The 56,268-nt window shown below is 72.2% G+C and carries 56 protein-coding genes and 1 pseudogene (2 of these 57 only partly in view); 26 read left to right on the top strand and 31 right to left on the bottom strand.

Going from position 1 to position 56,268, the window contains the following annotated elements:
- Positions 1-160 carry the final stretch of an apolipoprotein A1/A4/E domain-containing protein gene (locus DFQ13_RS09645; protein ID WP_110079719.1) on the top strand. It extends 1,118 nt beyond the left edge of the window, so only the last 160 of its 1,278 coding nucleotides appear in the window; its start codon lies off the left edge, out of view; its stop codon occupies positions 158-160.
- Positions 161-266: 106 nt separating this feature from the next.
- Here DFQ13_RS09645 and DFQ13_RS09640 read toward each other — a convergent pair whose 3' ends face one another.
- The 3 genes from DFQ13_RS09640 to DFQ13_RS09630 form a co-directional block, all read right to left on the bottom strand.
- Positions 267-1,160 carry an alpha/beta hydrolase family protein gene (locus DFQ13_RS09640; RefSeq protein WP_035284691.1) on the bottom strand — a complete coding sequence of 298 codons (894 nt, stop codon included), beginning with the start codon at positions 1,158-1,160 and terminating at the stop codon, positions 267-269.
- Between the two features lie 73 nt (positions 1,161-1,233).
- On the bottom strand, positions 1,234-3,438 hold the full coding sequence (locus tag DFQ13_RS35770; protein ID WP_035284689.1) for an ATP-binding protein: 2,205 nt from the start codon (positions 3,436-3,438) through the stop codon (positions 1,234-1,236).
- Between the two features lie 9 nt (positions 3,439-3,447).
- A complete protein-coding gene (locus DFQ13_RS09630; RefSeq protein ID WP_035284688.1) occupies positions 3,448-4,728 on the bottom strand; it encodes a thymidine phosphorylase in 1,281 nt (426 codons plus the stop codon).
- A gap of 80 nt (positions 4,729-4,808) precedes the next feature.
- Between DFQ13_RS09630 and DFQ13_RS09625 the strand changes: the two genes are divergently transcribed.
- Entirely contained in the window at positions 4,809-5,309 is a 501-nt protein-coding gene (locus DFQ13_RS09625; protein WP_110079530.1) for a hypothetical protein, read from the top strand.
- Here DFQ13_RS09625 and DFQ13_RS09620 read toward each other — a convergent pair.
- The 5 genes from DFQ13_RS09620 to DFQ13_RS09600 form a co-directional block, all read right to left on the bottom strand.
- A complete protein-coding gene (locus DFQ13_RS09620; protein WP_035284685.1) occupies positions 5,306-5,695 on the bottom strand; it encodes a cytidine deaminase in 390 nt (129 codons plus the stop codon). The genes DFQ13_RS09625 and DFQ13_RS09620 overlap by 4 nt on opposite strands.
- Complete coding sequence (locus DFQ13_RS09615; protein WP_110079529.1) at positions 5,692-6,948, bottom strand: ABC transporter permease; 1,257 nt, start codon at positions 6,946-6,948, stop codon at positions 5,692-5,694. Before DFQ13_RS09615 ends, DFQ13_RS09620 begins: the two co-directional genes overlap by 4 nt.
- A complete protein-coding gene (locus tag DFQ13_RS09610; protein ID WP_110079528.1) occupies positions 6,945-8,063 on the bottom strand; it encodes an ABC transporter permease in 1,119 nt (372 codons plus the stop codon). The genes DFQ13_RS09615 and DFQ13_RS09610 overlap by 4 nt, the downstream gene beginning before the upstream one ends.
- Positions 8,063-9,607, bottom strand: a complete 1,545-nt coding sequence (locus DFQ13_RS09605; protein WP_035284680.1) for an ABC transporter ATP-binding protein — start codon at positions 9,605-9,607, stop codon at positions 8,063-8,065. Before DFQ13_RS09605 ends, DFQ13_RS09610 begins: the two co-directional genes overlap by 1 nt.
- A 103-nt stretch (positions 9,608-9,710) precedes the next feature.
- Entirely contained in the window at positions 9,711-10,760 is a 1,050-nt protein-coding gene (locus tag DFQ13_RS09600; protein WP_110079527.1) for a BMP family lipoprotein, read from the bottom strand.
- A gap of 524 nt (positions 10,761-11,284) precedes the next feature.
- On the opposite strand from DFQ13_RS09600, the gene sdhC reads away from it, so the two are divergent.
- The 4 genes from sdhC to DFQ13_RS09580 are packed head-to-tail and all read left to right on the top strand — an operon-like array spanning position 11,285 to position 14,714.
- On the top strand, positions 11,285-11,716 hold the full coding sequence (gene sdhC / locus DFQ13_RS09595) for a succinate dehydrogenase, cytochrome b556 subunit (protein ID WP_063935971.1): 432 nt from the start codon (positions 11,285-11,287) through the stop codon (positions 11,714-11,716).
- A gap of 2 nt (positions 11,717-11,718) precedes the next feature.
- Positions 11,719-12,129, top strand: coding sequence for a succinate dehydrogenase hydrophobic membrane anchor subunit (locus tag DFQ13_RS09590; protein ID WP_035284676.1), 411 nt, complete (start codon positions 11,719-11,721; stop codon positions 12,127-12,129).
- A gap of 51 nt (positions 12,130-12,180) precedes the next feature.
- The gene (sdhA, locus tag DFQ13_RS09585) at positions 12,181-13,932 is read left to right on the top strand and encodes a succinate dehydrogenase flavoprotein subunit (RefSeq protein WP_110079526.1); all 1,752 of its coding nucleotides are present in this window, start codon (positions 12,181-12,183) and stop codon (positions 13,930-13,932) included.
- Positions 13,932-14,714, top strand: a complete 783-nt coding sequence (locus DFQ13_RS09580; RefSeq protein ID WP_035284674.1) for a succinate dehydrogenase iron-sulfur subunit — start codon at positions 13,932-13,934, stop codon at positions 14,712-14,714. The genes sdhA and DFQ13_RS09580 overlap by 1 nt, the downstream gene beginning before the upstream one ends.
- A gap of 16 nt (positions 14,715-14,730) precedes the next feature.
- Here DFQ13_RS09580 and DFQ13_RS09575 read toward each other — a convergent pair whose 3' ends face one another.
- Positions 14,731-15,033, bottom strand: a complete 303-nt coding sequence (locus DFQ13_RS09575; protein WP_146241183.1) for a hypothetical protein — start codon at positions 15,031-15,033, stop codon at positions 14,731-14,733.
- A 152-nt stretch (positions 15,034-15,185) separates the two neighbouring features.
- On the opposite strand from DFQ13_RS09575, the gene DFQ13_RS09570 reads away from it, so the two are divergent.
- Together DFQ13_RS09570 and DFQ13_RS09565 are read left to right on the top strand one after the other, a co-directional pair.
- Positions 15,186-16,037 carry a helix-turn-helix domain-containing protein gene (locus DFQ13_RS09570; RefSeq protein WP_110079524.1) on the top strand — a complete coding sequence of 284 codons (852 nt, stop codon included), beginning with the start codon at positions 15,186-15,188 and terminating at the stop codon, positions 16,035-16,037.
- Positions 16,038-16,041: 4 nt separating this feature from the next.
- On the top strand, positions 16,042-16,218 hold the full coding sequence (locus DFQ13_RS09565; protein ID WP_110079523.1) for a DUF397 domain-containing protein: 177 nt from the start codon (positions 16,042-16,044) through the stop codon (positions 16,216-16,218).
- A gap of 64 nt (positions 16,219-16,282) precedes the next feature.
- On the opposite strand, the gene DFQ13_RS09560 is transcribed toward DFQ13_RS09565, so the two are convergent.
- A complete protein-coding gene (locus DFQ13_RS09560; RefSeq protein WP_110079522.1) occupies positions 16,283-17,014 on the bottom strand; it encodes a Clp protease N-terminal domain-containing protein in 732 nt (243 codons plus the stop codon).
- A 138-nt stretch (positions 17,015-17,152) separates the two neighbouring features.
- On the opposite strand from DFQ13_RS09560, the gene DFQ13_RS09555 reads away from it, so the two are divergent.
- Positions 17,153-17,791 carry a hypothetical protein gene (locus tag DFQ13_RS09555; protein ID WP_110079521.1) on the top strand — a complete coding sequence of 213 codons (639 nt, stop codon included), beginning with the start codon at positions 17,153-17,155 and terminating at the stop codon, positions 17,789-17,791.
- A gap of 3 nt (positions 17,792-17,794) precedes the next feature.
- Here the strand turns inward: DFQ13_RS09555 and DFQ13_RS09550 are convergent, their stop codons facing one another.
- A complete protein-coding gene (locus DFQ13_RS09550; protein ID WP_233438333.1) occupies positions 17,795-19,147 on the bottom strand; it encodes a D-alanyl-D-alanine carboxypeptidase family protein in 1,353 nt (450 codons plus the stop codon).
- A gap of 104 nt (positions 19,148-19,251) precedes the next feature.
- Between DFQ13_RS09550 and DFQ13_RS09545 the strand changes: the two genes are divergently transcribed.
- The 5 genes from DFQ13_RS09545 to DFQ13_RS09525 all read left to right on the top strand — a co-directional run bounded on the left by DFQ13_RS09545 (position 19,252) and on the right by DFQ13_RS09525 (position 22,014).
- A complete protein-coding gene (locus DFQ13_RS09545; RefSeq protein WP_035284660.1) occupies positions 19,252-19,491 on the top strand; it encodes an SCO4848 family membrane protein in 240 nt (79 codons plus the stop codon).
- Between the two features lie 123 nt (positions 19,492-19,614).
- Positions 19,615-19,950: a DUF2568 domain-containing protein gene (locus DFQ13_RS09540; RefSeq protein ID WP_181399903.1), complete on the top strand. Its 336-nt coding sequence runs from the start codon at positions 19,615-19,617 to the stop codon at positions 19,948-19,950.
- A gap of 9 nt (positions 19,951-19,959) precedes the next feature.
- Positions 19,960-21,135, top strand: a complete 1,176-nt coding sequence (locus tag DFQ13_RS09535; protein WP_110079519.1) for a saccharopine dehydrogenase family protein — start codon at positions 19,960-19,962, stop codon at positions 21,133-21,135.
- 395 nt (positions 21,136-21,530) lie between these two features.
- Positions 21,531-21,824, top strand: a complete 294-nt coding sequence (locus DFQ13_RS09530; RefSeq protein ID WP_052021375.1) for a hypothetical protein — start codon at positions 21,531-21,533, stop codon at positions 21,822-21,824.
- Entirely contained in the window at positions 21,817-22,014 is a 198-nt protein-coding gene (locus tag DFQ13_RS09525; RefSeq protein ID WP_035284657.1) for a hypothetical protein, read from the top strand. Before DFQ13_RS09530 ends, DFQ13_RS09525 begins: the two co-directional genes overlap by 8 nt.
- A 51-nt stretch (positions 22,015-22,065) precedes the next feature.
- Here DFQ13_RS09525 and yhjD read toward each other — a convergent pair whose 3' ends face one another.
- The 6 genes from yhjD to DFQ13_RS09495 all read right to left on the bottom strand — a co-directional run bounded on the left by yhjD (position 22,066) and on the right by DFQ13_RS09495 (position 27,255).
- Complete coding sequence (yhjD, locus tag DFQ13_RS09520; RefSeq protein ID WP_035284762.1) at positions 22,066-23,091, bottom strand: inner membrane protein YhjD; 1,026 nt, start codon at positions 23,089-23,091, stop codon at positions 22,066-22,068.
- A gap of 59 nt (positions 23,092-23,150) precedes the next feature.
- Positions 23,151-24,188 carry a tryptophan--tRNA ligase gene (gene trpS / locus DFQ13_RS09515; protein ID WP_110079518.1) on the bottom strand — a complete coding sequence of 346 codons (1,038 nt, stop codon included), beginning with the start codon at positions 24,186-24,188 and terminating at the stop codon, positions 23,151-23,153.
- 42 nt (positions 24,189-24,230) lie between these two features.
- Entirely contained in the window at positions 24,231-24,533 is a 303-nt protein-coding gene (locus DFQ13_RS09510) for a hypothetical protein (RefSeq protein ID WP_146241182.1), read from the bottom strand.
- 193 nt (positions 24,534-24,726) lie between these two features.
- On the bottom strand, positions 24,727-25,527 hold the full coding sequence (locus DFQ13_RS09505) for an exodeoxyribonuclease III (protein ID WP_110079516.1): 801 nt from the start codon (positions 25,525-25,527) through the stop codon (positions 24,727-24,729).
- A gap of 23 nt (positions 25,528-25,550) precedes the next feature.
- A complete protein-coding gene (locus DFQ13_RS09500) occupies positions 25,551-25,865 on the bottom strand; it encodes a hypothetical protein (protein ID WP_110079716.1) in 315 nt (104 codons plus the stop codon).
- 172 nt (positions 25,866-26,037) lie between these two features.
- Positions 26,038-27,255 (bottom strand): NADP-dependent isocitrate dehydrogenase, encoded by a 1,218-nt coding sequence (locus tag DFQ13_RS09495; RefSeq protein WP_110079515.1) that lies wholly within the window; start codon positions 27,253-27,255, stop codon positions 26,038-26,040.
- Between the two features lie 137 nt (positions 27,256-27,392).
- Between DFQ13_RS09495 and DFQ13_RS09490 the strand changes: the two genes are divergently transcribed.
- Entirely contained in the window at positions 27,393-27,770 is a 378-nt protein-coding gene (locus DFQ13_RS09490; RefSeq protein ID WP_052021373.1) for a hypothetical protein, read from the top strand.
- Between the two features lie 60 nt (positions 27,771-27,830).
- On the opposite strand, the gene DFQ13_RS09485 is transcribed toward DFQ13_RS09490, so the two are convergent.
- On the bottom strand, positions 27,831-28,397 hold the full coding sequence (locus DFQ13_RS09485) for a GNAT family N-acetyltransferase (RefSeq protein ID WP_035284653.1): 567 nt from the start codon (positions 28,395-28,397) through the stop codon (positions 27,831-27,833).
- Positions 28,398-28,446: 49 nt separating this feature from the next.
- Here DFQ13_RS09485 and DFQ13_RS09480 point away from each other — a divergent pair, with 49 nt between their 5' ends.
- The 4 genes from DFQ13_RS09480 (at position 28,447) to DFQ13_RS09465 (ending at position 32,336) form a co-directional block, all read left to right on the top strand.
- Positions 28,447-29,256 (top strand): metal-dependent hydrolase, encoded by an 810-nt coding sequence (locus DFQ13_RS09480; RefSeq protein ID WP_181399901.1) that lies wholly within the window; start codon positions 28,447-28,449, stop codon positions 29,254-29,256.
- Between the two features lie 60 nt (positions 29,257-29,316).
- The gene (locus tag DFQ13_RS09475) at positions 29,317-30,159 is read left to right on the top strand and encodes a hypothetical protein (protein WP_110079513.1); all 843 of its coding nucleotides are present in this window, start codon (positions 29,317-29,319) and stop codon (positions 30,157-30,159) included.
- Between the two features lie 102 nt (positions 30,160-30,261).
- Positions 30,262-30,771: a hypothetical protein gene (locus DFQ13_RS09470; RefSeq protein WP_110079512.1), complete on the top strand. Its 510-nt coding sequence runs from the start codon at positions 30,262-30,264 to the stop codon at positions 30,769-30,771.
- Positions 30,768-32,336, top strand: coding sequence for a multicopper oxidase family protein (locus DFQ13_RS09465; protein ID WP_110079715.1), 1,569 nt, complete (start codon positions 30,768-30,770; stop codon positions 32,334-32,336). Before DFQ13_RS09470 ends, DFQ13_RS09465 begins: the two co-directional genes overlap by 4 nt.
- Positions 32,337-32,352: 16 nt before the next feature.
- On the opposite strand, the gene DFQ13_RS09460 is transcribed toward DFQ13_RS09465, so the two are convergent.
- The gene (locus DFQ13_RS09460) at positions 32,353-32,613 is read right to left on the bottom strand and encodes a Prokaryotic metallothionein (RefSeq protein ID WP_035284650.1); all 261 of its coding nucleotides are present in this window, start codon (positions 32,611-32,613) and stop codon (positions 32,353-32,355) included.
- A 266-nt stretch (positions 32,614-32,879) separates the two neighbouring features.
- Between DFQ13_RS09460 and DFQ13_RS33685 the strand changes: the two genes are divergently transcribed.
- Entirely contained in the window at positions 32,880-33,035 is a 156-nt protein-coding gene (locus tag DFQ13_RS33685) for a hypothetical protein (RefSeq protein ID WP_181399900.1), read from the top strand.
- Between the two features lie 13 nt (positions 33,036-33,048).
- Positions 33,049-34,038, top strand: a complete 990-nt coding sequence (locus tag DFQ13_RS09455; protein WP_110079511.1) for a hypothetical protein — start codon at positions 33,049-33,051, stop codon at positions 34,036-34,038.
- Positions 34,039-34,075: 37 nt separating this feature from the next.
- Here DFQ13_RS09455 and DFQ13_RS09450 read toward each other — a convergent pair whose 3' ends face one another.
- Positions 34,076-34,711: a spermine/spermidine synthase domain-containing protein gene (locus DFQ13_RS09450; RefSeq protein WP_110079510.1), complete on the bottom strand. Its 636-nt coding sequence runs from the start codon at positions 34,709-34,711 to the stop codon at positions 34,076-34,078.
- Between the two features lie 26 nt (positions 34,712-34,737).
- Between DFQ13_RS09450 and DFQ13_RS09445 the strand changes: the two genes are divergently transcribed.
- Positions 34,738-36,108, top strand: coding sequence for a serine/threonine-protein kinase (locus tag DFQ13_RS09445; RefSeq protein ID WP_110079509.1), 1,371 nt, complete (start codon positions 34,738-34,740; stop codon positions 36,106-36,108).
- Positions 36,109-36,143: 35 nt separating this feature from the next.
- The gene (locus DFQ13_RS09440) at positions 36,144-36,524 is read left to right on the top strand and encodes a bacteriophage spanin2 family protein (protein ID WP_035284645.1); all 381 of its coding nucleotides are present in this window, start codon (positions 36,144-36,146) and stop codon (positions 36,522-36,524) included.
- A gap of 641 nt (positions 36,525-37,165) precedes the next feature.
- Here DFQ13_RS09440 and DFQ13_RS09435 read toward each other — a convergent pair.
- The gene (locus DFQ13_RS09435; RefSeq protein WP_035282189.1) at positions 37,166-37,570 is read right to left on the bottom strand and encodes an SsgA family sporulation/cell division regulator; all 405 of its coding nucleotides are present in this window, start codon (positions 37,568-37,570) and stop codon (positions 37,166-37,168) included.
- A gap of 235 nt (positions 37,571-37,805) precedes the next feature.
- A complete protein-coding gene (locus tag DFQ13_RS09430) occupies positions 37,806-38,789 on the bottom strand; it encodes a malate dehydrogenase (protein WP_035282188.1) in 984 nt (327 codons plus the stop codon).
- A gap of 263 nt (positions 38,790-39,052) precedes the next feature.
- Here DFQ13_RS09430 and DFQ13_RS09425 point away from each other — a divergent pair, with 263 nt between their 5' ends.
- Positions 39,053-39,898 (top strand): helix-turn-helix domain-containing protein, encoded by an 846-nt coding sequence (locus tag DFQ13_RS09425; protein ID WP_035282186.1) that lies wholly within the window; start codon positions 39,053-39,055, stop codon positions 39,896-39,898.
- Here the strand turns inward: DFQ13_RS09425 and DFQ13_RS09420 are convergent.
- Genes DFQ13_RS09420 through DFQ13_RS09410 form a run of 3 tightly spaced genes read right to left on the bottom strand, consistent with a single transcriptional unit; the run spans position 39,888 to position 42,110 of the window.
- Complete coding sequence (locus DFQ13_RS09420) at positions 39,888-40,190, bottom strand: DUF3017 domain-containing protein (RefSeq protein WP_035282185.1); 303 nt, start codon at positions 40,188-40,190, stop codon at positions 39,888-39,890. The two genes, DFQ13_RS09425 and DFQ13_RS09420, sit on opposite strands and share 11 nt — an antisense overlap.
- A 4-nt stretch (positions 40,191-40,194) precedes the next feature.
- Entirely contained in the window at positions 40,195-41,133 is a 939-nt protein-coding gene (locus DFQ13_RS09415; protein ID WP_110079508.1) for a DMT family transporter, read from the bottom strand.
- On the bottom strand, positions 41,124-42,110 hold the full coding sequence (locus DFQ13_RS09410; RefSeq protein ID WP_035282183.1) for a helix-turn-helix transcriptional regulator: 987 nt from the start codon (positions 42,108-42,110) through the stop codon (positions 41,124-41,126). The genes DFQ13_RS09415 and DFQ13_RS09410 overlap by 10 nt, the downstream gene beginning before the upstream one ends.
- Positions 42,111-42,383: 273 nt before the next feature.
- Between DFQ13_RS09410 and DFQ13_RS09405 the strand changes: the two genes are divergently transcribed.
- Entirely contained in the window at positions 42,384-47,042 is a 4,659-nt protein-coding gene (locus DFQ13_RS09405) for a glycohydrolase toxin TNT-related protein (protein ID WP_110079507.1), read from the top strand.
- Between the two features lie 68 nt (positions 47,043-47,110).
- On the opposite strand, the gene DFQ13_RS09400 is transcribed toward DFQ13_RS09405, so the two are convergent.
- The 5 genes and pseudogenes from DFQ13_RS09400 to DFQ13_RS09380 form a co-directional block, all read right to left on the bottom strand.
- Positions 47,111-47,695, bottom strand: coding sequence for a pentapeptide repeat-containing protein (locus DFQ13_RS09400; RefSeq protein ID WP_035281703.1), 585 nt, complete (start codon positions 47,693-47,695; stop codon positions 47,111-47,113).
- Between the two features lie 24 nt (positions 47,696-47,719).
- Positions 47,720-48,154 (bottom strand): universal stress protein, encoded by a 435-nt coding sequence (locus tag DFQ13_RS09395; protein WP_035281701.1) that lies wholly within the window; start codon positions 48,152-48,154, stop codon positions 47,720-47,722.
- A 47-nt stretch (positions 48,155-48,201) separates the two neighbouring features.
- A pseudogene (locus DFQ13_RS09390) lies at positions 48,202-51,601 on the bottom strand (error-prone DNA polymerase).
- Positions 51,602-51,727: 126 nt separating this feature from the next.
- The gene (locus DFQ13_RS09385; protein ID WP_110079714.1) at positions 51,728-53,266 is read right to left on the bottom strand and encodes a DNA polymerase Y family protein; all 1,539 of its coding nucleotides are present in this window, start codon (positions 53,264-53,266) and stop codon (positions 51,728-51,730) included.
- A 5-nt stretch (positions 53,267-53,271) separates the two neighbouring features.
- On the bottom strand, positions 53,272-53,976 hold the full coding sequence (locus DFQ13_RS09380; protein WP_146241181.1) for a hypothetical protein: 705 nt from the start codon (positions 53,974-53,976) through the stop codon (positions 53,272-53,274).
- Positions 53,977-54,747: 771 nt separating this feature from the next.
- Between DFQ13_RS09380 and DFQ13_RS09375 the strand changes: the two genes are divergently transcribed.
- A complete protein-coding gene (locus tag DFQ13_RS09375) occupies positions 54,748-55,497 on the top strand; it encodes a thioesterase family protein (protein ID WP_035281697.1) in 750 nt (249 codons plus the stop codon).
- Between the two features lie 49 nt (positions 55,498-55,546).
- Here the strand turns inward: DFQ13_RS09375 and purH are convergent, their stop codons facing one another.
- Positions 55,547-56,268, bottom strand: the final stretch of a protein-coding gene (purH, locus tag DFQ13_RS09370; protein ID WP_035281695.1) for a bifunctional phosphoribosylaminoimidazolecarboxamide formyltransferase/IMP cyclohydrolase. 850 nt of this gene lie beyond the right edge of the window; the window shows 722 of its 1,572 coding nt (coding positions 851-1,572); its start codon lies beyond the right edge, outside the window; the stop codon is at positions 55,547-55,549.

The following is a 56,268-nucleotide window of genomic DNA, read 5'->3' as shown; positions in this document are numbered from 1 at the left end:
CGCGGAGCTGATGCTCGGCGGCGGCCAGCCCACCCCGCCCCCGCCCACCACCCTCCCCCGCCAGGGCAACCGCCGCCGCACCAACGGCAAGGGCCCGAAGTCGGCGGACAAGGTGCGCGACGAGAACAACGAGGAATCCGACATCGCCGCGGGCGCCTGACGCCCACCGGTCGAACGCGGAAGGCCCCACCTCGCACCGAGGTGGGGCCTTCCGCGTTCCGGCGGGTCCACGCGAGGACGACAACAGCCCCACCCGGCTCCAGAACCTACCCGGCGTACGGGCAAGAGCAGAGGAACCGGCTCAGGCCGACGGGCTCGGTGATGAACGGCGCGTACCGGGTGTCGTCGTCCAGGAACCGCTTGAGCCAGGACACCGCCAGCGCGCCGATCACCGGGTCCTCCCGGACGAACGTGAGGTGGTCGGCCCCGGTGACGTCGGCGAAGGCGCGTTCACGGGCACCGGTCATGCTGCTGTAGAACGGCAGCGAGTGCGCGCCCGCCGACGCGGTCTTGTCGGCGGTGCCCGCCACGACCAGCGTGGGCACCCTGATGCCCGACCAGTTCTTGATGAGGTTCCACGGCGCGAGCGGAACGGCGGCCTTGAGCGACGGCCGCTTGTAGGCCGCGTAGAGGGCCCCGCCGCCGCCCATCGAGTGCCCCATGACGCCGAGGCGGGTGGCGTCCAGGCGCTGCCTGACCTCGGTGGGTGACTGCTTGGTCAGGTAGTCCAAGGCCGCCAAGAGCTGCTTCCCGCGACTGGTCGGCTGGTCGTAGCGCGAATTGGTGGTGATGGTGATGACCACGAAACCCCGGGAGGCCAGTCGCGGTCCCAGCCAGGCCACCGACGCCTCGGGGCCGGTGTAGCCGGGGGAGATCGCCACCCCGGCGAAGGTGCCCTGCGTGGTGTCGTCCGGGTAGTAGATGGTGCCCTGGCCGAATCCGGTGACACTGGCGGGAACCGAATACGTGGAAAAGGCGAATGTGCCCTGCGGCGCCCGCACTGTTTCCGGTGTCGGGTCGGGTCCGCGCTGGTGGGGGTTGGCGGTGACGACCTGGGAGGTCTGCGCGGCACCGGCGTCCGGAATGGCGACGACGACGCCCGCACCGGCGATGGCCAGGGCCGCCGGAATCGCCACGGCGATCTTCTTGCTGATCCTCATGACTGTGGGACGTTACGACCGAGTTAGCGGATTGACACCCCTGGGGAAAGAAAACCCGTATCGAGGGAAGCGGCTACGTATGCGTACGCGCCCACGTGGTCACCTGGGTGCGGTTGCGCAGTCCGAGCTTGGCCAGGATGCGTTGCACGTGCGTGTCGGCCGTGCGGGTGGAGATCACCAGCTCGGCCGCGATCTCCCGGTTGGTCAGCCCCTCGGCGACCAGTTCGGCCACCTGCGCCTCGCGCCGGGTGAGGGTGCCCGCGAGCCGCGGCGGCGCGCTCTCCCCCAGTGCGAACGGTCGGACCTCGTCGACCGGCAGCGCGTGCCCGTGGGCGTGGGCGGTGGCGAACCGCTGCTCGCCGAGGGCCGCGGTCGCCTCGGCGACGTGCGCGGTGTGCGGGCCCGCCAGCGACGCGGCCCGGCGCGGGGAGACGCCGACCAGCTCCCACAGGGTGGCCGCCGCGCCGAACAGTTCCGCCGCGCGCTCCGGGGCGCCGGAGCGGACCGCGACCCAGGCCAGCGCCTCCACGTGGTGCGCGCTGCCGAACAGGTTGTGGATGCCTGCGTCGGCGCGCAGCCCGGCGCGGCAGGCGCGCTCGGCGGCGGCGACGTCGCCGTGGAGCACTTCGACGACGGCCGTGCCGTAGTGGGCCATGCTCAGGTGGAAGGCGTCGTCGGCCAAGGCGACCGCCCGGTGCAGCACGCGCCTGCCGCCGTCGAGGTCGCCCCCGACCGCGGAGCACACGCCCAGGATGAACATCGGGTGCATGGCGCGGCGGACGTCGTCGCCGACCCGCTCGACCACGGCCGCCGCCCGGCGCCCGGCCTCGGCGAAGTCGCCGCCGAGCATGGCAGCCAGCGACCGGACGAACGCGGCGAAGTCGGTGTCGCCCGCCTCGGCCAGCCGGGCCGCGGTGGTGGCGGTGTCGTGGTGCCACAGGGCCGCCAGCGCGGCCACGCCCGCGGCGTGCGCCCGCTCCGGTCCCGACCCGGGAACGGCGGTGAGGGCGCGGTCGAGCCAGCGGCGCAGCTCGGACACCGAACCGCGCAGGGTCCAGTACTCCTCGACCCTGGCGGCCATCCGCAGCGCCACCGGGGCCTCCCCCGGTTCGGTCAGCGACCACTCCAGGGCGGCCCGCAGGTTGGCGTGCTCGGCGCGCAGCGCGGCCACCCACCGCGCCTGCCGGGGGCCCGCCCAGTCCGCTTCGGCCGCGGCGGTCAGCCGGTCGTAGACGTCGCGGTGCCTGCGCGAGACCGCCGACAGCTCCCCGGCGGCCTCCAGTTCCTCCCGGCCGAACTCGCGGAGGGTTTCCAGCATCCGGTAGCGGACGTCGCCCCCGGTGTCCTCGCGCAGCAGCACCGACTTGTCCAGCAGGCCGTCGAGCAGCCCCAGCACGGTCGCCTCGGTGCCCAGGTCGGCGCAGACCGCGGCGGCGGCGGGCAGGTCGAACGAGCCCGCGAACACCGACACCCGCGCCCACAGCGCCCGCTCGGCGCCGGTGCACAGGTCGTGGCTCCACTCGATGGTGGCGCGCAGGGTGTGCTGGCGGTCGGGCACGCCGCGGGTGGTGGAGGTGAGCAGCCGGTGGTCGAGCCGGTCGAGGATCTGCCGGGGCGCCAGCGAGCGGACCCGGGCGGCGGCCAGCTCGATCGCCAGCGGCAGCCCGTCGAGCCGGGCGCACAGCCGGGCGACGTCGGCGGCGTTGTCGGCGGTGAGCGCGAAGCCCCGGTCGGCGCGGTCGACGAACAGCCGCACGCCGTCGTAGGAGAGCGGGTCGCAGGAGAGCGGGTCGTGGGCCTGCGGGTCGGCGGTGCCGGGTTCGGCGGGCACCGGCAGCGGCGGCACCGGGAACACCCGCTCCCCCGGCACGCCGAGCGACTGCCTGCCGGTGGCGAGCACGACCACGCCGGGGCAGGTGGCCAGCACGGCGTGGGCGAACCGGGCCGCGGCGTCGACGAGGTGTTCGCAGTTGTCCAACAGCAGCAGCACGTCGCTGCCCGCCAGGTGGTGCAGCACGGTGCGGGTCGCGTCCTGCCCTGGCCGGTCGTGCAGCCCGAACGCGCCCGCGACCGCGGCGGGCAGCAGGTCGGGGTCGCGCACGTCGGCGAGCGCGACGAAGACGGGGTCGTCCGACCTGGCCACCGCGAGCGCGAGCCGGGTCTTGCCGACCCCGCCCGGCCCGGTCAGCGTCACCAGGCGGGCCTCGTCGAGCAGCCGCCGGACGGCGGCGGTCTCCGCGGCGCGGCCGAGGAAGCTGGTCAGCTCGACGGGCGGCACCCGACCACGCTAACCCCGCACGACCTCCAGGACCAGCGGGCCGCGGGCGGGTGCGGAGTCCGCCACGGACACCGCGCCCGCCAGGGCGGCGAGCGCGCCCGGGACCGCCTGCGGGGTGTCGGTGTGCAGCTCCAGCAGGGGTTCCCCCTCGACGACCGGGTCGCCGGGCTTGGCCAGGCACAGGATTCCGGCGGCGGCCTGCACCGGGTCCTCCTTGCGCGCCCGCCCGGCCCCGAGCCGCCACGCGGCGACACCCACGGCGTAGGCGTCGAGCCCGGTGAGCACACCGGTGGCGGGCGCGGGCACCACGTGGACGTGCCCGGGCGTCGGCAGCGGCGCGTCCGGGTCGCCGCCCTGGGCCCGGATCATCCGCGCCCACACCTCGTAGGCCCGCCCGGACGCCAACACCGCCGCCGGGTCCACTTCGGACAGACCGGCCAGTGCCAGCATCTCCCGGGCCAGCGCCACCGTCAGCTCGACGACGTCCGCGGGTCCGCCGCCGCGCAGCACCTCCACCGACTCGGCGACCTCGACGGCGTTGCCCACCGCGCGCCCCAGCGGCACGGACATGTCGGTCAGCAGCGCGGAGGTCCGCAACCCCCGCGACACCCCGATCCCCACCAGTGCCCTGGCCAGCGCCCGCGCGTCGTCCACGGTCTTCATGAACGCCCCGGACCCGAACTTCACGTCGAGCACCAGCGCGTCCGCGCCCTCGGCGATCTTCTTGCTCATGATGGAACCGGCGATCAGCGGGATCGACTCGACGGTGCCGGTGACGTCGCGCAGCGCGTAGAGCTTGCGGTCGGCGGGCGCCAGGTCCTCGGTCGCCGCGCACACCACCGCGCCGACGTCGGCGAGCTGCGCCAGGATCTCGGCGGTGCTGAGCCGGGCGCGCCAGCCGGGGACGGCCTCCAGCTTGTCCAGGGTCCCGCCGGTGTGCCCGAGGCCGCGCCCGGAAAGCTGCGGCACCGCCGCCCCGCAGGCCGCGACCAGCGGCGCCAGCGGCAGCGTGATCTTGTCCCCCACCCCGCCGGTGGAGTGCTTGTCGACGGTCGGCCGGTCGGTGCGCAGGTCCAGCACCTCGCCGGAGTCGACCATCGCGGCGGTCCACCTGGCGGTCTCGTCGGTGTCCATGCCGTTGAGGTAGACGGCCATGGCCAGCGCGGACATCTGCTCCTCGGCCACCACCCCTCGGGTGTAGGCGTCCACCACCCAGTCCACCTGGGCGTCGGTGAGCCGCAGCCCGTCCCGCTTGGCCCGGATGACCTCCACCGCACTGAACGGCTCCATCGGCGTCCCCTTCCGTCGGGGTCACGGTAGCGCTCAAAAGCGCGCATCCCCGTCCCCCCGCCGTGCGCGACCCTGCAACGATGCGGCTCATCGGCGACCCCACCACCCTGGCGCTGGAGCTGTCGCCACCGGACGAGGGCGACACCGGCCTGCGCGCCGTCCGCGTGTTCGTCTGCGGGACCCTGGTGACCGACCAGAGCACCCAGGCCTACGTCCCCCAGTTGCTCCGGTCGCTGCACGCGGACACCCTGCGCGCCAGGGCCACCCCCGAGACCCCGGACGCCCGCCTCACCGGCACCCCGGAATCGGTGTTCCGGACCCTCCTGAGCGGTTCACCCGCCCTCACCGGCCTCGACCACTGCCGGGCCTCGGCCACCGCCCGCTTCCTAGACTGGGGCAGCCCCACCGACCACCTCCTGGCCTACCTGGTCCCCGGCCCGCGCCTGCTCTGCGCGCGCAGGGAGGGCGGTCGCATCCTGGCGACCGCCCTCCCCAAGCACCGGCTCATCACGACCCTGACCGACGCCGCGCGGGACCTGGAGACCAACTACACCGTCTTCCGGGACCGCACCCGCACCTAGGCGGGCAACTGCGCCGGTCCGAAGGCGTCCGGCAGGACCTCCGACATGGGCAGCGGCCCGCGCGGGGTGTCCACCAGGCACTCGGCGCCGCCCAGCTCGTGGATGATCTGCCGACACCGACCGCACGGCATCAGCAGCTCACCGGCGCCGCTGCGGCAGGCGACGGCCACGAACCGGCCGCCGCCGGTCAGCGCGAGCTGACCGGCCAAGGCGCACTCGGCGCACAGGCCCACCCCGTACGCCGCGTTCTCCACGTTGCAGCCGGTGATCAGCCGCCCGTCGGACACGATCGCCGCGGCCCCGACCCGCAGGCCCGAGTACGGGCAGTACGCCAGTGCGGCGGCGGAGACGGCGGCGGCGCGGAGCGCTTCCCAGTCGACAGTCACTTGCCTTGGCCCTTCCGGTACGGCTCACCGGCCATCCGCGGCGGCCGGAGCCGCTGCGACGCCAGTCCGAGGACCAACAGGGTAACCACGTACGGCGCGGCGCCGACGAGTTCGGCCGGGACCTCGTCGCTGGCGAAGTACCAGTAGCCGAACAGCACGCCCAGCGCCGCGGCCACCGCCGAGAGCACGTGGTGCCCGGAGCGGTACTGCACGACCGCCACCACGACCAGCGCGATGCCCAGCAGCAGCAGCAACGCGTGCACCGCCGCGGACCCGCGCAGCGCCAGCGCGTCGGTGTAGCCGAACAGCGTCGCGCCGGTGGCCAGGCCGCCCGGCCGCCAGTTGCCGAAGATCATCGCGGCGAGGCCGATGAAGCCGCGGCCACCGGTCTGCCCGTCGCGGAACTGCCCCGAGCTGACCGCCAGGAAGGCGCCGCCGAGCCCGGCGAAGCCGCCGGAGGCGATGACCGCGAGGTACTTGTACCGGTAGACGTTGACACCCAGCGACTCCGCCGCGGTGGGCGCCTCGCCGCAGGAGCGCAGGCGCAGGCCGAACGGGGTGCGCCAGAGGACCCAGCCGGACCAGACGATGAGCAGCGCCGCCAGGACCGTCAGCAGCGACACCTCCGTCACCAGGCCGCGCAGCACGCCCGCGACGTCGGAGACGAAGAACCAGTGCTTGCCCTCGACGGTGCCCAACACGTCCGACAGGCCGGGGACGGTGACCTTGGGCGCGTCGGCGATGCGCGGGGACTGCTTCTGGCCGCCGCCGGGGGCGTCGGCGAAGTACAGCTTGGACAGGAACAGCGCGGCACCCGGGGCCAGCAGGTTGATCGCCACACCGGAGATGATGTGGTCGACGCCGAAGCTGACCGTGGCGACCGCGTGCAGCAGGCCGCCGACGACGCCGAGGAGCAGGCCGAACGCCACCGCGGCCCACGGGCCCCACTGGTACCCGGCGTACCCGGCGCCGAAGGTGCCCAGCACCATCATGCCCTCGAGGCCGATGTTGACCACGCCGCCGCGCTCGGCCCACATGCCCGCCAGCGCGGCCATGGCCAGCGGGACCGCCGCGGTGAGCGCGGCCTGCACGGTGCCGCTGGAGGTCAGGTCGGTGGCGCCCGCGAGCACGCGCACCGCCGAGAGCACCAGCACGGCGGCCACGGCGATCAGGAAGTACACCCACGGCGCGATCTTCCTGGCGCGCCTGACGGGCGACGCGTGCCGCGCGCCCGTGCTCAATCCGGCGGTCATGCGGACGCCTCCTCGGCGGTCTTGGTCCGGCCCAGGGCCGTGCCGACGTCGCGCTGCTCGGCGCGGACCCGGTAGCGGCGCACCAGCTCGTAGGCGACGACGACCGACAGCACGATGACGCCCTGCATGATGCCGACGATCTCGCGCGGCACCCCGGCGACGTCGAGGGAGTTGGACGAGTTGTCCAGGAAGCCCCACAGCAGCGCGGCGAGCGCCATGCCGACGGGGTGGTTGCGGCCGAGCAGGGCGACCGCGATGCCGATGAAGCCGATGCCCGGTGGGAAGTCCAGCGAGTAGGAGTACGACGACCCGAGAAGCTGCGGCATCCCGACCAGGCCCGCGACCGCCCCGGAGAGCAGCATCGACACCAGGACCATCTTCTTCACGCTGACCCCGCTGGCCACCGCCGCCGACTCCGACAGGCCGGTGGCCTTGAGCTCGAAGCCGAAGCGGGTCCTGGCGAGCACGAACCAGTAGCCGAACCCGACCAGCGCCGCCAGGAACACCAGCCCGAACAGTTGCGACGAGGAACCGGGGATCTCCAGGCCCGCGACCTGCCCGCCCCCGTCGATCGGCCGGGTGCCGACGTTGTTGGAGCCCGGCCGGTCCTCGGCGAGCCGGGCCGGGTTGAGCAGGTAGGACACCAGGTAGGTGGCGATGGCGTTGAGCATGATCGTGGAGATGACCTCGCTGACGCCGCGGGTGACCTTGAGCAGCGCGGCCACCCCCGCCCAGCCCGCGCCGACCAGCATGGCCGCCACGACGGTCATCGCGACCCGCAGGAACGACGGCAGCCCCTCCATGAAGGTGGCGCCCGCCAGCGCGGCCGAGAGCATCGCGGCGAGCCGGTACTGCCCGTCGACGCCGATGTTGAACAGCTTCATCTTGAAGCCGATCGCCACCGCCACCGCCGCCAGGTAGTAGGTGGTGGCGCTGTTGAGCGAGTTGACGAAGGTGCGCGGGCGCTGCGCGGCCGACACCATGGCGTCCACGGTGTCCAGCGGCGAGTGCCCGGTGACGCCGAGGATCACCGCGCAGACCAGCACGGCGAACGCGAGCGCGCCGAGGGGGGCGGCGAGCCCCAGCAGCAGCGAGCGGGGTGAGAACCTGCCCATCAGTCTTCCCTCCCGGCGCCGGTCATCGCGGAGCCGAGCTGCTCCGGGGTCACGGTGGACGGGTCGTAGTCGGCGACGAGCCTGCCGCGCAGGATCACCGCGAGGGTGTCGGACATGCCGATCAGCTCGTCGAGGTCGGCGGAGATCAGCAGCACCGCCAGGTGCTCGGCGCGGGCGCGGCGGATGTGCTCCCAGATGGCCGCCTGCGCGCCGACGTCGACCCCCCGGGTGGGGTGCGAGGCGATCAGCAGTACCGGGTCGGCGCTCATCTCCCGGCCGACGATCAGCTTCTGCTGGTTGCCGCCGGACAGCGCGGAGGCGTGCACGCCGATGCCGGGGGTGCGCACGTCGTAGTCGCGCACGATCCGCTCGGTGTCGGCCTTGGCGCCCTTGAGGTCGAGCAGCGCGCCGCGGGAGCTGGGCCTGCGGGTCTGGTGGCCCAGCACCCGGTTCTCCCACAGCGTGGCCTCCAGCAGCACGCCCTGGCGGTGGCGGTCCTCCGGCACGTAGCCGATGCCCGCCTCGCGCCGGTGCCTGGTGGAGGCCCTGGTGATGTTCTCCCCGCCGAGGCGCACGGTGCCCGCGGTGGGGGTGCGGATGCCCATCAGCGCCTCGACCAGCTCGGCCTGCCCGTTGCCCTCGACGCCCGCGATGCCCAGGACCTCGCCCGCGTGGATGGTGAAGGACAGGCCGTCGAGCACGGTGCGGCCGTCGGCGCCGGTGACGGTCAGGCCGGTCACGGTCAGCACCGGGCGGTCGGTGACGGTGGAGTCGCGCAGCTCGGGGACGGGCAGCGCGCTGCCGACCATCAGCTCGGCGAGCTGCCGGGAGGTCACCTCGCGTGGGGAGACGCTGGCGACGGTGGTGCCCCGGCGCATGACGGTGATGTCGTCGGCGACCGAGAGCACCTCGTCGAGCTTGTGCGAGATGAACACGATGGTCAGGCCCTCGGCCTTGAGCTCGCGCAGGTTGCCGAACAGCTCGTCGACCTCCTGCGGCACCAGGACGGCGGTCGGCTCGTCCAGGATCAGCGTGCGCGCGCCGCGGTAGAGGACCTTGAGGATCTCCACCCGCTGCCGCTCGCCGACGCCGAGGTCGTCGACGACCCGGTCGGGGTCCACGTTGAGGCTGTAGGCGGCGGAGATCTCCCTGATCCGCTCGCGCGCGGCCCTGAAGTCCAGCCGGACCCCGGCCCTGGGCTCGCTGCCCAGGACCACGTTCTCCAGCACGGTCAGGTTGTCGGCCAGCATGAAGTGCTGGTGCACCATGCCGATGCCCGCCTTGATCGCGTCGGCGGGCGAGCCGAACGCGGTGGGGACCCCGCCGATGCGGATCTGCCCCTCGTCCGGCTGCTGCATCCCGTACAGGATCTTCATCAGGGTGGACTTGCCCGCGCCGTTCTCACCGACCAGGGCGTGCACGGTGCCCGCCCTGACGGTGATGTTGACGTCGGAGTTCGCTGTCACGCCCGGGAAGCGCTTGGTGATCCCGGACAGCTCGACCGCCGGGGCGGGTTCGCCGCCCGCTGCTGGTTCGGTGGGCACGGGGGAATCCTTTGTCGGTGGACGGTGGGGAGCCGAAAACGCGGGGACGGACCCGGGCGCGATGCCCGGGTCCGTCCGCACGAACCGGTGTCGAGGTCGCCCGCTACTTGGTGGAGGAGACCTTGATCTCGCCGGACGAGATCTTGGCCTTGTAGTCGTCGATCTGGGCCTTGATGTCGTCGACCTTGCCGCCGGAGGTGGAGTAGTCGACGCCACCGGCCTTGAGGTCGTAGACCTTCTCACCGGCGGTGAACTTGCCGTCCTTCACCGAGACGATGAAGTCGTAGACCGCGGTGTCGACCTTCTTGATCATGGAGGTCATGATCACGTCCTTGACCTCGGCCAGCGCCGGGAGGTTGTACTGGTCGGAGTCGACGCCGATGCCCAGCTTGCCCTTGGCCTTGGCTGCCTTGAAGACGCCGTTGCCGGAACCTCCCGCGGCGGCGTAGACGACGTCCACGCCCGCGTCGAACATGCCGTTCGCCGCGGTCTCGCCCTTGGCCGGGTCGTTGAAGCCGGTGAAGTCCGGCGGCTGGGTCAGGTACTTGACCTCGACCGTGGCGTCCGGCTTGGCGGCCTTGGCGCCCGCGGTGAAGCCGACCTCGAACTTCTGGATCAGCGGGGTGTTCACACCGCCGACGAAGCCGAGCTTGCCCGTCGTGCTCTTGAGCGCGGCGGCCACGCCGACCAGGAAGGAGCCCTCCTGCTCGGCGAACACCAGGTTCTCGATGTTGGCGCCCTTGGCGTCCGTGCTGTCGATCAGCGCGAACTTCACCTCGGCGTAGTCGGGCGCGACCTTGGCGAGGGCGGTGGCGTAGGCGTAGCCCACGGCGATGACGGTGGTGTAGCCGCCCTCGGCGAGCTGGCGCAGCCGGTCTTCCTTCTGCGCGTCGGTCTCGCCCGCGGCGGCCTCGAGCTCCTTGATGTCGACGCCGAACTCGGACTTGGCCTTGTCGAGGCCGCGCGCCGCGGAGTCGTTGAAGGACTGGTCGCCCCGGCCGCCGATGTCGTAGGCCAGGCCGATCTTGAGCTCGGACGCGGGTGTGCTCGCCTGGGTGCCGCCACCGGAGCCGGTCCCCGAGTCGGAGCCCCCGCACGCGGTCAGGCCGAGCCCCAGCGCGAGTGCGCCCGCGGCGAGCCGAAGTCCTCGCATTCGACGCAAGGCTTTCTCCTTCCGAATACACGCGCCCGGCGGTGGCCGAGCGCGATGGTTCCGCAGGAACGTACTCCCCGGTACCGGCAGGGCCTATGCGAACGCGAGGGCGTAACCCAATCGTTGATTCATCGGAGCGGGCTGTGGCCGAATGTACCCATCCGCTCACTCGATCGAGTGGAAGTACGGGGTGGACCTGCGGGAACCCCTATCAGTCGTCAGTGGACCGCAAGGGGTTTCCCCCTACTCGCGAGTAGGTACAGCGATTCACCCGAAGTGATTACTCGTGCGAGTAAAGCGGTTCGGTCACGAAGGGGTTTCGGACCCGCCGGGTCACCATGACCGTCGTCACACCGAGGGGCCGCACACGCCCTGGGCCTGCGTGTCTTGTCCGTCACAGACCCCGGCGGCGGGTTGGGTGGGTTCCGCCGGACGGGTCTAGCATCCTGTGGGTCAAGGCCCGTTTACGTGTTGTCTTCCGCTCGGGCCCGTAGTCCACCAGCGACGTTGGAGGCCCTCCACCGATGACCGACTCGGCCATGGCTACCGAGCAGGTAGTGGCGCGCGGGTCCCGCAGCAACGGGACGCTCTACCGGGGAGACCCGGGCATGTGGTCATGGGTTGCCCACCGCATCACCGGGGTCCTGACCTTCTTCTTCCTGTTCGCGCACGTGCTCGACACCGCCCTGGTGCGGGTGTCGCCGAACGCGTACGACCAGGTCATCGAGACCTACAAGAGCCCGATCGTGAACCTGCTGGAGGTCGGCCTGGTGGGCGCGGTGCTCTACCACGCCCTCAACGGCATCCGGGTCATGCTCGTGGACTTCTGGGCCAAGGGCCCGAAGTACCAGAAGCCGATGCTCTGGACGCTCCTGGTCGTCTGGGTCCTGGTGATGGTCCCCGGCGCCTACTTCATGATGGTGCGCACGGTGTCCGAGATGTTCGGGGGAAGCTGACCATGACGCTCGCACTGGACAAGCCCCGCTCCCCGCGCCGCCCCGCGGCCCGGCGCAGCAACTTCGAACTGGCCAGTTGGCTGTTCATGCGCATCTCGGGCATCGCGCTGATCGTGCTGGTGCTCGGGCACCTGTTCATCATGAACATCCTCGACGGCGGCGTGCACCGGATCAACTTCGCCTTTGTCGCCGGCCGCTGGTCGAGCCCGTTCTGGCAGCTCTGGGACCTGTCGATGCTCTGGCTGGCCGAGATCCACGGCGGCAACGGCCTGCGCACGGTCATCAACGACTACGCGCGCAAGGACACCACCCGGTTCTGGCTCAAGGTCATGCTGTACGTCTCCATGGTGCTGATCCTGGCCCTGGGCACCTACGTCATCTTCACCTTCGACGCCACCATCCCCGCCGACTGATCGCCACCACCACCCACTGTCTGGTTCCTGCCGGGAAGAAGCGGTTACGACATGCAGTTCCACAAATACGACGTGGTGATCGTCGGAGCCGGCGGCGCCGGTATGCGCGCGGCCATCGAGTCGGGCTCGCGGGCCCGCACGGCGGTGCTCACCAAGCTCTACCCGACCCGGTCGCACACCGGCGCGGCCCAGGGCGGCATGTGCGCCGCGCTGGCCAACGTCGAGGAGGACAACTGGGAGTGGCACACCTTCGACACGATCAAGGGCGGTGACTACCTGGTCGACCAGGACGCCGCCGAGATCATGGCGAAGGAGGCCATCGACGCCGTCCTCGACCTGGAGAAGATGGGCCTGCCGTTCAACCGGACGCCCGAGGGCCGCATCGACCAGCGCCGCTTCGGCGGGCACACCCGCAACCACGGCGAGGCCGCCGTGCGCCGGGCCTGCTACGCCGCGGACCGCACCGGCCACATGATCCTGCAGACGCTGTACCAGAACTGCGTCAAGCAGGGCATCGAGTTCTTCAACGAGTTCTATGTCCTCGACATCTGCATGACCGAGACGGAGAACGGCCCGGTCTGCACCGGCGCGGTCGCCTACGAGCTGGCCACCGGCGAGATCCACGTGTTCCAGGCCAAGGCCGTCGTGTTCGCCACCGGCGGTTTCGGCAAGGTCTTCAAGACCACCTCGAACGCGCACACCCTGACCGGCGACGGCATGGGCATCATCTTCCGCAAGGGCCTGCCGCTGGAGGACATGGAGTTCTACCAGTTCCACCCGACCGGCCTGGCGGGCCTGGGCATCCTGCTCACCGAGGGCGCCCGCGGCGAGGGCGCGATCCTGCGCAACGCCTCCGGCGAGCGGTTCATGGAGCGCTACGCCCCCACCATCAAGGACCTCGCCCCGCGCGACATCGTCGCCCGGTCGATGGCCCTGGAGGTGCTGGAGGGCCGCGGCGCCGGTCCGAACAAGGACTACGTGCTGCTCGACTGCACCCACCTGGGCGCGGAGGTCCTGGAGACCAAGTTGCCCGACATCACCGAGTTCGCCCGCACCTACCTGGCGGTCGACCCGGTGACCGAGCCGGTCCCGGTGTACCCGACGGCGCACTACGCCATGGGCGGCATCCCGACGAACATCCACGGCGAAGCGCTGCGCGACAACGACAACGTCGTCCCCGGCCTGTACGCGGCGGGCGAGTGCGCGTGCGTGTCGGTGCACGGCGCGAACCGGCTGGGCACCAACTCGCTGCTGGACATCAACGTGTTCGGCCGCCGGGCGGGCATCGCCGCCGCCGAGTACGCGGTGGGCCGCGAGCACGTGGAGCTGCCGGAGAACCCCACCACGGTGGTCGAGGATCAGCTCGCGCTGCTGCTGTCGGAGCACGGCAAGGAGCGGGTGGCCGACATCCGCACCGAGCTGCAGGCCACGATGGACGCCAACGCGTCGGTGTACCGGACCGAGGAAACCCTCAAGACGGCCCTGCACGACGTGCAGGCCCTCAAGGACCGGTACGCGCACATCACCGTGCAGGACAAGGGCAAGCGGTTCAACACCGACCTGCTGGAGGCCGTGGAACTGGGCTTCCTGCTGGAGCTGGCCGAGTGCCTGGTCGTCGGCGCCCTGGAGCGCAAGGAGTCCCGCGGCGGCCACGCCCGCGAGGACTACCCCAACCGCGACGACACGAACTACATGCGCCACAGCATGTTCTACAAGCAGGGCGACGGGCTCAAGGGCGACATCCGGCTCGACTACAAGCCCGTGACCTTCACCCGGTACAAGCCGATGGAGCGCAAGTACTGATGACTGCCACCGTTTCCGAGGAGAAGGCGGGCTCCCGCGGCGACCTGCCCCCGGTGCCCGACGGCGCCGTGACCGTCACCCTCAAGATCCTGCGCTTCAACGCCGAGGTCGACTCCGAGCCGCGCTGGGAGTCGTTCAACGTCCCGGCGCTGCCCACCGACCGCGTGCTGAACCTGCTGCACTACGTCAAGTGGTACGTCGACGGCACGCTGACGTTCCGCCGCTCGTGCGCGCACGGCATCTGCGGCTCGGACGCGATGCAGATCAACGGCGTGAACCGCCTCGGCTGCAAGGTCCTGGTCAAGGACCTGATGTCGGGCGGCGGCAAGCCGACCACGATCACCGTCGCCCCGATCAAGGGTCTCCCGGTCCACAAGGACCTCCTGGTCGACATGGAACCGTTCATGGAGGCGTTCAAGGCGGTCAAGCCGTTCCTGATCACCTACGGGAACGAGCCCACCCGCGAGCGCATCCAGTCGGCCCACGACCGCGAGCGCTTCGACGACACCACCAAGTGCATCCTGTGCGCCTGCTGCACCACCTCGTGCCCGGTCTTCTGGAACGAGGGCAGCTACTTCGGCCCCGCGGCCATCGTCAACGCCCACCGCTTCATCTTCGACTCCCGCGACGAGGGCGCCGAAGAGCGACTGGACATCCTGAACGACGCCGAGGGCGTCTGGCGCTGCCGCACCACGTTCAACTGCACCGACGCCTGCCCGCGTGGCATCCAGGTCACCAAGGCGATCCAAGAGGTCAAGCGGGCCCTGCTCTTCCGCCGCTGACCCGCTCCACCCCGGTTCACCCGAGGCCGCGCTCCGCCCGCCAGGCGAGCGCGGCCTCGACCCTTTCCCGGGTGTCGGTGAGCACCCCGGTGTGCACGGCCCGACCCATGCTCACCAGCCGGTATTCCTCGGCAAGCGAATACTCTGGCTCACCATTCGCATTCAGCATCGACACCGTCACCTCGAAAATTTCCATGTCCCCCCGATGATCAACCAATCGGGTGGTCGCCCAGGCCCCCATCCGCTCGATCATCCCGGTAACCTGAGGATCGGACAGGTCATTCGCGTCCACGACGACTTCCTCGAACGCGACGTCCACCCACCGGTCCCGGGCCCCCACCCCAGGCCCCACCCGACACAGGACATATCCAAGCCGCATGATGCCTCCACATTCTATGCTTTCATGCAGCATAGAACTGGCGTCTCGACGCTGGCAACAGTTGGCAACAGAGTCACCCGAAGGAGGGTCCGGTGCCCAAGCCCCGCCCCAAACCCCAAGCACGCGGACTGGCCACCGGCCTCCGAGCCGCACGAAAGGCCACCGACCTCACCTCGACGGCCGTGGGCACCCAACTCGGCTGGTCCCAGTCCACGGTGAGCCGCATCGAAACGGGCAAGCGCAACGCCAGCCCCGACGAAGTGATCGCCATGCTGGCCCTCTACGGCGTGAAGGGCCCCGAGCGCGAACGCCTGCTCTCCATGGCCAGGGACGCGGACCGGTCAACCTGGCTGGAAACCCACCAGGACCGCATCACCAACCAGGCCGTCACCCTGACCGAGTACGAGTCGGAAGCAGTCGAACTCACGCTGTTCCAGTTGGTCCTCATCCCGGGCCTGCTCCAGACCGTGTCCTACACCCGCGCCATGATGAACGCGGGCGGCGTATCGGCGGCCAACATCGAACCCCGAGTCCAGCAGCGCGCGGACCGCCAACGGGTGCTCGACACCGCCAACCCGCCACAGGTGCTGGCCATCATCGACGAGGCCGTGCTGCACCGCCGCATCGGCGGCAAACGGGTCATGGCCGAGCAACTCCGCCACCTGCTCACCATGGCCGACCGCCCCAACATCGACCTGCGGGTGATCCCGTTCGACCACGGCGGCCACTCCGGCATCAACGGCGCCTTCTTCCTCGCCCGATTCGAGAAGGACCGCCCGATCGTGCACGTCGAAAATCTCCGATCCGGCCTCTTCCTCGATGATCCCGCAGACGTGGGACCATACGAAGTGGCGATTGCCAGCATGACCGCGATCGCCCTCGACCCCTCCGCATCAGCGGAAATGGTCGAGGAAGCACTGGGGCGCTACGAACGGAGTGAATAAACGCATGATCGAAAGCACCGGCACCTGGCGCAAATCCAGCTACAGCGGCACCGAGTCCGACTGCGTCGAACTGGCCTGGGCCGACACCTCGCTGCTCGTCCGCGACTCCAAGCACCCCGAGGGCCCCACCCTCGAACTCCCTACCCCCACCCTGATCGCCTTCGCCCAGCGCACCCGCTGACCAAGCGACCCACCGCGTTCGCAACGCGGAGAAGGCCGTGGGTCCCCCACGGCCTTCTCCGCTGTCACGCCTGCTTCTCCTGCGCGGCGACGATCGCCGCCAGCTTCTCCTGGATCAGCGCCTCAGCGGCGGCCTTGTCCACCCCGAGCCCGCTCAGCACCCCGTCGCCCGCCTCGAACTCCAGCAGGGCCAGCAGGATGTGCTCGGTGCCCACGTAGTTGTGCCCGAGCCGCAGGGCTTCCCGGAAGGTCAGTTCCAGCGCCTTCTTCGCCCCGCCGTCGAACGGGATCAGGGCTCCCACCTCCTCGGCCTGGCCAGGCAGCACGGCCACCGCCGCCTCCCGCACCTGCTCCGGCGTGATCCCCTGGGCCACGATCGCCGCCGCGCCCAGTCCCTCCGGCTCGGCCAGCAGCCCGAGCACCAGGTGGGCGGGCACGATCTGGTCGTTCCCGTGCTCCTTGGCCGCGTTCTGCGCGGTCACCACCACGTTGCGCGCCCGGGGGGTGAACCGCTTGAACCCCTCGTTCGGGTCCATCCCCTCCTCGTCCCCCTTGGGCACGAACCGCTTCTGCGCCGCCTGCCTGGTCACCCCCATGCTCTTGCCGATTTCGGTCCACGACGCCCCGGAGCGCCGCGCCTGGTCCACGAAGTGGCCGATGAGGTGGTCGGCCACCTCCCCGAGGTGGTCCGCCGTCATCACGGCGGTGGAGAGCTGTTCCAGCACCTCCGGGTGCACCTTCTTGATCGAGTCGATCAGTTCGTCGAGCCGGATCGAGGCCTTCACTGGTTCCGTCATGTCGTCAACCCTAGGTTGACACTCCCCTATCTGTCAACCTTGAGTTGACACCACTCTATCGAGTGGACTGCCACCGTTCCCCAGATCGAACAGAGGGCAGCCGCCAGACTCGATCGCGACTCGACGGAGGGACGCTCGATGGGCTGGTGGAACCAACCGCGTGACAGCGCGGGACGGTGGACGAAGGGCGGCGCGGGGGTCGTGGTCATCGGCGCGGCGGGTGCCCTGGTCCTCAGCGGCGGAACGGGCGCGGGCGTCGGTGGGCTGGGCACCGAGGCCGCCGGAGCGGCTGACAGCGTGTCCGTGCAGGCCCGCAACAGCAGCCGCAAGACCAAGTCCGACAGCGAGTGGAAGCGCCTGCGGCTGCGCAAGGTCCGCGAAGACGTCGAGAACGCCCTGGACTGCGCCGCCAACTCCTACGGCCAGGTCCGGGACTTCTTCCTGCGCAACCCCTGCAAGTCCCTGGACCGCACGCTGATCACCCTCGCCGACCCGTCCGGCGGCACCTTCGTCGTCTCGGTCTCCTGGGTGCGGATGCGGGCCAAGAACGACGTGCGGCCCCTGAAGGACCTCATCGATACCGACGGCACCGGCAGCGTCCACGCGCTCGGTTGGCCCTTGCTCAAGTCCCGGGGCGTCCGCTTCACCGGCACGCCGTTCCGCTCCCGCCCCACCGGCGACCACCTCGTCATCGCCGAGGGCGCCGTGGTCTCGGGTCACCCGGACCAGGCGCTCTACACCGCGTCCGTCGAAGCGGCGGCCCTGCTGCCCGCCTAGGCGCTAGCTGTTGTTGGCCGCCATGCGGGCCTTGCGGGCGGCCTTGGCGCGCTGGTTGCGCAACCACATGACCGCCGCACCCAGGATCGCCACGCCCGCCAGCGCCACCAGCGGCACGCCGTAGTTGCCGAACGCCGACCGGTCGGCGTCGGCGGTCGCCGAGGCGGCGGTGGTGCCCTCGGGGGCCGAGTCGGCCGGGTTGTCGGTCTCCAGGCCGCCCTCCGGCTTCGGCTGGGCCTCGGGGGCCTTGTCGACGAGCTTGCCCACCGGCTCGGACTTCTCCTCCAGCAGGGCGAAGCCGTAGTCCAGGAGCTGGCTCGCCTGGTTGGGGAGCGGGTCCGGGTTCAGCTCGCCGCGCAGCAGCACGACCGCGAGGCGGTGGCCGTCGCGCTCGGCGGCGCCGAGGTAGGTGTGGCGGGCGTCGTCGGTGAAGCCGGTCTTGCCGCCGAGGAAGCCCTGGTACCTGCCCAGGAGGCGGTTGTCGTTGTTGACCTTGAAGGCGGGCTTGTTGCCGTAGCCGGGGAAGTCGATCGTCCTGGTGGCGACCGCCTCGGCGAACTCCTTGTGCTTCATGGCCGCGCGGAAGACCAGGCTCAGGTCGTAGGCGGAGGTGCTCATCCCGGGGCCGTCGAGGCCGGAGGGGGTGGCCGCGCGGGTGTCGAGGGCGCCCAGCTCCTCGGCGAGGGAGTTCATCTTCTCCAGCGCCTCGTCGACGCCGCCGAGCTTGACCGCGAGGGCGTGCGCCGCGTCGTTGCCGGAGCGCATGAGGAGGGCGAACAGCAACTGGCGGACCGTGTACTGCCCGCCGGGGCCGATGCCGACCTTGGTGCCCTCCTGGTCGGCGTCGGCCTGGGTGCCGACGACGACCTCGTCGAGCCGCAGGTTGCGGATGACCACGACCCCCAGCAGCGCCTTGATCAGTGACGCGGGCCGCTCGCGGGCGTGCGGGTCCTTGGCGGCGATGACGTCGCCGGTGCTGAGGTCGGCGAGGACCCAGGACGCGGCGGTCACGTTGCCGGGCATGGCCGTCTTGGCGCCCGCCGGGAACACCAGGCCGCACTCGCCCATCCGCGTGCCGCCCACCGGTTCGGCGGGCACCGGCAGCGGCGGCGGGGTGGTCTCGCCGGGCTTGGGTTCCTCGGAGGTGTCGATCGGCGCGGGTGGCCGGTCGTGGTTGGAGCACTGGGCGCTGCTGGTCTGCGCCGTCGGGGTGGCCTGGCCCTCGGTGGTCTGCTGGACCTTCCGGGGGCTGCGGGTGGACGCGGAGGCCCCCGGCGTCGCCATCAGCGCCGCCAGCACCAGGGCGCAGAGCGTCACGAGGAGAGCGGGCACGGACCTGCGGGCTGCGGAGCGCACACGAGCAGATTAAGGCCTGTCACGATCCGGGCACGATCCGGCCCGCTCCCCGCCCGCCAGGTGGTGCCGTCCGCGCTGGGTACCGGGGGTGTGAAGATGTCGCGGTGACGATGAGCCGCCGTGTCTCGCTGTTCCTGCTGGCCTTCGGCGTGTGGTCCTGGATCATCTGGCCCACCTTCCTTGGCAACATCTGGGCCGACGAGCGGTCCTTCGACCCGTCCGGTGCCCCGACCGGGTTCCTGGTGGTGCACGTCGTGCTCACCGCCGCGTCCCTGTTGTTCGGCACGACGATCGGCGTGCTGGGCTGGCGCGGTTTCGCCGCCACCCGGCGCAAGGCCGCCTGACCCCGGTCGATCCGCTTTGCGCCCTGGTCAGCGGGCCTGTGGACAACTTTTCGCGCCGATCGCCGGATCTCCCTACCCTGGATCGCACAAGGATTCGCAGGGGTTTCGCAGGAGTTCCGGGGGGTGATCGCGGTGCGTGGGCTGCAACTGCTCGTGGCCTTCTTCGTGGAGGTGCTGGCCTTCCTGGCCCTCGCCTGGTGGGGGTCGCGGGTGTCGTGGGTGCTGGGGGCGGTGGTCCTGGTGGTCGGGGCCTCGGTGTGGGCGCTGTTCCTGGCGCCCCGGCCGCGCCACCGATTACCGCGGTCCGCCCGGCTCGGCCTTCTGGCGCTGGTCTTCGCCGGTGCCGTGGTGGGCTTGGCCGTGTCCGGGTGGTCTGTCGGCGCGGTGGTGCTGGGCGCGGCGGCACTGCTGGTGCTGGTCAGCGAGGTGGTGTGGCCGAGGTCGGTTACCCATGGGTAATGTCAGCCCATGCCCGAGGGTCGCAAGTACGACGTCGTCCTGTTCGGCGCCACCGGCTTCACCGGTGGCCTGACCGCCGAGTACCTGGCGCGCCACGCGCCCGCGAAGCTGCGTTGGGCGCTGGCGGGCCGCAACCAGGCCAAGCTGGCCGAGGTGCGGCTGCGGCTGGCCGCCATCGACCCGGTGCTGGCCGAGCTGGACCTGCTCCCGGCCGACGTCACCGACCCGGCCTCGCTGCGGGCGGTCGCGGAGGCGGCGCGCGTGGTCATCACGACCGTCGGGCCCTACATCCACTACGGCGACCCGCTGGTCGGGGCGTGCGCGGAGGCGGGCACCGACTACGTCGACCTGACCGGCGAGCCGGAGTTCGTCGACCAGAGCTACCTGCTGCACCACGAGCGGGCGGTGCAGACCGGGGCCCGCATCGTGCACTGCTGCGGCTTCGACTCGATCCCGTACGACCTGGGGGTGCACTACACGGTCAAGCGGTTGCCCGAGGGCGTGCCGCTGCGCGTCGAGGGCTTCGTCCAGGCGGGCGGCACGGTCTCCGGGGGCACGTTCCAGAGCGCCATCACCGCCTTCGGCCGGATGCGGTCGGCGGCGCGGGCGGCGGGCGAGCGGCGCAGGCGCGAGGGCAGGCCCGAGGGGCGCAAGGTGCGCGGTGTGCCCATGCGGCCCACCCGGGAGGGTTCCCTGGCGCTCTGGGGATTGCCCGCGCCCACGGTGGACCCGCTGGTCGTCCTGCGCTCGGCCCGGGCGCTGGAGCGCTACGGCCCGGACTTCACCTACGGCCACTACCTGGGCTTCAAGCGGCTGCCCGCGATGGTCGGCCTGACGGCCGGGGTGGGGGCGCTGTTCGCCCTCGCCCAGGTACCGCCCGCGCGCACCTGGCTCCTGGGCCGGATGTCCTCCGGTGACGGGCCGAGCGCCGAGCAGCGGGAGAAGGGGTGGTTCCGCGCGCGCTTCGTCGGCACCGGTGGTGGCAAGCGCGTGGTCACCGAGGTCTCCGGTGGTGACCCCGGCTACGGCGAGACGGCCAAGATGCTCGGCGAGTCGGCCCTGTGCCTGGCCTTCGACGAGCTGCCCGCGTCCTCGGGGCAGGTGACCACGGCCGTCGCCATGGGCGACGCCCTCACCGACCGGCTGATCGCCGCGGGGATCAAGTTCGCCGTCGTCGAGGGCTGACCGGACCGGCCACACTCGGCCACACCCGGCAACACCGTCTCAGTATCCGGCCTTCGGCTGCTTCGGGAGGGGGATTCGCCGGTCGGGCGGGTTCTCGTCGGCCGGGTGTGCGACCGGCTTTTCCGTCCTTTCGCGGCAGAAAGCGATCCCGCCGGTCGCAAACCGACCTGGATCGCGCATGCTCCGGCGAGTTCTGACTGGACACGGGAGGTGCGGATCGCGGTGTGATCCGGCCTGGTTTCAAAGAATGAGGCGCCGGACGCCAGGTTCACCGGGAGGGTGTTCTCGGTTCTCCCGGTCGGGCGGACTGGACCGCGAAACAGTCGCTGACGAGTCCACAATGGTTTCACCTGTATCCATAACTGAAATGTGCGCACCGTTGGCACAGTTGCGCCATGAGCTTCAAGGGCCTCACACACCCTTACGACGGCAGCCGGGCCTGCTCCCGGATCTACCTGTTCGGCCACACGTTCCGCTGGGCCAAGGGCGACCGGTACGTCGCGGTCATGCGCGGGACCTGCGTCGAGCAGCGGCGGTTCCTGATCATCGAGGACCGGCTGCGGCCGCCGGTGCTGGAGGGACCGCAGCCGCTGGTCGACGCGATCCCGGCCACCCACGGGGACTGGTCGGACACCGACCTGCTGCGCAGCATGGCCGAGAACTGGGCGCGCCGGAGCGGCCGTGCCTGACCACCTGTCCCTGGAGCAGACCGACCTGGTGACCGCGCTGGTGCGGCTGCGGGACAAGACCGGCGAACTGGTCGTGCGGGCGACCACCGAGGGACCGTCGGGCTGCCCCTGGCTGGAACTGGCGGACATCCTCGACACCGCCGCCCGGCTGTGCCGCAACCAGGTGGTCATCGACGGCGCAGTCGACTGAGGACGTCCACAGTGGAGTCTCCAGTTCCCGCCGCCCGGGGCCGGGTGGGCGCTACTTCCGGCGGCGCCAGAGCAGGGCCAGGCCCGCCCCGACGCCGACCAGTCCGAGCGCCTGCCTGGGCTTCGGGCGGCCCGCGACCTCGACCACCGGGCGGATCACCGCGGGCGCGGGCGGCTGGACCGGCTCGGGGACGATGTTCTCCTTGGCCGTGGCCGTCCACGCGGTGATGAACAGCAGGAACCGCGACACCAGGTTGGCGAACACCAGCAGACCCACGATCGGCCCGACCAGCGCGCCCAGCGGCCCGCCGAGCACGGTGCTCAGGTAGAGGGTTCCGACGAGCTTGAGGATCTCGAACCCGACCGCCGCGGCGGCGGCGCCGCGCACCGCGCTCTTGACGCTCACCTGCCTGCGCGGCAGCCGGGCGATCACCCAGAGGAACACCAGCCAGTTCGCGCCGAGCGAGAGCGCGGTGGTGACGACGAACAGCAGCACCCGCGCCACGGTCGACCCGCTCAGCCCCACCAGGTCGAGCAGCGTGTCCGCCAGGCCGCTGCCGACGGCGCTGAGGCCGAACGAGACGGCCAGCGCGGCGCCGAGGCCGAGCAGCGACAGCAGGTCGACCAGCAGGCCGCGCAGGAACGGCGGCGACTCCAGCTTGTGGCCCCACTGGGCGGTGAGCGCGTCGCGGAGGTTGCCCATCCAGCCGAGGCCGGTGTACGCGGCGGTGACCAGGCCGATGACGCCGACCTTGCCGCGCTCCTCGATGGCGGTGTCGACCAGGGTGTCGATCAGGTCCTTGAGGTTGGGCGGCGCCGCCTCGGAGATGCCCTCCTGGAAGCTCGCCAGGGTGGAGGGCTCCCCGGCCAGCACGAAACCGAGCACCGCGAAGCCGACCAGCAGCAGCGGGAACAGCGAAAGCACGCTGAAGTAGGTGATCGACGCGGCGAAGTGGTTGCCGTACCGCTCGGTGAACGCGTTGTAGGCCCGGACCAGGTGGTCGATCCCGGGGCGGGCCCGCAGCCGGGCGAGCTTGGTTTCCGGCTTGTCGGCGGTTTTCCCCGCGCTCTCGGTCACCACCGGAAATCTATTGCCGCACCGGCCCACCCGCAACGCGAAATGAATTCACACCGATCTCAGGGCCGGGCGAGGAAACCCACCCGGTCGTACACCCGGCTCAACGTCGCCGAGGCCACCTCGCGGGCCCGGTCGGCGCCCCTGGCCAGGATGCGGTCCAGCTCGGCCGGATCGTCCAGGTAGGACTGGACCTGGTCGCGGACCGGCGTGGTGAAGTCGGCGACGGCCTCGCCGAGTTCCTTCTTCAGGTCGCCGTAACCCCGGCCTTCGAAGGAGTTCTGCAAATCTTCGACCGTGCGACCGGTCAGCGCGGAGAAGATCGACAGCAGGTTCGACACACCCGGCTTGTTCTCCGGGTCGTAGACGACCTCGCGGCCGGTGTCGGTGACCGCGGACCGGATCTTCTTCGCCGAGACCTTCGGGTCGTCGAGCAGTTCGATGATCCCCGACGGCGTGGACGCCGACTTGCTCATCTTCGCGCCGGGTTCCTGCAGGTCGTAGATCTTGGCCGTGTCCTTGAGGATGTAGGGCTCCGGCGGGAGGAACGTCTTGCCGAAGCGGCTGTTGAACCGCTGCGCCAGGTCCCGGGTCAGCTCCAGGTGCTGGCGCTGGTCCTCGCCGACGGGCACGTACTGCGGCCGGTAGAGCAGGATGTCGGCGGCCTGGAGGATCGGGTAGGTCAGCAGCCCGACGCTGACCGCCTCCTGCTTCGCCGACTTGTCCTTGAACTGCGTCATCCGCCCGGCCTCGCCGAACCCGGTGAGGCATTGCAGCACCCAGCCCAGTTCCGCGTGCTCGGGGACCTGGCTCTGCACGAACATCGTGGTGCGCTCGGGGTCGAGCCCCAGCGCGAGGACCTGCGCGGCGGAGACCCGGGTGCGCTTGCGCAGTTGCTTCGGGTTCTGCTCGACGGTGATCGCGTGCAGGTCGGCGATGAAGTAGAAGGCGTCGTGCTCGTCCTGCAGGGAAACCCACTGCCGGACCGCGCCGAGGTAGTTGCCGAGGTGGAACGAGTCCGCTGTCGGCTGGATGCCCGACAGGACGCGCGGCTTGCGCTCGGGGGTGCTCTGCGCGGGGGTGCTCTGCTCGGTCGACACGCGTGGATTCTCCCAGTACCCGCTCGCGGGACCGAATACGGCCTAGCGGTCGGCGGGCTCGACCGCGACGCGCGCGGTGGGCACGGTCAGCGGCACGACGACCTGCTCGACGCGGGCGTTGGCGGCGACCACCGGGGCCTTCTTGCGGCGCAGCAGCCCGACGACGATCCCGCCCACACCGACCACCACGGCACCGATGCCCACGGCGCCGATCGGCATCCCGACCGCGCTCTGCACCGGCACGGACTCGGCGACCGCGGCGTTCGCGCCGAGCATCAGCAGGGCCGACGTCGCGCCCGCGGTGCAGGCCACCCGGCCACCCAGGGTCTTCCGTGATGCTGACAAAGCCGAACCGTCCCTCGATTGGGTTAAACCCACTTGCGGACCAGAAAAGAAACTACCGAATGTGTCAACCCCGCCCGGCGTGGGTATCACTATCGGATGTCTCTGGACCATAGCGCTCGCCGAATGGCGTAGCGGGTCCGGGGTGGCCGTCACCACACCCACCGCGTGCGACCGGGCGCTCAGCGTCACCGGGTCAGCGGCTGTAGACCACCGTCAGCGGGGCGTGGTCGGACCAGCGCTCGTCGTAGGTGGCGGCGCGCTCCACCTCGGCGGACTTGGCGCGGACGGCGAGCCCCGGGGTGGCCACCTGGTAGTCGATGCGCCAGCCGGAGTCGTTGTCGTACGCCTTGCCCCGGTAGGACCACCACGTGTACGGCCCGGGGCCGTCCGGGTGCAGCAGCCGCTGCACGTCGCGGTAGCCCGCCTCGTCGAACACCCGACCCATCCACGCGCGCTCGCCCGGGGTGAAGCCGGAGTTCTTGCGGTTGGTCTTCCAGGCCTTGAGGTCGATCTCCTGGTGGGCGATGTTCCAGTCACCGCAGATCAGCACATCGCAAGCGCTTGCCGCGGCCTTGGCGCGCAGCTCGATCAGGTACGGCAGGAAGGTCGCCATGAAGCGCTCCTTCTGCTCCTGGCGCAGCGTGCCGACCTCGCCGCTGGGCAGGTACAGGCTGCCGACCACCAGACCGGGGAACCACGCCTCGACGTAGCGGCCGCTGGCCTCGAACTCCGGCACCCCGAAGCCGACCCGGGTGGCCGTGGGCTCCGCGCGGGAGTAGATCGCCACCCCGCTGCGCCCGCGCAGCAGCCGCGACTCGGCGTGCACGGTGTGCCAGCCCGGTGGGGAGGCCAGCTCCTCCGGCAGGTCGGCCGGGTCCGCGCGCACCTCCTGCAGGCACACGACGTCGGCTTCGGTGGCCTCTAGCCACTCGGTGAAGCCCTTCTTCGCCGCCGCGCGCAGCCCGTTCACATTGACCGTGGAGACCGTCGTCACGCCGACAGCCTAAATGGCCGCCCTCAGCCGCAGTCGCGGCCCGCCATCGGCCTCAGGAACTCCGACGAGGCCCACCGGTCGTCACCGAGCTGCCGGAAGCCGTTCTGCACGGTCTTGCCCGCGTCGGACTCGGCGCCCAGCCTGAACTTGCCCACCACCTCGGCGGCGCCGTCCGGGGCGACCCGCACGTTGAGCACGTCGGCGGTCACCTCCACCCGGCAGGTCGTGTCGGTCTGCCCGGTCTCCGTGCTGCCCGGCGGCGCCTGGCTCGACGAGTACACGACGATGACGGCCAGGATTCCGCCGCCGATGAGCAAAGTCCGCTTCGGCAGGACCACGTCGCACACTCCCCACACCAGGTCTGCAAGTCCGTGCCCACGGTCGCGCACCGACCCCGCCGCGCGCCAGTCCCCGTCCGCCGAACCACCCGCAGGGGCCAACCCGGCGTCACGAAGCGTGAAGGCCCCCGGCGCGGTGCGACGGGGGCCTCCGAGCGAGCGGGCCGGGAGATCAGGCCATCTTCTTCTGCAGGTTCTCGTCCAGGGTGCCGAGGAACTCCTCGGTGGTCTGGAACGCCTGGTCCTTGCTGATCAGCAGCGCCAGGTCCTTGGTCATCTTGCCGCTCTCGACGGTCTCGATGACAACCTGCTCCAGCGACTCGGCGAAGCCGATCACCTCGGGGGTGCTGTCGAGCTTGCCGCGGTGGGCCAGGCCCCGGGTCCAGGCGTAGATGGACGCGATCGGGTTGGTCGAGGTCGGCTTGCCCGCCTGGTGCTGGCGGTAGTGCCGGGTGACCGTGCCGTGCGCGGCCTCGGCCTCGACGGTGCGGCCGTCCGGGGTGGACAGCACCGAGGTCATCAGGCCCAGCGAGCCGAAGCCCTGCGCCACGGTGTCGGACTGCACGTCGCCGTCGTAGTTCTTGCAGGCCCAGACGTAGCCGCCCTCCCACTTCATGGCCGCCGCGACCATGTCGTCGATCAGGCGGTGCTCGTAGGTGAGGCCCTTGGCGTCGAAGTCGGCCTTGAACTCCTCCTCGTAGACGCGCTGGAAGATGTCCTTGAAGGCACCGTCGTACGCCTTGAGGATGGTGTTCTTGGTCGACATGTAGACCGGGTACTCGCGCTGCAGGCCGTAGGACAGCGAGGCGCGGGCGAAGTCCTCGATGGACTTGGTGAAGTTGTACATGCCCATCGCCACGCCGCCGTCGGCGCCGTAGTTGGCCACGACGTGCTGGATCGGCTCGGAGCCGTCCTCCGGGGTGAAGGTGATGGTCAGCTCACCGGCGCCGGGGACCTTGAAGTTGGTGGCCTTGTACTGGTCGCCGTGGGCGTGGCGGCCGATGATGATCGGCTTGGTCCAGCCCGGCACCAGCCGCGGGATGTTGGAGATGATGATCGGCTCGCGGAACACCACGCCGCCGAGGATGTTGCGGATCGTGCCGTTGGGCGAGACCCACATCTTCTTGAGGCCGAATTCCTCGACCCGCGCCTCGTCCGGGGTGATGGTGGCGCACTTGACGCCGACGCCGTGCTTCTTGATGGCGTTGGCGGAGTCGATGGTGACCTGGTCGTCGGTGGCGTCGCGGTGCTCGATGCCCAGGTCGTAGTACTCGAGGTCGACGTCCAGGTAGGGGTGGATCAGCTTGTCCTTGATGAACTGCCAGATGATGCGGGTCATCTCGTCGCCGTCGAGTTCGACGACCTTCCCCTGGACCTTGATCTTGGCCATGAGCCGCGGTGCTCCTCTCGCCCTGCTGACTTCGCGCACTAAGCGGTACAAGCGTACTGCTACCCCGGCGCGCGGCACGTGCATGTGTGCACGGTCACCTGGACACGGATCGTAGGCCGTCAAGGTACCTTGACAGCATGGACACCTTGGAGATCCCCGGGCACCGCGGCTCGGTCACCGCCGACCGACCCGCCTGCGACTGCGGCTGGCTCGGCGAGCAGGGCCCGGAGGCTCCCGAGCGCTGGTGGCGCCACGCCATCGGCGCCGCCGACTCCGAGCCCCCGTCGTGGCTGCTGGTCAAGTCCGACGTGCTGCGCGACCAGGTGGTGGACATGATCTCGACCAGGCCGGAGGTGGCGCTGAAGCTGCTCGCCGAGGTCGACCGCTGGACCCGGCCGCTCACCGAGCGGGCCGTGGCCGCCGCCCGCGGGCGCGGCGCCACCTGGGCGGAGGTGGGCACCGCGCTGGGGGTGAGCAGGCAGGCCGCGCACGAGCGCTTCCGCGAGGTCGAATAGGCCACGCGCCCTCCACCGCCCGGGCGTCGCGTTGGCCGCCCGGGTGGGTGACGGCGCGGTTCACTCGGCGGTGAGGTCCAGCCACTCGTCGCGGAGCATGGCGTAGACGGCCTCGTCGGCCCAGCGGCCCTTGACGAACTCGTTCTCCCGGAACCGGCCCTCGAAGCGCATGCCGAGGCGTTCGAGCAGCCTGCCGGAAGGGCGGTTGTCCGCGTCCAGGCGGGCGTAGACGCGGTGCAGGCCCAGCCCCTCGAAGCCCAGCCGCACCACCTGGATCGCGGCCTCCCCCGCGTACCCGTGGCCGTGGTGGTCGGGGTGGAAGGCGTAGCCGATCTCGCCGCTGGAGTGCTCGGCGCTGCGCCAGACCAGCACCACGTCGCCGATCAGGGTGCCGGGGTCGGCGAGGGTGACGGCGAGCCGCAGCACGTCACCGGGTTTCTCGATGGCGCTGTGCCCCACCCACTCGCGCAGCAGGACCTCGGCCTCGTCGCGGGTCCTGGGTCCGGAGTACAGGTAGCGGGCCACGTCCTCGCGGCCCTGGATGTCGGCGAACGCGTCGAGGTCGGACTCCTGGAAGGGGCGGAGGACGAGTCGGCGGGTCTTGATCGGAAACTCGGGTCGGAGCACGTCGGTGATCCTAGGATGGTGTGCCGACATTTCGAGGGGGATGCAGCAGGTGTCAACCGGACCGACGCACGCGATGAGCGGGCTGGCCGCGTGGGCCGGGGTCACCGCCCTGGCCACCGGCAGCGCGGTGGGCAACCTGTCCGCCAAGGGCTGGCTGGTGGGGGCGGTGCTGGCCACGGGCGCGGCGCTGCTGCCCGACCTCGACCACCCGGAGTCCACGGTGTCGAGCACCTTCGGCCCGGTCACCGCCGCGGCCTCCAAGCTGATCAACGCCATCAGCCACGGCGTCTACCGGCTCACCCGCACCAAGCGCGACTCCAACCGCGACGGCGGCCACCGCGGCCTGACCCACACCCTGGTCTTCGCCGTGCTCGCCGCGGTGGTCACCACGGCCACCGTCCAGACCAGCCGCTCCTGGGCGCTGCCGCTGCTGATGTTCTTCTTCTGCGGCCTGGCCGTGCGCGGCATCCTGCACAAGTGGTCCCCCCGCCACGACGCCCTGTGGATCACCGGGACCTCCCTGCTGCTCACCTACGCCTGTCTCAAGTGGACGGACCAGACCGACGCCGACGCGGCGGCCTGCGGCGTCGCCGTCGGCATCGGCTGCATCGCCCACTACTTCGGCGACGCGATCACCGAACAGGGCTGCCCGATGCTGTGGCCGGTCCCGATCGCCTGGAAGACCTGGTACCCGGTCGCCCCGCCCAAGGTCATGCGGATGCGCACCGGCGGCAAGGTCGAGATGGCCGTCGTCGGTCCCGTCCTCACCGTCGTCGCGGTGTGGATGTCCGCGATCGCCCTCCAGCGCACCGGTGTGGTCCCGTTCCTCGAGCACATCCCGCTGACCCCCTGGGCCTGAGCACCCCTGGCTGCGTCACACGCGCCGACCGGATTCCGCGAACGCGGCTAGCCTGCGTGGGTGAGCGCGGAGGACCTGGCCGCCGAGCGGATCGGGGCGGTGCGGGATGACGTCGGGGCCCGGTTTCGGCTGGCGGGCGAGTTCTACCGGTCGCCGGGGCGGCGGCGCTTCGCCAGGGGGGAGCTGAGCTTCCTCAGGTGGGAGCTGCAACGCGGGGTGCTGGAGCCGCCGGGGGCGACGCGACCGGGCAGCCCGTGGTGGCGGGCGGTGAACGAACGCCTGCTGCGCGACAAGGTGGAGGCGGACGTGCTGCGCCCCGGCGAGCGGGCGTCCTCGCGGGCGGTGGAGCTGTGGGTGGCGTTCACCCGGCGGCCGTCACCCGAGACGTGGTACCGGGCGCACAACGCGAGCATCGTCGCGGGCTACCTGGCCCACCAGGACCTCGCCCGCCGGGAGGTGCCGCTCGAACGACTGATGATCAACGTGTCGCTGCTGCGCGCGCTGTACGCGCACGCGCTGGTGGCCGCACCGGGGCTGGCGATGGGCCGGATCGGCGCGGTGACGCGGTTCCTCGGCGATCCGCGGTTCGGCACGGTGGGACTTTTCCTCAACCTTTGCCGGGTGTTCCCCCAGCGTTACCCGGTTCGGGACATGTCGCTGCCGGAGCTGATCGCCGCCGAACGCGTGCTGCCCCGGCTCCTCGACCACGGGGTGATCTGCCCCCGCCTGACCGACCTGTACGCCTTCGCCGCGTCGACCCTCGACCAACCGGGGGTAGCTGAATTCGTCGTGAACGAGGTGCCCTGCTACGCCGACCCCCCGCAGGACTCCTACGCCTGGCACATCGAACACCCTGACCTGGCACTACGACTCGTCCGCGGCGTGACGAAACCCGTTCGCTGAGGCCGGGTTCGGGCGCGGGCGGTGCTTGACCGATCACGCGCGTGATCTTTAGGCTGCGCGCGGACGTCTACTCGAGGTCTCGTCCGTTCGGGGAGGTTTCGGGTGCGGCAGACGGATTCTTTCGGCACCGGTGAACTCGGTGTCCCGCAGGGGATCGCGCACACCACCGTGCAGGTCGGCGTCGGGCCGCCCAGCGGTGACGTGCGCGCGAAAGTGCAACGGGCCATCGGCCATCCGGTGCAGCGCGCGTGGCCCAAGTGGTGGCTCAAGATCACCATCAGTGTGCACGCGGTGCTGGTCTTCGCCCAGGCGGTGATGGCCGGGCAGTACCTCGCGGGTGACTACGGCTTCCTGGAACAGCACAGCGTCAACGCCATGGTGATCGGTGTGGTCTGCGCGGGCACCGTGGGCGCGGCGTACTTCGACCGGCGGTTCAACGCGGCGACGGTGTGGCCGCTGGTGGCCGCGGTGCTGCTGTTCCTCGCCGACATCGGCCAGATGGCGGCGGGGGTGTGGCGGTCGATGGCGCTGCACGTGCCGCTGGGGGTGGCGGTCACCGTCGCGGTCGTGTTCCAACTGGTGTGGGTGTGGCGCAAACCGGCGGCGGCGTGAGCACCGTCGACCGCAGGCGGTTCCTCGGCCTGTCCGGGCTCGCGGTGGTGGGCGGCATCGCCTCGGTCGGCATCGGCACCGGCTTCTCCTTCGGCCGGGTCCTCAACGGCAGCGGTGAACCCGGGGTGCTGGTGCGCAGCGGCGCGCACCTGCCGCCCGCGTTCCGGCGCCCGCTGCCGATCCCCCCGGTGCTCCGCCCCACCCGCTCGGACACCGCGACGGACTACTACGAGATCACCCAGCGGGCCGCGGACGTCGAGTACCTGCCGGGTCTGCGCACCCCGTCGTGGACCTACAACGGCTCGTTCCCCGGCCCCACCCTGATCACCCGGTCGGGCCGGCGGGCGGTGGTGACCCACCGCAACGAGCTGCCCCGCCCGGTCGTGGTGCACCTGCACGGCGGCCACATGCCCGCCGACAGCGACGGCTACCCCGGGGACACGATCCTGCCCGGGGACGGCTCGTCGGTGTCGCACGACATGTCGGTGCCGGGAAACCCGGTCGTCGGCAGCCGCGACTACGTCTACCCGGGCAAGCAGCGCGCCGCCACCCTCTGGTACCACGACCACTCCATGGGCTTCACCGGCGCGACGGTCTACCGCGGCCTCGCGGGCTTCCACCTGGTCCGCGACGACGAGGACGACGCGCTGCCGCTGCCCAAGGGCGACCGCGACATCCCCCTGATGATCACCGACCGCTCCTTCGCCGCCGACGGCCAGTTCGCCTACCCGTCGCTGGCCCCCAACCTCACGGTCCCCGGCGTCACCGACGACCACCTCAACGGCGTCCTCGGCGATGTCGTCCTGGTCAACGGAGCACCCTGGCCCGCCCTCCCGGTCGACCGCCAGCGCTACCGCTTCCGAATCCTCAACGCCTCCAACTGCCGCCGCTACGGCCTCCGGCTGGACCCCCCACCCCCCGACGGCGACCCCACCTTCACCCAGATCGGCTCCGACGGCGGCCTCCTGTCCCGCCCCCTGACCCACGAGTCGATCGACGTGGCCCCCGCCGAACGCTTCGACGTCGTCCTCGACTTCGCCCGCTACGCCCCCGGCACGAGGGTGCGCCTGGTCAACACCCTCGCCACCGACCGCACCGGGGAGGTCATGTGCTTCGACGTGTCGGACCGGACCCCGCAGGACACCACGGCCATCCCGGACGAACTGTCGTCAGTGGAGTACCTCGACCCCCGCCAAGCGGTCCGAACCAGGGAATTCCTCTTCCAGAGCCAGAACGGCGACCCCGGCTGGAGCATCAACGGCGAGCCGTACACCCCCGGAACCGTCCTGGCCCACTCCCGCCTGGGCGACCTGGAACTGTGGCGCTTCACCTCCGACGTCCACCACCCGGTCCACGTCCACCTCAACCACTTCCAGGTCACCCGCCGCAGCAACGGCGGCCCCGGCCCGTACGACGCGGGCTGGAAGGACACGGTCGACCTGCTCCCGGCGCAGGCCATGGAGGTCGCCATCCGGTTCACCGACTACCCGGGCCGCTTCGTGTTCCACTGCCACAACCTCGAACACGAGGACATGGGCATGATGGCCGACTTCACCACCATCTGACCCGGCTCGGCCCGACCTAGCTCGGCCGCGCCCCCACGGCGTCCCGGATCTGACCCCCCAACTCGGCGGCGCCTTCCCGGGCGCAGTGCGCGCAGCAGAAGAACTGCCCGGCCACCTCGACCCCGTGCCCGAGGATTCGGCACCGGCAGTGCTCGCACACGGGCGCCAACTTGGTCGCGGCGCACTCGAAGCTGTCGAAGGTGTGCACCTGCCCACCCACGGTCCGCACCTCGAAGGCCATCCAGTAGTCGTTCCCACACGTGTCACAGGTAGCCACGGAGCCACTCCTCTCAGTCAAGAGGCAGCCTGTGCCCCCCAGCCGACTCCGGCAACCGCTGTCCCCCATCGGGTTACTTCACCGGTCTTGTGCCGTGCAGTCTCAGTGCTGTGTCAACCAGTGGGTACACTCGTCACACTTGGCAAGTTGCCACTTCATCTGACAATATGACACTTTGACACCCTCAAGTCTCGTCGCGTACGCTCAGTGACATGCACACGCACTTTCTCTGAGCTGCGGCGGCGACCGGCACCTGTGGAGTAGCGATGGAGTTCGCCGTGGCCCTGCTCGCCTTCGCGCTCGGCGCGGTGCTCACTTTCTTCCTGGTGCGCCAGTACTACGCCACCCGCTTGGAAGTCCAGCGCCTCACGCACCGCGCGGAAGTGGACCGCATCTCCCACTTCAAGAACAACCAGAAGTGACCGGGGTGCTGTCGTGAAGTTCACCCAGGCCGAATACCGCGTCCTCATCGATGAGTTGCGCAGGCTCCGTCGCGGCCCTGGTCTCGCCGCCCAGCGGAGGATCGCGCTTGACGCCCTGTCCGCGGTTCCCCTCGAGGCCGTCGACACGGCTGACGCGGTCCAGGGGAGCTTGATCGCAGCGATCCACACGGCCGCCGAGCAACTGGCACCCGAATTCGCCACAGCCGCGCTGACAGCGCTCGGCCTCCACCCGCAGTACGCGGACGAGCAACTGGGGGAACGCATCCAGTTGCTCGCCCGAGCCACATCGCATTCCGAGCGCACCATCCAGCGTCGCATCGATGACGCGTTCAGCCAGCTCGCCAACGCCTTGATGAGCCGGACCGTCACGACCGGCTCCGACCACGCCAACCGCGAGGAGAAGTGGGAGAACGCCCACATCAAGGTGAACGTCGTCTACGGCGGCCAGAACGTGGTCGACGTCTTCGAGACCCGCGAGGTCGTTGCGCTCGACGACGGCCTGGCCCTGCTCCACCTCGGCATCACCGCGCCCGCCAGGGCGGATCGCTCCTCGACCGCGATCGAAGAGTTGGAGATCCACGCCATCCAAGGTGGAACGATCGTCGAAAAGCAAGCAGAGACCAACGCCAGGGTGGGTTTTTGGCTCAAGCTCCCCCAGCCACTCGCCGCCGGGGAGCGACACGAGTACACGATCCACGTGCGCGTTTCCGAGAACTCCATGAAGCCCTACTACATCTGCGAACTCCGCCGCCGCTGCGCCAGTTTCAAGCTCAACGTCAAGTTCCACACCCCTCCTGCCGAGGTCCAGCTCCTCTCCGAGGAGTTCCAGGCCGACGTCAGCGACGAGACGATCAAGTTCCCCTCGGTCCCCATCAATTCCGCGGGCGAGGTCAATGCGGAATTCACCAGCCTCAGCCCCGGCCTCGTCTACGGCCTCCGCTGGGTCGATTCCCCCCTTTCGGGCCATTCCGCGCCCCGGTAGCCCTCGCACTCCTCGGCGAGCAGTCAACGCCAGTTGGCTAGCCGGCCAGGAAGATCACGTCCGGTTCGCCGCGCGCAACCGGGACCTCCAGCACCTCCACCGCCGAGAACGCCGTCCTCAGCCGCGCGACGAAAGCAGCACTCGCGGCGGCGCTCCACACCGCCAGGACCCCGCCGGGGGTCAACCGCGAGCGGAGCATCCGCACGCCCTCCACCGAGTACAGGCTCGCGTTGTCCTCCCCCAGGGTCCAGTCCGGGCCGTTGTCGATGTCCAGGCACAGGGCGTCGAAGGTCTGCGGTGAATGGGGGAGCCAAGTGGTGAGGTCGGCGGGGACGCAGTGGGTGCGGGGGTCTTCCAGGAGGTCCTGGTTGCCCAGGTGGGTTCGGTTCCAGGCGATGACCTGTTCCTCGCGTTCGACCACCGTCACCTCGTGGACGCGGGGGTGGGTGAGGGCCGCTCGGAGGGAGAAGCCGACGCCCAGGCCGCCGATGAGGAGGTGGGGGCCGGGCATGCGGTCGGCCGCGGCGGTGATGAGGAGGCGTTCGGATTCTCCCGCGCGGGTGTCCATGAGGAACATGCCGTTGGCGATGATCTCGTGGTGGGCGCCGTCGCGGCGGAGGACCAGTTCGCCGCAGTGGCCGGGGGCTCTGGCGATGGTGGTCTTGTCGTTCATCGGGGGTGAGCTTATAGATTCCCGGGGTGCACACGGTTCCGCCCGTCATCCCCGGGCTCACCCTCGGTCGGCCGCTGGGGCAGGGCGGGTTCGGGACCGTCTTCCTCGCCCGGCAGGACCGGCTCGAGCGCGACGTGGCCGTCAAGGTCGACAACCGGGTCCTGGGGACCGAGCGGGACCGGGAGCGGTTCCTGCGGGAGGCCCGGGCCGCCGCGCGGCTCTCCGGGCACCCCAACGTGGTCAACGTCTACGACGCGGGGGTGACCGCCGACGGGCGGCCGTACATCGTGATGGAGCTGTGCACCGGGGGGTCGCTGGCCGACGTGCTGGAGCGGCAGGGTGCCCTCGCGTACGCGCGGGTGGTGGAGATCGGTGCCCGGTTGGCCGACGCGTTGGCGCACGCGCACGCGGTGGGGATTCTGCACCGGGACATCAAGCCCGCGAACATCCTGGTCAACGCGTTCGGGGCGGTGAAGTTGGCCGACTTCGGGTTGGCCTCCGTCCTGGACGCGCACGCCGACTCGGTGACCGTGACCGTCGGGGCGTTGAGCCCGCACTACGCCGCCCCGGAGGTGTTCGCGCACGCCGCGCCGAGTCGGGCCGGGGACGTCTACTCGCTCGGTGCGACGCTCTACACCCTGGCGACCGGGCGGCGGCCCCGGCAGATCCCGTGGCCCGCGGACAGCCTCGACGGGTTGGTGTCGGCGCTGCGGGCGCCCGTTCCGCCGATCGAGGGGGCGCCGCCCGCGTTGAACGCCGCCCTGCTCAACGCGCTCGACGCCGACGCGGACCGGCGGACGCCGGGGGCCGAGCAGTTGCGGGACGAACTGGAGGGGTTGCGGGCGGTCCGGCCGCTGCCGCCGGTCGTGGCGCCCGCGCGCAGGCGGTGGTTGCTGGTGGTGGCGGTCGTGGCGGTGCCGGTGCTGGTCGCGGCCGGGTTCTTCTGGCGCGGGCTGCTCGACCCGGGTCAGGGAACCCAGGGAGCCGGGCAGACCGGTCAGACCGGTCAGACCAGTGCGGCGCCGCGGGTGCCCAAGGGCATGGTGGAGTGCTCTGGAGAGGGGTTCTGCCTGGTGGACAAGTGTTTCGGCGGGCTGGTGAACCTCGCCGACGTGGATATCAAGGCCGCGCCCGCCGACTGCTCGGGGGAGCACGCGTGGCAGGCCTACGCGGGCACGTTCCGGCCCGAGGGCAGCGAGGACCTGACCGCGACCGCCATCGCCGCGCTGCCGGAGGTGGCGCGGGTGTGCTCGGCGGAGGTGATGGCGGCGCGGACCGCGCTGGGGCGCTCCACCGCCGGGTGGAAGCGGGAGGTCATGCCGACCGACGAGACCGTGCTGTGCCTCGCCGCACCCGAATCGGGCGAACCGGACGGGAGCGTTTTCACGAACCGGTAGCCTGGCAGCCCACACTGCCCACCCCTGGGGGAACGATGCGATCTCGACTGGCGACCGTCCTGTGCGCGGCGGCACTGGTCGGCGGGCTCTCGGCCTGCGACTCCGTGCGGCAGGCGACCGACGCGGCCAGCGCGGCCACCGACAAGACCAGCATCTGCATCGAGGCGCTGCAACTCGCCAACTTCACCCCCAGCTCGCAGGACGTGGAGCAGACCGCGAGCGACGCCAAGCGCCGCGCCGACGAACTCCAGGCCCTGGCCGACAAGGCCGCCGACACCACCCTGCGCGACGCGCTGAGCGGCATGTCGGACAAGGTGTCGGAGTTGGACGTGCGCAACCTCGACCCGGCGACGGTGGCCGACTGGACCAGGGAGAAGGTCTCGGCGTTCAACACGCTGACCCAGGCCTGCCTCTAGGGCCTGCCCTCAAAGCCAGCCCCCACGAACCGCCGGCCCGGAGAGCGAATACCCGGCTACGCAGAGGCCCGGGTGGGTGGATGCCCGGGTGGGTGGATGCCCGGGTGGGTGGATGCCCGGGTGGGTGGATGCACTTGCCCAGCCGACCACCCCGAAAACCGCCAGCCCGACTACCCCCTGCCCGGGTGGGCGGAGGTGCTTGACCGGCCGACCACCCCGAAAACCGGCGGCCCGGCGAGCCAACTGCCCCAGTGGGTGGAGGTACTTGACCGGCCGACCACCCCGAGAACCGCTGGCCCGGCTACGGACATGCCCGGGCGGGCAGGTGTCGTCAACGCAGGCTGACCACCCCACAAACCGGCGGCCCGACCAAGCAACTGCCCGGGTGGGTGGATGTGTTTGGCCGGGGGTGGCGATCATGTGACAGCCTGCCTGGGCGGTGGGGCATCTTTTCAGCCCCACCTGACGCACTGGAGCACATGATCGCCATAGGGGCCCCGGCCAAACACATCCACCCAGCCGGGCACCACCCACAAACGACCGGGCTCTGGAACAGAGCCTCCACGCAAAGACCGGGCTGTGCAGAGCAGGCCCCACCGCGCGGCAGCCGCTCACCGGTGGTGGGCGGCTGCCGGAGCGGGTCAGACGTTGGTGATCTCCGCGATCAGCGCGTCGACGTCGAAGAAGTCGCCCTCGGCGCCGAGCGGCACCAGGTCGGCGGTGGCGTCGAGGAAGTCCTGCACGGCTTCGAGGTCCATCACCAGCAGCGCGTGGCCGTCGGGGGACTCGATCTCCATGACCAGCGCGTCGCGGGGCCCGGAGAACTCCGGGGCGAGCCGGACGTCGCCCTCGCCGACCGGACCGCGCATTCCCTCGACCAGCAGGTCCCTGGCGAAGACCCACTCGACCCAGTGGTCCGCGTCGGTCTGGAAGGCCGTTGCGACGGTGAACGGCTCGTCGGCGCGGTAGCTCCACCGCGACCGGACGGGGGTGGTGCCGCCGTAGAGGGAGATGAGCTGCTCGGAGTGCTGTGCGTCCCTGTTCATCTCGCTGGCCTCCAGTCCGTTCGTTCGCGTCGGTTGTGCGAACCTTCAATCAAGAGAACGCTCCGCAGCGGCTTTCGTGATTCCTTTTCCGGAACGTTCACGCTATCGGGGTATACAGTTCCCATCCATACCGATCCTGCGGGTAATCCGCCTCACTTGCTTACCCCCTGTAACGCAGCGCGGACCCCATCCGGGTGATGGATGGGGTCCGCGTCGGGTCTGGCTCGGGGCCGGATCAGATCAGGCCGAGGCCCTTCACCGCGTCGCGCTCCTCGACCAGCTCGGCGACCGAGGCGTCGATGCGGGCGCGGGAGAACTCGTTGACCTCCAGGCCCTGGACGATCGAGTACTCGCCGTCGGCGCAGGTGACCGGGAAGGACGAGATGATGCCCTCGGGGACGCCGTAGGAGCCGTCGGACGGGATGGCCATCGAGGTCCAGTCGCCCGCCGGGGTGCCCAGCACCCAGTCGTGGACGTGGTCGATGGCGGCGTTGGCGGCCGAGGCGGCGGAGGACGCGCCCCTGGCCTCGATGATCGCCGCGCCGCGCTTGGCCACGGTCGGGATGAACGAGTCGGCCAGCCACGCCTCGTCGTTCACCAGCTCGGCGGCGTTCTTGCCGTTGACCTCGGCGTGGAACACGTCGGGGTACTGGGTGGCGGAGTGGTTGCCCCAGATGGTCAGCTTCTTGATGTCCTCGACGGTGACGCCGAGCTTGGTGGCGAGCTGCGACAGGGCGCGGTTGTGGTCCAGCCGGGTCATCGCGGTGAAGCGGCCCGCGGGGACGTCCGGGGCGTGCTGCTGGGCGATCAGGGCGTTGGTGTTGGCGGGGTTGCCCACGACCAGGACCTTGATGTCGGACGCGGCACCGGCGTTGATCGCCTCGCCCTGGGGCTTGAAGATGCCGCCGTTGGCCTCGAGCAGGTCGCCGCGCTCCATGCCCTTGGTGCGCGGGCGGGCGCCGACGAGCAGGGCCACGTTGGCGCCGTCGAAGGCCTTCTTGGCGTCGTCGGTCACCTCGATGCCCGCGAGCAGCGGGAAGGCGCAGTCGTCGAGCTCCATCGCGGTGCCCTCGGCGGCCTTGACCGCGGCCGGGATCTCCAGCAGCCGCAGGTTGACCTTGGTGTCGGGACCGAGCAGGGCGCCGGAGGCGATGCGGAACAGCAGGGCGTAGCCGATCTGACCGGCCGCGCCGGTGACGGTGACGTTGACGGGTGCCACTTGGCAAGTCCTCCCGATGGGCAACAGACGGATGAGTCGTCGGGTCGACCACGCGGCAGTTCTGCCCTGTCAGCAGCGTCGCCCGGCGGGGGCGAGGCTACCAAGCCCGCCCTGGTCGCAGCCCCGCGCGGTGAGCAGGGTCTCGGCACCCGGATTCGATCTCTATCGGGTGGTTCTGCGCCGACAGGCCCCTGGCCTGCGCGAACCCGCGGCGCCCGGCCCCGACCATGGTCGTCGAGGGGTGGGCGACAGGGCGGGAGCCGATGGGGTTGCGGGAACCGGACTCGACGGTCCGGCTGGAACTGCTGGGCGAGGAGCTGCGCGCGCACCGCGAGCGGGCCGGGCTCAGCCTCGCCGCCGTGACCGCGCAGGTGGGGATCAGCACCTCGAAGCTGAGCCGGATGGAGAACGGGCGCAGGCCGCAGCGGCTGGACGACATCGCCGCGCTGCTGACCGCCTACCGGGTGCCGCACAACCGCCGCGAGGAGCTGGTGGCGCTGGCCAGGGTGGCCGCCGAGCCGCCGGTGCGCCCGGAGCAGGTGTCCGGCCGGTTCGCCACGCTGCGGGTGCTGGAGGGCAAGGCGGCGATGCTGGTCGACGTGGCGCCCACGGTGGTGCCCGCGCTGCTGCAGACCGTGCCGTACACGCAGTCGGTGCTGCGCGAGGTCTACATGCTCGACGACCAGCGGGTGGAGGAGTACACGGCGAGCCGCATCCACCGGCAGGCCGTGCTGCGCAAGGACAAGCCGCCGCGGTTCTTCGCCATCGTCACCGAGTCGGCGCTGCGCACGGTGGTCGGCGGCGCGGAGGTGATGCGCGGGCAACTGCGGTACCTGCTGGAGGCGGGTGCCAAGGGCAACGTGTCGGTGCGGGTGGTACCCGCCCTGGAGCACGGGCACCCGGCGCTGGCCGGACCGTTCCAGCGGTTGCAGTTCGACCGGGGCCGCGCGGTGGTGCTGCTGGAGAGCCGCACGGCGGCGGTGTACCTGGAGGACCCGGCGGAGGTCAAGCACTACGACCGGGCGGTGGTGGAGCTGCTGAGCGCCGCGCTGGACGAGCGGGAGTCTGCGGCGCTGATCGAGAAGGTGGCCGGGTCGCTCAGCGGGTGAGCGGGCCGCCCTCGATGGTCATCGCCACCGCGATCACCATCGTCCCGAACCCGCCGTAGAGGAAGGCGTCGATCACCCGGCTGCGCACCGCGATCAGCCCGGCCTGCTCGTCGCGCAGCAGCACCCGCAGGCCCGCGGCGAGCAGCAGGGCCAGTCCGATCCAGACGGTCCCCTCGCGCCACGCGTACATGACGATCCGGACCAGGCCGACCAGCACGACCGCCAGCACCAGCCCGAACGGCAGGTGGATGAGGGCGGGGTGTTTGCCGCCGCGCTGAGGGGCTCCGCTCACGAGATCATCCTCTCACCCGCGCGCGCCCGCCCGGCACGGCGGCCACCCCGGCGGCGACCAGGGTGAGCGCCACGCCCGCGACCGTGCCCGCGGCGATCCCGCCCGCGGACACGTCCAGCAGCACCGCGCCGACGAGCTGACCGGCCACCGCGCACAACCCGAGCACCAGCACCCCGATCGCGCGCACCGCGTAGACCGATGTGGACAGAGCGACCACGCCGAGCGCGCCGCCGGTGTAGAGGTGCCACTGGCCCGGCGGCGGGTTCGGCAGCCCGCGCAGCGCCACGTCGACGACGCCCACCAGGACCAGCGCGCACGCGCCGACGGAGAAGTTGACCAGTGTCGCCAGCACCACGCTGCCCGACTCGTGCCTGACCAGCCCGTTCGCCGCCTGCGCCCAGCTCAGCGCGGCCCCGGCGAGGGCGGGCAGCAGGGCCAGCCACAGCTCCCCCGGTGAGCCGAAGCGGTCCGACACCGAGACCAGCACGGCCACCACGGTCAGCCCCGCGCCCACCGCCCTGGGCGCGGTGATCCGCCGGGGCTCCCCCGGCCCGAAGCCCGCCCGGTCGACGAACAGGCTGCTCACCACCTGCCCGGCGACCGTGGCCACGGTGAACACCGCGATCCCCAGCCCGGCCGCGGTCGTGCCCTGCGCGGCCACGAACGACGCGCCCGCCGCACCGCCGAGGCACTGCCACACCCGCAGCCGCCCACCGCGGACGGCCGCCCGGAACCGGCCCGCCGCGGCCCGGCCCGACGCGGTGGCGACGACGGCCGCGGCGAGGATCAGCAGGCCGCCGAGGAAGGAGACCAGCGCCGCGGCGACCCCGTCGCCGAGTGCGCGCCCCAGTTCCCCGTTGACCCGGCTCTGCACGGCCAGCGCGACCCCGCCGACCGCCGCCGCGGCGCAGCCCAGCGCGGTGGCGCGGCGGGTCAGATCCACCGGTGGCGCACGGCGTGCACGGCGAGCTGGAAGCGGGAGGTGGCGCCCGCGTGGTCCATCAGGCGCTGCAGGTGCCGGAACACGGTGCGGCGGCTGACCCCGAGCTGCCTGGCGATGGAGTCGTCGTTGGCGCCCGCGGCGAGCAGTCCCAGCAGGCGCTGCTCGATCGGCTGCACCGGCGAGGACGCGCGGGCGCCCGCGTGCAGCGGCACCGCCAGCCGCCAGGACGCCTCGAACAGCCCGATCAGCGCGGAGAGCAGGCTGCTCGGCCGCACCACCAGCAACTGCCGGTTCACGTCGGCCTCGGCGACCGGCAGCGACACCGTGGCGAACTGCTGGTCGACGATGGTCAGCTTCACCGGGACCTCCGGCAGCACCCTGGCCTGCTCGCCCGCGGCCACGCACGGCTGGATGTTCTGCGCGTAGCGGCCGGGGTCCTCGATGGAGGCGCGGGCGTAGACGACCCGGTAGGTGACCTCGCCGCGGCCAAGCTGCTCCAGCTCGGCGTTGTTGACGTGCCCCTCGGTGAAGTACGGCGGCGAGTCGAGCCTGCGGATCTCGGTGCGCGCGCTCAGCTCCATCTGCTGGATGCGCTGGGCGATGGCGGTGCCGGTGACGACCTCGATCAGGTCGTCGGTGCGCTGCGGGGAGATGGCGCGGCGGAAGGTGTCGTAGGCGTTGAGCGTGGCCACCCTGGCCTGCTCCAGCTCCGACTCCCGGCGACGGCTGAGGATCTGCAGGCCGGACGCGGGCGGGACCGGGGTGATCACGCTGCCGTCGTCGCCGCCGGGGCCGACCAGGCCCGCGTCGAGCAGGGTGCGGACGGCGGCGCGCACGCGGTCGTCCGGCTCGGCCATCCCCTCGGCGATCTGCTCGACGGTCGAGGGGCCGGTGCGCAGCAGGTACGCGTAGCCGCGGATCTCGTCGTCGGGCAGGCCGAGCCGGGACAGGTGGGGGGCGAGGTCGCCGTCGGACATGAGCGCAAAGGCTGGCACAGATGAGACGGTGACACAAACGGGGACCTTGTCACTCGGTCAGGTGAGCTGCGTGCGGCGCTTGTCACAGGAGTGTGGACCGGGCGCGCGGGGGAAGCGGGGCGGCCCGGTTTCGGGATACCGTCGAGGCCGTAACCGACCCGTGATCCGCGCTTACCCGGAGCGCCCCCTCACCCTGCGTCATCGTCGCAGGCACGCACCCGAGGCCAGATCCCACCGTATGCCGAGTGCGAACCGGCAGGAGAAGATGTCACCGTGGCACAACCGACGCAGCTGAACCCGACCGAACAGGACGCCCTGGTCAAGCAGATCGGGCTGGCGTTGCTGCGGGCGGCGCCCGAGAACTGGAAGTCCATCGGGGTCGAGTACCGCGCCCTGGGCCGGTACACCGAGACGGCCGCGCGGGTGACGTTCCAGGACGAGACCGTGGAGCCGCTCCAGGTCGCCCAGGACACGGCCGCGCTCTTCGGCAGGCTGCGCGCCGGGATGTACCGCGAGGGCCGCGGCACCTGGTACAACGCCCGCTACCAGCTCGACCAGCCCTCGGCCTACAACCTCGAGTACGACCGCGACGAACCGCAGTGGCTCACCCCGCCGCCGCCCCCCGCCTACGCCGACGACCTGCGCACCTTCCCCCGCGACGAGGAGAACGTGCCGGAGTGGCTGGTCCGGCGGATGGCCGCGCTCAAGCCGCCGTTCCGGGTCGCCCGCATCTTCGACGCCCCCGGCCCGGACGGGCGCCCGTCGGTCAACCGGCCGCCGGTCGACGAGGCCGACCGCGACGCCCTGCTGCGCTACCTCGACGGCGCGCCGCTGCCGCTGCCCGCCCGCGGCTTCGACACCGACCTGCTCGACGAGGAGGGCCGCCAGACCGTCCCGGTCGCCTTCCACACCGACGGCGCCTGGGTCTGGCCCGCCGCGGTCAACTTCTACCTGCGCAACCACGGCGTGCCGCCCGAGCCGGAACTGGTCGAGCAGGCCAGGCGCGCGGAGTTCACCGTGCCCGAGGTGCCCGAGCAGGCGCTGGGCGCGGTCGCCGGGTTCCTGACCCGGGGCCCGGTCCGCCCGCCCCGACCGCCGGTGCGCCCCGGGGCAGGCGGTGCGCCGGGGCCGGTGAACGCGACCAAGGCGGAGGCGCCGGTCGGCGAGGCACCGCCCGCCGCGCCCGCCCGGCCCGCCGAGGACCCGCGGCCCGAGGGCGCGCGGTTCGACGCGCCCGGCGAGGCTGCCGGGGGTTCGCGGCCGGACGCTGCGGCCGAGGGCGCGCGGTTCGGTGCGGACGGGGAAGCCCCTCGGTTCGACGCGCCCGGCGAGGCGGACCGGGACGAGGCACCGGCGCAGCCCCGGTTCGACGAGCCCGCCGAGAACGCCCGGTTCGACGCCGCGGGCGAAGCCGACCGGCACGAGGCGCCCGCGAGGCAGTCCCGCTTCGACGAACCCGCGGAGAACACGCGGTTCGACGTGCCCGACCAGCACGAGACGTCGGCGGGGCACTCCCGGTTCGACGAACCCGCCGAGAACACGCGGTTCGACGCGCCCGACGAGGCCGAGCGGCACGAGGCGCCCGTGGGGCGCTCCCGCTTCGACGAACCCGCCGAGGACACGCGGTTCGACGCCGATCGGGACGAGGCGCCCGCGGGGCGCTCCCGGTTCGACGAGCCCGCCGAGAGCGCGCGGTTCGACAGCGTGGACGAGGCGCCCGCGGGGCGGTCGCGGTCCGGTGAGCCGGTGCCGTTCGGCGGGTCGGCCAACCCCACCCCGTTCGACGCGTTCGCCAACGCCTCCGTGGGTGCCGGGCCCGCACCGTGGGACCGGGCGCCCGCGACCGAGGAGCCGCAGCCCTGGTCGGGCGGCGGGCTGCCGGGGTCGCAGGACGCCGCGGAGCGGGTCGAGTCGGACAGCCCGGGTGGGCTGCCGGGTGCGGCGGGCCGCTGGGACGAGCCGGGGGGCGGGCTGTTCGAGCCGAGCCGCCCGTCCGAGGGCAGGCGCGCGCGGCGCGAGGAGGCCGAGGAGGAGACCGGCGGCAGGCACGGCGGCGAGCAGCCGGAGCGGTTCCAGCCGGTCGAGCAGTACGCGGACGCCCCCGGGGGGAACCACTCCCAGGCGGACGACCGGCCCGAGGGGTCCCGGTTCGACACCGGGCAGGACGGGTCCGGCGCACGGGAGGACCGCTTCACCGCAGGCGGCCGGGTGGAGTCCGCGGAGGCGTTCCAGCAGGGTGACCAGGCCACCCGATCGGGTGATTTCCAGTCCGAGACCGCAGCCGAGTCGATGCCCGACCACGCCACCGCGTTCCACCCGGGCGGCGACCGCGACCAGTCGAACGGCTTCCACACCGACGGCCCGGGGAACGAACGCCACCGGTCGGGTGACTCCCACCCCGGTGGTGACCACGCGGCGTTCCACACCGATGAACCGGGCGACGGCCACGACCGACCGGCCGGGTTCCGGTCCGGCGCCGACCAGCCCCGGGACGACCGGGACGGCGACCGCGGGTTCGAGCCCGACGCCGGGTTCCAGCCGGACCACGGGCGGTCGGAGGAGTTCCACGCGGGCATCGAGCAGACCCCCGCCCAGGACGACCGCTCCCGCCACGCCGTGGCGTTCAGCACCGACGACGACCGGGACGACGACCGCTTCCAGGCGGGCGGGTTCCGGCCCGGCGCCGACCAGCCCCCCGCCCAGGACGACCACTTCCAGCCGGGCGACGACGGGCACTTCTCGCCCCCCGGCAACGCGGACCAAGCCCCGTCGCAGGACGACCGCTTCCAGCCCGGCGGCGACCGGTTCTCGACCGGTGCCCCCGGCAACGCGGACCAGTCCTCGCCGCAGGACGACCGCTTCCAACCCGCCTTCCAGCCCGGCGACGACCGGAACGGCCACTTCTCGGCAGGCGCCCCCGGCGACCCGGACCGGTCCTCGCCGCAGGACGACCGCTTCCAGCCCGCCTTCCAGCCCGGTGCCGGAGACGACCGGTTCTCGGCAGGCACCCCCGGCAACGTGGACCAGGACCAGTCCCAGGGCGACCGCTTCCAACCCGCCGCGTTCCGCACCGGCGACGACGAAGGCGGCCGGTTCTCGGCGGGCGCCCCGGGCAACGCGGACCAGGCCCCGCCGCAGGACAACCGCTTCCAGCCCGCGGCCGCTTTCCAGCCCGGCGAGGACCAGCGGCCGGGCGGAACCCCGGACGACCGGTTCCACGCGGGCGAACCCGACCAGACCGCCGCGCGGGAAGACCGCTTCCAGCCCGCGTTCACCGCCGATGAGCACTTCCGGCCGGAGACCGACCAGAACCCGGGTCAGGACAACCGTTTCGCCCCCGCGTTCCAGGCGGACGGCCAGTCCGGCGACAACGCGGACCAGCGCTTCCAGCACCAGGGCGAGCAGGACCCGGCCCAGGAAAACCGCTTCCAGCCCGCGTTCCAGGCGAACGGCCAGCCCGGCGACAACGCGGACCAGCGCTTCCAGCACGAAGGCGAGCAGGACCCGGCCCAGGAGGACCGCTTCCAGCCGGCCGCGTTCCACGGCGACGGGCCGGAACACGGTGAGGCGCAGCGGTTCGAGCCGTCGTTCCAGTCCGGTGCGCCGGGCGGGTTCGAGGACGACCGGATTCCCGCGCAGGGCGATCGGTTCGAGCACGCCGCCGCGTTCCAGGGTGGGCGGGATGGTTACCAGCCCGAGCAGGCGCACGCGGGCGCGTTCCAGGCCGGGCGGTCCGCCACCGGCTTCGAGTCGCAGCCGGAGGTGTTCCAGCCGGGAGGTGCCTCGGGCTTCCAGCAGCCGGAGCAGTTCCAGCCGCAGCCGGGGCAGTTCCAGCCCGATGGCCAGCCCGGCTTCGCACAACAGCCCGCCCAGTTCGAGCCCGGCTTCGCACAGCAGCCGGGGCAGTTCCAGCCCGGGGACGAGCCCGGCTTCGAGTCGCAGCCGGGGAACGGTGCCGGTCCCGGCGGGCAGCCGTTCGCCGAGGAGCCGGTGGAGTTGTTCACCCACCCGGACCAGCCGAGCCCGGTGGTGCCCGAGCCGAGTGGTCCGCCCGCGGCGGCGCTGCCGTCGTCGGGGAGTGCGGCGGAGGCCGTGGCGGCGCTGCGGTCGCGGCTGGAGGCGCTGGGGGTTCCGGCCGAGCGGTACCGGCTGGGTGTCCCGGAGTCGGCGGCGTGGACGATGGAGCAGACCGCGGAGGGCTGGCGCGTCGGGTGGTTCGACAACCACAGCTTCGTGGCGCCCGCGGTCTTTGAGGACGTGGCCGACGCGTCGGCGTTCCTGCTGGGCAAGTTGCTGCTCGACACCGGGCAGCCCGCCGTCGAGCCGGAGCCGCCGCGGGAGGTCGGTGAGTCCACCATGCGCGCCTCCCTCGCCGACCTGGTCGACGACGACGAGGACGACGACCGCGACGGGGCGTTCGCCCCGGAGCGGGCGGAGCCGCCGCAGCAGCGGCGCGCACCGGAGGCCGCCCCCTTCGCGGCCGAGGAGGAGTTCGTGCCGCGCGACCCGCGGCCGGTCCCGCCGCGCAGGCCGGAGCCCGCGCAGGCCCAGACCGGCCCGAACCGCAGGCCGCAGGACTGGCCGATCCAGCCCCGCCAGGGTGAGCCGCCGCTGACGCTGTTCCGCGGCAAGCAGATGCTGGAACTGGCCCCGGGCACGGAGATCGACCGCTACGGCGAACCCGGTGGGAACCTCACCTACGCCGCGGGCACGCCGTTCGAGCGGCGCTCGCTGGTGCCGGACTGGGTGGGCAGGCCGTACCGCGCCTACCGGGTCCTCAAGCCCACCGAGGCCCTGACCGGGGTGGCGATCCCGTGGTTCGACCAGCCCGGTGGCGGCACGGCGTACCTGCTGTCCCGCTCGGTCGCCGAGCTGATCGACAACGGCCACCTGGTCGAGGTCAATGACCGCGAGGCGCCCACCCGCCCCTGAGACCCACCCGCCGGCGGGCGTCCCTCCCCACACCGGGGCGGGGCGCCCGCCGCCTTTTCCGGGGCGGTTCAGCCGATGTCGAGGCCGTGGGCGACGGCGAAGGCGATGGCGGTGTCGAGGTCGACCCGCGCGCCGCGGAGGGTGGCCTGGACCAGGCCGTTGGCGTCGACGCGGGCGCCGCGCAGGTCGGCGCCGGTGAGCTTGGTGCCGGTGAGGCGGGCGCCGGTGAGGTCGGCCTCACGCAGGTCGGTGTCGCGCAGGTCGGCGTCCATCAGGTTGGCCTCGCGGAAGCGCAGGCCGGTCAGGGTGCTCTTGCGCAGCGCGGCGGCGGTGAGGCTGACCAGGGTCAGGTCGGAGTCGCGCAGGGTGATGGGCAGGAACCGGCAGTCGACGAACGTGGAGCCGATCAGGGTGCAGCCGACGAACTCGGTGTCGGTGAGGGTGGCGCGGTCGAACTTGCAGGAGCGGAACGCGGTGCTGCGGTGCGCGGACTCCCCGAGGTCGGCGCGGGTGAAGTCGCAGTCGGTGAACGTGCAGCCCGCGGTGGTGAGGCCGCGCAGGTCGGCCTCGGTGAAGTCGCAGGCGGTGAAGTGCCGCTGGTCCCAGTGCTGGCCGTGCAGGTCGGTGTCGCTGTAGTCCTCGCCGGTTTCCACGGGGCCACCCTGCCACGCCCGGTCTCAGGGGACGACGACCACCGGGCGCTTGGCGTCGGCGATCAGCGTCTTCGGCACCGACCCGAGCTTGCCGCCACCGGCCCGCGACCGGCCCACCACCACGCAGTCGGCCTCGAACTCGGCGGCGATGGCCTCCAGCCCGCGGGCCGGGTCGCCGCGGTGGTGCACCACGCTCCACTTGACACCCACCGGGTCGAGGTAGCGGGCGGCGTCCAGGCGCATCTCCACCATGATCGAGACGGTGGTCTCACCTGCGGTCTCGGCACCCACCCCGGCCCAGCCGCCGGGGGCGAGCAGCGGTTCGACGTAGACGAGGACCAACCGCGCCTTCTCCCGCCGGGCCATGCCCGCCGCCCAGGCGGAGGCGTTCTTCGCCGGGGTGCTCCCGTCCAGACCGACCACGATGACGGCCAGTCCGTCCTTCTCCTTGGCAGGCATGGGACCGAGGGTAGGGGCGGGCCGCGGCCGGGGGTGCTCAGTTTTGCTCAGCGGAAGTCCCGCGACTTGGCGGGGATGCGCAGCGGCAGGTGCTCCAGGCGATCGGCGACGAGGGTGACCACGCCGTCGGTGTTCTGCACGGTGCCGCGGACCAGCAGCGCCGAGCTGGTGCGGGCCACCCCGCGGTGGCGGGTCCACAGACCGGGCGAGCAGACGACGTTGGCCATGCCGGACTCGTCCTCGACGTTGAGGAAGGTGACGCCGCCCGCGGTCTGCGGGCGCTGCCGGTGGGTGACCGCGCCGCCGATCAGCACCCGGGTCCCGGAGTCCGTTGTGGACAGATCGGCGATCGGGATGGCGCCCGCCCCGGTGAGGCGGTCGCGGATGAACTGGGTGGGGAAGCTGCCCGGGGACAGGCCGGTCGACCAGACATCGGCCACGGCCACCTCGACCTCGTCCATGCCGGGCAGCGGCGGGGGTGCGACACCGACCGCGGTACCGGGCAGGTGCCCGGGGCGGTCCGCGGCGGCGGCACCCGCGGCCCAGAGGGCTTCGCGGCGCCCCAGGCCGAAGCAGGCGAAGGCGCCGGAGGTGGCCAGGGCCTCCAACCGGGGCGTGGTCAGCCGGACGCGGCGGACCAGGTCGACCAGGTCGCGGTACGGGCCGTCGGCGGTGCGGACCCGGACGATCTCCGCCGCCAGGTCGGGGCCGATCAGCCGGACCGAGGCCAGGCCGGTGCGCAACGCCTTGTCCCGGTCGCGGCGGTGGCGCGCGGTGGGGTGCGCCTTGGCGGTCCGGCCGGGTTGGGCGGCTTCGCCCGCGGCGGGCAGGCCATCGGCGGCGGGTTCGCCGCAGGCGGCGGCCGGTTCGAGGGTGGCGTGGACGGCGCTGGCGTTGATGTCCGGGCCGCGGACCTCGACGCCGTGCCTGCGGGCGTCGGCGACCAGGGACTGCGGGGAGTAGAAGCCCATGGGCTGGGCGCGCAACAGGGCCGCGCAGAAGGCCGCCGGGTGGTAGAGCTTGAACCAGGCGCTGGTGAAGACGAGCAGGGCGAAGCTGAGCGCGTGGCTCTCCGGGAAGCCGAACCAGCAGTTTCTCGTAGATGCGGCCTGCCAGTTCCGGGGGCAGGCCGTTGGCGGTGGCGCCGGTGTGGAAGCGCTCGCGCAGGCGTTCCATGCGGTGGGTGGAGCGCTTGGCGCCCATGGCGCGGCGCAGTTCGTCCGCCTCGACCGGGGTGAAGCCCGCGACGTCGACGGCGATCTGCATCAGTTGTTCCTGGAAGAGGGGGACGCCCAGGGTCTTCGCCAGGGCCTTCTCCAGGAGGGGGTGGTCGACGTTGGTCGGTTCCTCGCCGTTCTTGCGGCGGATGTAGGGGTGCACCGAGCCGCCCTGGATGGGGCCGGGGCGGATCAGGGCGACCTCGACCACCAGGTCGTAGAACTCCCTCGGTTTGAGGCGGGGCAGGGTGGCCATCTGGGCCCGGCTCTCCACCTGGAAGACCCCGACCGAGTCCGCCGCGCAGAGCATGTCGTAGACCGCCTGGTCGCCCAGGTCCAGGCCGCCGAGGTCGACCTGGACGCCGTGGTGGTCGCGGACGAGGTCGACGGCGTGGTGCAGGGCGGAGAGCATCCCGAGGCCGAGGAGGTCGAACTTGACCAGGCCGACGGCGGCGCAGTCGTCCTTGTCCCACTGCAGGACCGTGCGGCCGGGCATCCGGGCGGGTTCGACCGGGCAGACCTCGCTGACCGGGCGGTCGCAGATGACCATGCCGCCGGAGTGGATGCCCAGGTGCCGGGGGAAGCCCTCCAGTTGGCCGGCCAGTTCCAGCACCGCGGGCGGCACGTCGAGGTGGTTGTCGCGGGCGGTGTCGGACAGCGGGCCCCAGCGGTCGATCTGCTTGCTCCAGGCGTCCTGCTGGCCCGGGGAGAAGCCGAGCGCCCCGGCCACGTCGCGCACGGCCGACTTGGCCCGGTAGGTGATCACGTTCGCCACCTGGGCGGCGTGCCTGCGGCCGTACTTGCGGTAGACGAACTGGATGACCTCCTCGCGCCGCTCGGACTCGATGTCGAGGTCGATGTCCGGCGGGCCGTCGCGGGCCGGGGCCAGGAAGCGCTCGAACAGCAGCTCCCAGCGCACCGCGTCGACCCTGGTGACGCCGAGGGCGAAGCAGACCGCCGAGTTCGCCGCCGACCCGCGGCCCTGGCAGTGGATGTCGGCGCGGCGGCAGAACTCCACGATGTCCCACACGATGAGGAAGTAGCCGGGGAAACCCAGTTCCTCGATGACCCGCAGCTCGTGCTGCACCTGGGCGTGGGCGCGCGGCGCCTCGGCGGCGGAGCCGTACTTCGCCGCGGCGCCGAGGTGGGTCAGCTCGCGCAGGTAGCCGGCCTCGGTGTACCCGGGCGGCACGTCGAACGGCGGCAGCGCCGGGGCGACCAGCTCCAGGTCGAAGGACAGTTGCACGCCCAGCACGGCGGCGCGCTGCACGGCACCGGGGTGGCGGGCGAAGCGGGCCAGCATCTCGGCCCCGGAGCGCAGGTGCGCGGTCGGGGCGGGCGGCAGCCAGCCCGCCAGGTCGTCGAGGCCGCGGCGGGCGCGCACGGCGGCCACCACGGCGGCCAGGCGCCCGCGCGCCGGGTGGTCGAAGTGCACGGCGTTGGTGGCCACGGTGGGCAGCCGCAGCTCGGCGGCCATCCCCGCCAGCAGGTCGTTGCGGACCGAGTCCTCGGGCAGGCCGTGGTCGACCAGCTCGACGAACACCCGGTCCGCGCCGTAGCAGGCCGCGAGGGCGCGCAGCTCGGCGAACGCGGCGGCGGGTCCCCCGGCGGCCAGCGCCCGGCGGACCGCGCCCTTGCGGCAGCCGGTGAGCGCGACGCAGTGCTCGCGGGTCTGCTCGACGACGTCGCGCAGGTCGTAGGCGGGTTTGCCCTTCTCCGCGCCGTCGAGGTGCGCGGTGGTGAGCACGCGGCACAGGTCGTGGTAGCCGTCCGGGCCGTCGGCGAGCAGCAGCAGGTGCTCACCCCCCGGGTCGGGGACGCCGTTGCGCGGGGCGGTCAGACCCAGGTTCAGCTCGGTGCCGAACACCGTGCGCACGCCCAGTTCCCTGGCCGCCTCGGCGAACCGGACCACCCCGTACACGCCGTCGTGGTCGGTGATCGCCACGGCGTCCAGGCCCAGCAGGGCCGCCGCCTCGACCAGTTCCTCGGGGGAACTGGCGCCGTCGAGGAAGCTGAAGTTGGAGTGGCAGTGCAGTTCGGCGTAGGGGACCCGGGAGTCGCCGTCGGGCTGGTCGGTGGCGCCCAGCGCGCTCGCCCCCGCGGGGGCGGTGTAGCGGTCGCGCCTGCGCGTCCAGGCCGGGCTGTCGCCGCCGTCGCCGACCCCCGGTGAGCGGCCGGAGAGGATGCGCTCCAACTCCGACCAGCGCACCGGGGGGTTGCTCCAGCCCACCGCTACCGGTTCTCGCTCACCACTGCGGGCCGTCCTCCGGGGAACGGCGCTGCTCGGGGATCAACGCGGCCAGGTCGACCAGGTCCCACCAGTCGAGCACGGTTGCCGGGTCTTCTTCGTGTGCCATCAGTCGTACATCCCTTCCACGGTCCACTTCCTGTCCTCGCGCACCAGCAGGAGCGCGGTCTGACCGTCCTCAGTGGATTCCACGAGCACCTGGAGCCGGGCCCGGCGGCGCGCGGTCGCCTGGTCCCACCAGGTCTCGTCGGCGGGCCACGGCCCAGCCCAGCCGAGCACCGGGCGCGCGGGCCCGCCCTCGACGGCGACCGACACCGGTTCGGCCGTCAGCGCGAACCGGCCGTTCACCCCGACCTGCTCCCCTACCGGGCCGAGCACCGCGGCGGGCAGCGGCCGGTCGGGCACGACCGACGGCGACGGCGCGGGCAGCCGCCCGGGCCAGGGCGGTTCGGCCGGGGCGGCCGGGGTGCGCTCGTCGCCCCAGGGCACCAGCCGGACCCGGTCGGCCGGGCCGCGCCCGCCGCCGAGGACCGGGGTGAGCACCGCCCCCTGGCCGAGCAGGCCCTGCACGTGGGTCATGGCCCTGGCCGCGCGGGCGGCCCGCTCGTCCTGCCCGCCCTGCCACAGCTCCAGTTGCAGGGCGCGGCCGTCGACGGTGTCCTCCGGCACCAGGCGCAGCCGGGTGAGCCCGGCCGTGGGGCGGTCGGGGCCGAGCAGCCAGCCGTCGAGCTGCCAGCGCACCCGGTCGGCGATGCCCGCCGGGGTGAGCGGTTCGGCGCAGCGCCAGACCCGGCGCAGGTGTTCGCCGTGCGCGGTGGTGGCCTCGACGGCCAGCCGGGTGCAGGCCAGCCCGTGCCCGGCCAGGCGGGTGTGCAGCCGCTCGGCGAGGCCGCGGGCGGCGAAGGCGGCGGCCTGCACCCGGTCGACCGGGTCGTCGGGGGTGTGCGTGACGGCGAGGTCGTCCGGTGGGCGGCGGCGCGCGGGCGGGCGCTCCTGCGCGCCGCGGGCCAGCCGGTGCGCCAGCACGGCGTCGGCGCCGAAGCGGGTGGCGACGTCGCGCTCGGGCAGCGCGGCGAAGGCACCCAGGGTGCGCAGGCCGAGCCTGCGCAGCAGGTCGACCAGCTCGGCGCGGTCGGGCAGGAACTCGCGGACGTCCAGCGGGGCCAGGAATTCCGCGCTCCGTCCACTCGGGACGATGAGGCCGCGGTGCGCGGCGCGGGTGGCGGCGAACAGCCCGTCGGCCGCCCCCACCACGCACTCCGCGTCGGCCGCGGCGGCCACCTGGTCGATCAGCCGCTCGGCGACGTCGGCCTCGGAGTCGAAGTACGCGGCAGGCCCCCTGGCGGGCACGGCCACCACGCCGGGCCGGACCACCTCGACCCCGACGGCCAGCCGCTCCACCGCCGCCGCCACCGGCTCGAACAGCCGGGCGTCGCGGTCCGGGTCGTCCGGGAGCACCACCAGGTCCGGGCAGCGCCCCTGCGCCTCCCGGCGGCGCACGTCCCGCCCCACGCCCGCGCCCCGGGCGGCCGCGTTCGCCGCGACGACCCGGTTGGCCACCACCACGGCCGCGGGCGCGTCGAGCGGCAGCCCGGCGACCCGGCCCGCGGCGACCACGGGCCAGTCCGGGCACCAGACGACGAACAGGCGGGTCACCGGTCTCCCCCCGGTTCGGCGGTTGTGGATGTCTCGAACATATGTTCGATGATCGAGTGCGTCAAGTGAGGTGGGATCGATTCACCTTGCAGGGTGACGAAGCGCTGGACCGGACGGGTGGCGGCACCCCGGCCCCGGGCACGCACGAGAGCCGTCCGCCCGCGCAGGTGGCCGTGCCCCGGGCCCAGTCCCCACCACCGGTCCCCCTCGGACCGCAGTTCCACCTCGGCGCCGGGCCAGGCACCGAGGGACAGCAGGACGGCCCGCCGACCGCGGGCGCGGGCGGAGAGCCTGCGCGCCACCGCGTCGGCGACCCGCGGCGCGGCGACCGCGACCACGTCGAACCCGTCGAGCAGCGCGGCGACCACGGCCCCCAACTCCGCCCCGGGCGCGGGCACCAGCGCCAGCCGCTCCACCCGCACGCCGAGCTCGGCGGCGGCGACCACCCCCACCCGGGGCAGGCCGACGACCGCGCCCCAGGACCCCGCCCCGGTGGCCTCGGCGAGGAGGGCCAGCAGCAGCGCGGTGGACCGGTGCACGACGACCGTGCCGCCGCGCCGGAGACCGCCCCAGGGGAACAGGGCGGCGAGGTCGGCCCGGACCGGCAGCGTCTCGACGGTGGGCGCGGAGGTGGCGAGGGCAGCGGCCAACCGGTCGGCGTCCCGGGTGGCGGCACGGGAGGCGAACTCAGGCGAGGACACGCCGACCACCGCCACACCCGACCGGACACCGGAGCACGGCCGATCGGCGACACGCGACCGGGGGCGGAGCCGCCCGCCCGCGAGCCGGACCCCAAGGCGAGGCACGGCGCACCAAGGCGTGCGGCGAGGCGCAGCGCGCGAAGGCGGAAACGGGGGCGGGTGCAGGGGCACAGAGCGCGGAGACACAGGGCACCGGAGCGCACAGCAAAGCGGCACAGAATGCGGCCGCGCGGGCAGGGGCACCAGGCGCGGAGATGCGGAGAGCGCAAGGGCGCGCGGCGAGGCGCAGCGCACAAAGGCACAGGGCGCGGCCGCAGGGGCAAGGACAGGGGCGCCGAGTGCCGAGATGCAGAGAGCGGGAGCACCGGGTGCGACGCACCGCGAGGCGCAGTGCGAGGCGCAGTGCGCGGGGGCGGAAACGGGTGCGGTGGTGGAGGCGGGGGCGTGGGTTGCTCCCGACAGTCTCCCCCTGTCGGGAGCAACCCACGACCACACGCCACACCTCTCCCGTCGGCACGCGTACCGCTCAATACGCGCGACGCCGCGGGGAAGGCGGCGGTGGACCGCCGGGTCTCCACTCCCGACAGTCCATCGAACACAAGTTCGACTTGGGCATACAGTACCGAGCTCGGCGACCCTGTCAACCGGAGATCCCCAACCCGATGAAGATCGCGGACGGGTGGTCCCGACGGGTCGGTCACGTCACGCTCCCGCGGGCGGGTGGGTGCGCTAGTTTGCCAGTCAGTTGCTTTGCACCACTGAGGGAGCGCCATGTCCGAGACGATCGAGGCGGATGCCATCGCGCCGAGTTGGCGCTCGTGGACCGGGGCGCACGGCGGCCTGCTGGCCGGGCTGGTGCTCGACCACGCCGGGCGGCGGGTGCCGGGGCAGGCGGCCCGGTCGCTGCACGTGAGCTACCTCAGCCCGGTGCGCGCCGATTCCGTCCGGGTGGCGACGCGGCTGGTCAAGGCGGGGCGCAGTTCGTCCACCGTCACCGCCGAGTTGACCGCCGAGGACCGGGTGGCGGTCTTGGCCACCGCGACGTTCGGGGGCAGCACCGCAGGCCCGGTCCTGCCCGGGCCGCCCCCGCCGAGCGCGCCGGGGCCGGACGACGTGCCGGGGTTCGACTTCCCCGGGCACCTGGTGCCGTTCGCCGAGCACCTGGAGGTCCGGCCGGTGGGCGCGGTCCCGCTGGGCGGCGGCGAGGTGGCGGAACTGGTGGGGTGGGCCAGGATGTTCGACCCGCCCGCGCGGCCGGAGTCGGCGGCGGCGCTGCTGCTCGACGCGCTGGCGCCCGGGCTCTACGCGGTGCGGACCTCCCCGGTGCCGGTGCCGACGGTGGAGCTGGCGGTGCACTTCGCCGAGGGCGCTGCGGGGTTCGACGCGCGGGCGTGGTCGCTGCTGCGAATCCGGACCGAGCACGCGGCGGGCGGCTGGTGCGTGGACGCCAGCGAGGTGTGGTCGCGGAGCGGGGAGCTGATCGCCACGGGCAGGCAGGCGCGCCGGGTCGTCGAGGGCTGACGGCGAACAGCGCCCGGCCCCGACCGGGACCGGGCGCTGTCGGCGTCGCCTAGTGGGCGAAGTGGCGGGTGCCGGTCAGGTAGACGGTGACGCCCGCGGCTTCGGCGGCGGCGATGACCTCGCCGTCGCGGACCGAGCCCCCCGGTTGGACGATGGCCTTGACCCCGGCCCGCACCAGGGTTTCCAGGCCGTCCGGGAACGGGAAGTAGGCATCGGAGGCGGCCACCGAGCCGGGGACGCGGTCGCCCGCCCTGGCCACCGCGAGCTTGGCCGCGTCGACCCGGTTGACCTGGCCCATGCCGCAGCCGACCGTGGCGCCGCCCTTGGCGATGACGATGGCGTTCGACTTGACCGCCCGGCAGGAGCGCCAGGCGAAGGTCAGGTCGGCCAGGGTGTCCTCGTCGGCGGGGGCGCCGGTGGCCAGCGTCCACTTGGTGGGGTCGTCGCCCTCGGCGTCGATCGCGTCGGCCTGCTGGACCAGGAGGCCGCCGGAGATCGGGCGCAGCTCGACACCGCCGCGCCGCGGGGGCTCGGCCACCAGGATGCGGATGTTCTTCTTGCGGGTCAGCACCTCGACCGCGCCGTCGGCGTAGGCCGGGGCCACGATGACCTCGGTGAAGATCTCCGCGACCTGCTCGGCCATGGCCACGCTGACCTCGCGGTTGGCCGCGATGACCCCGCCGAAGGCGCTCAGCGGGTCGCAGGCGTGCGCGTTGCGGTGCGCCTCCGCGATGTCCACCTCGGACACCGCGATGCCGCACGGGTTGGCGT

The sequence above is a fragment of the Actinokineospora spheciospongiae genome (genome assembly GCF_003182415.1).
Lineage (GTDB): Bacteria > Actinomycetota > Actinomycetes > Mycobacteriales > Pseudonocardiaceae > Actinokineospora > Actinokineospora spheciospongiae.
Note: the sequence above shows the minus strand (reverse complement) of the source record. Positions and strands in the feature narration are given on the sequence as shown.

Bases quoted from the DNA above. Each gene is read 5' to 3' on its own strand.
- DFQ13_RS33685 (WP_181399900.1), top strand. From the start codon at position 32,880: ATGGAGTTCGCCGTGGCCCTGCTCGCCTTCGCGCTCGGCGCGGTGCTC.
- DFQ13_RS09530 (WP_052021375.1), top strand. From the start codon at position 21,531: ATGAGCTTCAAGGGCCTCACACACCCTTACGACGGCAGCCGGGCCTGC.
- DFQ13_RS09610 (WP_110079528.1), bottom strand. From the start codon at position 8,063: ATGGGCAGGTTCTCACCCCGCTCGCTGCTGCTGGGGCTCGCCGCCCCC.
- DFQ13_RS09375 (WP_035281697.1), top strand. From the start codon at position 54,748: ATGTCCGAGACGATCGAGGCGGATGCCATCGCGCCGAGTTGGCGCTCG.
- DFQ13_RS09440 (WP_035284645.1), top strand. From the start codon at position 36,144: ATGCGATCTCGACTGGCGACCGTCCTGTGCGCGGCGGCACTGGTCGGC.
- DFQ13_RS09565 (WP_110079523.1), top strand. From the start codon at position 16,042: ATGATCGAAAGCACCGGCACCTGGCGCAAATCCAGCTACAGCGGCACC.
- DFQ13_RS09395 (WP_035281701.1), bottom strand. From the start codon at position 48,154: ATGCCTGCCAAGGAGAAGGACGGACTGGCCGTCATCGTGGTCGGTCTG.
- DFQ13_RS09410 (WP_035282183.1), bottom strand. From the start codon at position 42,110: ATGTCCGACGGCGACCTCGCCCCCCACCTGTCCCGGCTCGGCCTGCCC.
- DFQ13_RS09535 (WP_110079519.1), top strand. From the start codon at position 19,960: ATGCCCGAGGGTCGCAAGTACGACGTCGTCCTGTTCGGCGCCACCGGC.
- DFQ13_RS09560 (WP_110079522.1), bottom strand. From the start codon at position 17,014: ATGACGGAACCAGTGAAGGCCTCGATCCGGCTCGACGAACTGATCGAC.
- sdhA (WP_110079526.1), top strand. From the start codon at position 12,181: ATGCAGTTCCACAAATACGACGTGGTGATCGTCGGAGCCGGCGGCGCC.
- DFQ13_RS09630 (WP_035284688.1), bottom strand. From the start codon at position 4,728: ATGGAGCCGTTCAGTGCGGTGGAGGTCATCCGGGCCAAGCGGGACGGG.
- DFQ13_RS09615 (WP_110079529.1), bottom strand. From the start codon at position 6,948: ATGACCGCCGGATTGAGCACGGGCGCGCGGCACGCGTCGCCCGTCAGG.
- DFQ13_RS09590 (WP_035284676.1), top strand. From the start codon at position 11,719: ATGACGCTCGCACTGGACAAGCCCCGCTCCCCGCGCCGCCCCGCGGCC.
- DFQ13_RS09580 (WP_035284674.1), top strand. From the start codon at position 13,932: ATGACTGCCACCGTTTCCGAGGAGAAGGCGGGCTCCCGCGGCGACCTG.
- sdhC (WP_063935971.1), top strand. From the start codon at position 11,285: ATGACCGACTCGGCCATGGCTACCGAGCAGGTAGTGGCGCGCGGGTCC.
- DFQ13_RS09640 (WP_035284691.1), bottom strand. From the start codon at position 1,160: ATGAGGATCAGCAAGAAGATCGCCGTGGCGATTCCGGCGGCCCTGGCC.
- DFQ13_RS09450 (WP_110079510.1), bottom strand. From the start codon at position 34,711: ATGAACGACAAGACCACCATCGCCAGAGCCCCCGGCCACTGCGGCGAA.
- DFQ13_RS09555 (WP_110079521.1), top strand. From the start codon at position 17,153: ATGGGCTGGTGGAACCAACCGCGTGACAGCGCGGGACGGTGGACGAAG.
- DFQ13_RS09435 (WP_035282189.1), bottom strand. From the start codon at position 37,570: ATGAACAGGGACGCACAGCACTCCGAGCAGCTCATCTCCCTCTACGGC.
- DFQ13_RS09600 (WP_110079527.1), bottom strand. From the start codon at position 10,760: ATGCGAGGACTTCGGCTCGCCGCGGGCGCACTCGCGCTGGGGCTCGGC.
- DFQ13_RS09425 (WP_035282186.1), top strand. From the start codon at position 39,053: ATGGGGTTGCGGGAACCGGACTCGACGGTCCGGCTGGAACTGCTGGGC.
- DFQ13_RS09495 (WP_110079515.1), bottom strand. From the start codon at position 27,255: ATGGCCAAGATCAAGGTCCAGGGGAAGGTCGTCGAACTCGACGGCGAC.
- DFQ13_RS09625 (WP_110079530.1), top strand. From the start codon at position 4,809: ATGCGGCTCATCGGCGACCCCACCACCCTGGCGCTGGAGCTGTCGCCA.
- DFQ13_RS09490 (WP_052021373.1), top strand. From the start codon at position 27,393: ATGGACACCTTGGAGATCCCCGGGCACCGCGGCTCGGTCACCGCCGAC.